We start from the raw sequence: 55618 nt of genomic DNA on the forward strand, positions 1-55618 counted from the left end.
CCGCCTCCGCGCGGGATCACGGTGAGTCCGAGCTCGAAGCACGCCTTGATGAGACCCGCGATCTCGGCTTCGCTATCCGGCGTCAGCACGACGAACGGATATTCGACGCGCCAGTCGGTCGCGTCGGTGACGTGCGAGACGCGCGACAGGCCGTCGAACTTGATGTTGTCCTTCTGCGTCTGTTTGCCGAGCACGCGCGATGCGCGGCGGCGCAAGTCGGCCATGCTGCCGAACTCGGCGGCGAAATCATCGACGGCGCGGCGCGCGGCGGTGATCAGCAGCTGCACGCGCTCGGCGCGCTCGCGGCTGCCGGCTTCGGCACTGTGCGCGGAGAGATCGGCGCTGCGGCGCTTTTCGATTTCCGTGAGACGGTGATTCAGCGCTTCCACCAGAAGCGCGCGGCGCTTCGGATTGTCGAGCAGGTCGTCCTGCAGATACGGATTGCGGCGCACGACCCAGATGTCGCCGAGCACTTCATACAGCATCCGTGCCGAGCGGCCGGTGCGGCGCTCGTTGCGCAGTTCGTCGAGCACGGCCCAGGCTTCGTCGCCCAGGAGCCGCATGACGATTTCACGATCGGAGAACGACGTGTAGTTATAGGGAATTTCGCGCAGACGGGGCTCGGTATCGAGCGCCAAGGCGGCGTGGGCGCCGTTCGGATCGAAGGCTTGAGGTGCGTTCATGTTCGACGGTTCGGTGTGCCGGCGGGTGCGCTAAGAAAGCGGAAACGCCGACGATGCGCGTGGGGGCGCAAATTTTCGAATGAGACTTATCTTGGCGAAGGCCGCCGGACCGCTCTGCGCGAAACTCTGCGAGGCGGAAATCATCACGACGCCTTCGGTGTGCCCGGGATCAACGCCACGATCGCGCGTGGCGCGCATGCTTTTCCGCCGCGGGATGCGACTCGCGGGAGACATGCGCCAGAAAATCGATCCGAAGCTGCCGGTGCATCTGCCGATCCTGATTGCTGATTCGTAAAAAGAAATTCTAACCCATCGCGGTGGCCCGCGTTCGCGGGCGCTAGCAGGCAGAAGGGGCTTTTGCGTGCATATTCGCGACACGTTTACGGCATTTTCGACGCTGTTTTGCACGACCGTCCGGCCGGTAGAAACGCATGGCGCGCCCGGATGACGCGCGGATGGCGCTATCATTGATGCTTTCGCCCTCAAAAACCGCGCGCGCCGTTGCCGCGTGACGATTCCTCGCATGACACATCCCGACTACCTGAAAAAAGTGCTGACCGCGCGTGTGTATGACGTTGCGCGCGAAAGCGAACTCGAACCCGCCCGCAACCTGTCGGCGCGCCTGCGCAACTCCGTGTTCCTCAAGCGCGAGGACAACCAGCCGGTTTTCTCGTTCAAGATTCGGGGCGCCTACAACAAGATGGCGAACCTGCCCGCCGACGTGCTCGCGCGCGGCGTGATCACGGCGTCGGCGGGCAATCACGCGCAGGGCGTGGCGCTGTCGGCGGCGCGGCTCGGCTGCCGCGCGGTCATCGCCGTGCCCACGACCACGCCGCAAGTGAAGATCGACGCAATCCGCGCGCACGGCGGCCCGACGGTCGAAGTGGTGCTCGCGGGCGAGTCGTACAGCGACGCCTACGCGCGCGCCGTGCAGCTTCAGGAAGAGCGCGGCCTGACCTTCGTCCATCCGTTCGATGACCCCGACGTGATCGCGGGCCAGGGCACCGTCGCGATGGAAATCCTGCGCCAGCATCAGGGTCCGATTCACGCGATCTTCTGCCCGATCGGCGGCGGCGGGCTCGCGGCGGGCGTCGCGGCGTACATCAAGGCGGTGCGGCCGGAGATCAAGGTGATCGGTGTGCAGACCGAGGATTCCTGCGCAATGGCGCAATCGATCAAGGCAGGCGAGCGCGTCACGTTGAGCGAAGTCGGCCTGTTCTCGGACGGCACGGCGGTGAAGCTCGTCGGCGAGGAAACGTTCCGGCTGTGCAACGAACTGCTGGATGAAGTCGTCACCGTCGATACCGACGCGCTCTGCGCCGCGATCAAGGACGTGTTTCAGGACACGCGCTCGGTGCTCGAACCCGCCGGTTCACTCGCCGTCGCGGGCGCGAAGCTGTATGCCGAGCGCGAGGGCATCGAAGGCAAGACGCTGATCGCGGTGACATCGGGCGCGAACATGAACTTCGACCGCATGCGTTTCGTCGCGGAGCGCGCGGAAGTCGGCGAGGCGCGCGAGGCCGTGTTCGCCGTGACGATCCCTGAAGAGCGCGGCAGCTTCAGGCGCTTCTGCGAGCTCGTCGGCACACGCAGCGTGACCGAGTTCAACTATCGCATCGCGGATGAAAAGGCCGCGCATATCTTCGTCGGCGTGCAGATCAAGTCGCGCAAGGAAACGGCGCAGATGATGTCGGCGTTCATCGAGCATGGTTTCGCGACCGTCGATCTCTCGCACGATGAACTCTCGAAGCAGCACATCCGCTATATGGTCGGCGGCCATTCGCCGCTCGCGCGCGACGAGCGTCTGTTGCGCTTCGAGTTCCCGGAGCGCCCGGGCGCGCTGATGAAGTTCCTCTCGTCGATGGCGCCGGACTGGAACATCAGCCTGTTCCATTATCGGAATCAGGGCGCGGATTACAGCTCGATTCTCGTCGGCATTCAGGTGCCGCAGTCGGACAACGCGGAGTTCGAGCGCTTCCTCGCGACGCTCGGCTATCCGTGGTGGGACGAAGGCGCGAATCCGGTCTACAAGCTGTTCCTCGCCTGAGTGGTCTAATGCCGAAGTTCACGCTCGAAGACAAGCTCGTCGTCGCGATTTCGTCGCGCGCGCTGTTCGACTTCGAGGAAGAGAACCGCGTCTTCGAGACCGGCGATCTCGCGCAATACGAAGCGCTGCAACGCTCGCGGCTGGAAACGCCCGCGAAACCGGGCGTGGCGTTCGGCCTGATCCGCAAGCTGCTCGCGCTCAATGCGCAGGAACAGCGCGTGGAAGTGGTGATTCTGTCGCGCAGCGATCCGATCAGCGGTTTGCGCGCGTTTCATTCGTGCCGCGAACACGGTCTTGCGATCGAGCGCGGCGTGTTCACGCGCGGGCGTTCGCCGTTTGCGTATCTGAAGCCGTTGCGCGCGTCGCTGTTTTTATCGGCGAATCCGGACGATGTCCGCGATGCCCTCGCCGCCGGTTTTCCCGCCGCGCGCGTGCTGCCCGAAACGTTGGGCGCGGCGAGCCGGTACGCGGACGAAATCCGCATCGCGTTCGACGGCGACGCCGTGCTCTTCTCCGATGAAGCCGAACGCATCTTTCAGAGCGACGGTCTGACGGCTTTCGTCGATCATGAAACCGGCAAGCGCGGCTCGCCGCTTCCGGGCGGCCCGTTGAAACCGCTGCTCGCCGCGTTGAACAAGCTGCAGCGCATCGCGGACGATCACGACGATCAACCGATGCACATCCGCACCGCGCTCGTCACCGCGCGCTCCGCTCCCGCGCACGAGCGCGCGATCCGGACGCTGATGGCGTGGGACATCGATATCGACGAAGCGATGTTTCTCGGCGGACTCGACAAGGGCGAATTCCTGCGCGAATTCGAGCCCGACTTTTTCTTCGACGATCAAATTCGCCACTGTGAATCGGCTCGCGGCATCAGTCCGGCCGGGCACGTTCTCAGCGGCATTGCGAACGCATCATGACACCCGATCAATCTCCGCTCGGCAAGCCCGTCCACTACACCGAACAGTACGATGCATCGCTGCTGTTCCCGATCGACCGCAAGCGCGCACGCGACGCGATAGCCGTGCCCGCGCGGCTGCCGTTCTTCGGCACCGATATCTGGAACGCTTACGAGCTTTCGTGGCTGAACCGGCGCGGCAAGCCGCAGATCGCGGTCGCGACGTTCTTCGTGCCGGCGGATTCGCCGAATATCGTGGAGTCGAAGTCGTTCAAGCTGTATCTCGGCTCGTTCGCGCAGACGCAGTTCGATTCGATCGACGATGTGCGCGCCGCGATCAAGCGCGATGTGTCGGCGGTGTGTGGCGCGACGGTTTCCGTTCAATTGGCCGCGCCCGCGGATTTCCAGAAGCTTCAGATGGAAGAGTTCGACGGGCTTTCTCTGGACCGCCTCGATCTCGATTGCGAAGTGTTCTCGCCCGATCCTTCGCTATTGAAGGCGACGCACGACGAAGCGCCTGTCGATGAGACGCTGTTCTCGAATCTGTTGAAATCGAATTGCCCGGTGACGGGCCAGCCGGACTGGGGCAGCGTGCAGATTCGCTATTACGGCGGACAGATCGATCACGCGGGATTGCTGCGGTATATCGTGTCGTTCCGCGAGCATACGGGCTTTCATGAGCAATGCGTCGAGCGCATTTTCATGGACATCATGCGTGAGTGCAAACCGGAGCGGCTCGCGGTGTATGCCCGCTATACGCGGCGCGGCGGGCTGGATATCAACCCGTTCAGAACGAACTTCAATTTGCCGATGCCGGATAACGCGAGGTTGGCGCGGCAGTAAATGACGATGCGGCTTCGCTTCGGGCAAGCGAAGCCGCAGGCATCATCACGCGGAAGGCTTCTTATAAGCCACGCAATCCACCTCGACCTTACAGTCGATCACCATCGACGACACCACGCACGCGCGCGCCGGCGGATTCGCGCCGAAGTACTCCTTGAACACCTTGTTGAACGATGCGAAATCGCGCGGATCATCCAGCCACACGCCGCAGCGCACGACGTGTTCCGTGCCGTAACCCGCTTCCTTCAGAATCGCGATCACGTTCTGAATCGTCTTGTGCGATTGCTCGACGATGCCGCCGTTGATCACTTCGCCGTCTTCCATCGGCGTCTGGCCGGATACGAACAGCCAGCCATCCGCCTCGACCGCGCGTGCGAACGGCATATGCGCGCCGCCTTGTCCCTTGCCACCTTCCACGCCATAACGCTTCATCTTTCCCACTCCTTTTTCAATCGCAATAAGTTTTAAAACGCGCCCTGCGCATCGAGTTTCGATGCGGACCCGCGCGCCACGAAACGTCCCGCGCGCGCGCCGGTCACGGCCTGCTCGCGATACGTCAGCACGCCATTCACCCACACCGCGTCGATGCCGTCCGCCGCCTGCTGCGGCTGCGCGAAGGTCGCGGCATCGCGGACGCGTTCGGGATCGAATACGACGAGATCCGCGTGGAAGCCCACCTTCACCTCGCCGCGCTCGCTCAGACTGAAGCGGCGCGCGGTCAGACTCGTCATCTTGCGCACGGCTTCTTCGAGCGTCAGCACGCCTTCATCGCGCGCATAGTGGCCGAGCACGCGCGGAAACGCGCCCCACAAACGCGGATGCGGCAGCGGATCGTTCGGCAAGCCATCGGAGCCGACCATCGTCGCGGGATGCGACAGGATGCGCCGCACATCGTCTTCCGACATGTTGTGATACACCGCGCCCGCCGGTTGCAAACGCTTCGCCGCTTCCTGTTGCGTCACGCTCCATTCATCGGCGACTTCGCGGATCAGCTTGCCCGCCATTTCCGGATGCGGCGTCGACCACGTAATGGTGATGTCGATATCGCCCGTCACCTGCTTCAGATCCAGCGTCGATGAACTGCGGTTGTACGGATAGCAATCGCAACCGATCGGCTGACCTTCGCGCGTGGTTTCGATCGACTTCAGCACTTCCACGCTGCGTCCCCAGTTCGACGGCCCCGCGCATTTCAGATGCGAAATCACCACCGGCACGCGCGCATGTCGCCCAACGCGGTACGCCTCTTCCATCGCGTCGAGAATGGCGTCGAACTCGGTGCGCATGTGCGTCGTGTAAAGCGCGCCGGCCTTGGCGAGCGGCTCGGCGAGCGCCTGCACTTCTTCCGGCGGCGCGTTGAACGCCGATCCATACGCCAATCCGCTCGATAAACCCAGCGCGCCGTTGTCCAGCGCCTCTTCGAGTTGCGCGCGCATGCCCGCGACTTCATCGTCCGATGCAGCGCGATCCAGCCGGTCCATATGATTGTTGCGCAGCGCCGTATGCCCGATCAGCGCGCCGACATTCACCGACGGGCGCGCGGCGTTGACGGCATCGACGTAGGCCGCGAAGGTCGGATATTTGAACGCGGCGGCGTCGCCGAGCAGGTTCATCGGGTCGGGCGGATCGCCTTTGAGCGTGACCGGCGACGCGCTGATTCCGCAATTGCCGACGATCACCGTCGTCACGCCCTGCGTGATCTTCGGCATCATCTGCGGCGAGCGGATGACGTGCGTATCGTCGTGCGTGTGGACGTCGATGAAACCGGGCGCGAGCACTTTCCCTTGCGCGTCGAACACGTTATCGGCGGTCCAGTCCGCGAGGCCGCCGGGCGCAACGATCGCTGCGATGCGACCGTCGCGCACCGCGACATCGCGCTCGGCCGCAGGCGCGCCCGTGCCATCGATCACGCGCGCGCCGATGATCAGCGTGTCGGCTTTTTCCATGTTCAGTCTCCCAGGGGTTGACGCTCGCCGCCGCCGCGATGCGAATCGAGCGCGTGCTTCATGCGGCGCAACAGTTCGCGGCTGTGATCGGCCTGCTTCACGGCCAGTTCGGTGACGAGCAAATCGAGCGCCATCATCATCGCGTAGCGCGACGACGACGGTTTGTAGATAAAGTCCGTTTCGATCGCGATGACCGGAATCAGCCAGTCCGCGAGCGCGCCGAGCGGCGACGCCGGCGCGGTCAGCGCGATGACACGCGCACCGTATTGCCTCGCGATCCGGCAGCTCTCGACGATTTCCGGCGTCTGGCCCGTCACCGACAGCGCGACGACGATCTGCTCCTTCGACAACGTCGACGCGACCATGCGCTGCAACAGCCCGTCCTGATACGACGCCACCGGCCGGCCGAGCCGCACGAGGCGAAAGCGCATTTCGTCGGCGAGCGCGGTCGAGCCGCCGCCCATGCCGAACACATAGATCATCGACGCCGCGGCGAGCGCATCGGCGGCCTCGGCGATCGGCGCGGCGGCGAGGGCGCCCTGATTCTGCGCGAGCGTCGTCTGCACTTCGTCGAAGATGCGCGCGGCAAGCGAATCGGGCACTGAATCCGGCTCGCGCTGGAGAAAACGCTGCCCGACCGCGGCCGCCTGCGCAAGCCGCAGCTTCAGTTCGCGCACGTCCTCGCAACCGACCGCTTTCGCGAAACGCGTCACGGTGGCGACGCTCACGTCGGCCTTTTCCGCCAGCGCGCCGATGCTCGCGCGTGACGCGCTCGTCAGGTCGTCGAGAATAAGCGCGGCGACTTTGCGTTCGGCGCTGCGCAATTCCGGCGCGCGCTCCGCGATGCGCGCGACGATGTCGAAGCTGAGCGAGTCGGCGTGGGCGTTCATGGTCGATGTGCGGGTTTACGAGATGCCTGTGTTACTAAATAACATTTCCATCACGGATGCTACTTTGGTTAACATAGCACCGTCAACCTTGAGGCGCATCGGATCGCGCACGAGGTTTATTTAAACGGACGATGGAGTAGCAGCACATGAAAGTTACAAACTATCAGAACGCGACGATCGACCCGTTCGGCAAGGGTCTCGGCATGGTGCCGGGCACGAGCATCCAGTTGAACGACGCGTCGCGCCTGCAATGGAATCTGCTCGAAGAGGACGTGAGCCTGCCCGCCGCCGTGCTCTATTCCGATCGCATCGAACACAATCTGAAGTGGATGCAGGCGTTCGTCGGCGAGTACGGCGTGAAGCTCGCGCCGCACGGCAAGACGACCATGGCGCCGCAACTCTTTCGCCGTCAGCTCGACACCGGCGCGTGGGGCATCACGCTCGCGACCGCGCATCAGGTGCGCGCGGCGTATCGCGGCGGCGTGCATCGCATCCTGATGGCGAATCAGCTCGTCGGCAAACGCAACATGGGCATGATCGCCGAGTTGCTCACCGATCCGAACTTCGAGTTCTTCTGTCTGGTCGATTCGGCCGATGGCGTCGATCAGCTCGGCGAATTTTTCAGCTCGGTTCGCAAGAAGCTGAACGTGCTGATCGAACTGGGCGTGCCGGGCGGACGCACCGGCGTGCGCGACGACGCGCAGCGCGACGCCGTGCTCGCCGCGATCGCCCGCTGGCAGGGCACGATCGAGCTTGCGGGCATCGAACTGTATGAAGGCGTGCTGCAGGACGAAACGAAGGTTCGCGAGTTTTTGCAGAGCGCGGTGGGTATCACGCGCAAGCTGATCGCCGAAGGCAAGATCGCGCGCAAGCCGGCGATTCTCTCCGGCGCGGGTTCGGCGTGGTATGACGTCGTCGCCGACGAATTCGCGAAGGCCAATAGCGATGCGATCGAAGTCGTGCTGCGTCCGGGCTGCTATCTGACGCATGACGTGGGCATCTACAAGAAGGCGCAGAACGAGATTTTCGCGCGCAATCCGATCGCGAAGAAGATGGGCCAGGGCCTGAAGCCGGCGCTGCAATTGTGGGCATACGTGCAGTCGATTCCGGAGCCGGACCGCGCGATCATCGGGCTCGGCAAGCGCGACTCCGCATTCGATGCGGGCATGCCGGAGCCGGCGAAGCATTATCGTCCGGGCAACGAAGCGCCGCGCGATGTGTCGCCGGACGAAGGCTGGGAAATTTTCGGCCTGATGGATCAGCACGCGTATCTGCGCATCAAGCCGGGCGACGACGTGAAGGTCGGCGACATGATCGCGTTCGACATCTCGCACCCGTGCCTCACGTTCGACAAGTGGCGTCAGATTCTCGTCGTCGATCCGAAGTATCGCGTCACCGAAGTGATCGAAACGTTCTTCTAAGCCTTTTCTTCGATGGCGGCCGCTTGTGCGGCATTGGCGGCCGCGACTTCCTGAATGCGCCCCTCGAACATGTGAAGCGCGCTCGACAAGGCCTCGATGGCCTCGTCGGGCAGCGAGGCCATCGTGTCGTGCAGGAACGCATTGCGCCGCGGCAGGCCTTCTTCGGCGATCCCGCGCCCTTGCACCGTCAATGCGACGTTCGATACGCGGTTGTCGCGCGCATCGACGCTGCGCACGATCCAGCCGAGACCTTCCAGCGTCTTCAATTGACGCGTCAGCGCGCCCGGATCGACCTTCAAACGCTCGACGAGCTTCTTCTGCGACAGCACGCCCGCGTGCTCGTGCAGCGCAAGCAGGATGCGCCAGCGTGGCATCGGCTGTCCGACGGCCGTCTCGAACGCCGACATGAACGCGCGATACGTGCGCCCGAACTGCTGCACGACGGCGATACGGTCCTGTTCATTCATGCTTTCGATTCCCGTAATCATTCGGCCATGATGACCGGCTCTTGCGGCCCTTTCAGCCGCACGGGCGGCACGCGGCGCGACTGCCACAACGACACCACCGCGACCACCGCCGCCAGCGCAAGGCCGATATGAATCGCGGCGACGAGCGCCTCGCGCGCCGCTTCGAGCAGTATCGCGCCATCATGGCCCGCGGCCGCCAGTTGCGAGAGCAGCGCCTGCTGCCCTTCACGGTTGATGAGGATTTGCGGATCGGAGAGATCGGCGGACCAATGCATCGCGTGATCCTTTTCGAGCGCGAGATTCACGCCGCTCGCGTAGAGATGGCTCACGAGCGTGCCGGTGAGCGCCGTGCCGATCATCCCGCCGATCATGCGCAGCGATTGCAGCAACGCGGTCGCGATGCCCAGATGTGCGCGCCCCGCCGTCTGCTGCGCGAACACGGTGAGGTTCGGCATGACGAAGCCGAGACCGAGTCCGCCGAGCAGCATGATCACGAGCAGCAGCGCGCGCGGCATGTTGTGCGTGGCGACGACGACGCCCAGGCACGACACCGCGAGCAGCGCGAAGCCCACATACAGCATCAGATTGGCGTTCTTCAACCGCGTCACGATGCGCCCGTTCACGATACTGCCGATCGTGATGAACACGACGAGCGGCGTGATCATCATGCCCGCGTCCTTCGGCGACATGCCGAAGCCGCCCTGGAACAGCAGCGGGGCGTAGAAAAGCAGCGAGAACATCGTGAAGCCGCCGAGAATCGCGAGCGTGAAGAGCGCGGCGAGCGCCTTGTTGCGGAACATGTCGACGGGCAGGATCGCGTAATCGCAGCGCTTTTCCCACTTCCAAAGCGCGAAGCCGGCGGCGATGCTCATCGCGAGCAGCGCGGCGTTTTCGACGCTGACGCCATGCTTCGGCAGCATTTCGACGAACAATTGCAGCGCCCCGAGCGCGACGGCGATCAGCACGGCGCCGGGCCAGTCGAGACGCATCTTGCCTTCGTGCGCGACATGGCGCAGATGCGGCAGAAAGCGCCACACGAAAAAGAGCGAGACGATGCCCACCGGCAAGTTGACGTAGAACACCGAACGCCAGCCGTAGTATTGCGTGAGAAAGCCCCCGAGCGACGGCCCCACCGCATTGGCAATGCCGAACGCTGAACTCATCAGCACTTGCCAGCGCAGGCGCACGACGTTATCCGGAAAGAGATCGGCAATGCACGCGAACGCCGTGCCGACGAGCATCCCGCCGCCGATGCCCTGCAACCCGCGCGCGAGCACGAGGAACATCATGCTGTTGGCGAGCCCGCACAGCACGGACGCGACCGTGAACACGACGATCGACGCGATCACGAACGGCTTGCGCCCGTAGTAATCGCCGAGCCGCCCGAAAATCGGCACGGTGATCACGGAAGTCAGAAGATAGGAAGTGGCGACCCAGGCGTAGAGATCGAAGCCCTTGAGTTCGGCGACGATAGTCGGCAGCGCGGTGCCGACCACGGTTTGGTCGAGCGCGACGAGCATCGTGACGAACGAGACGCCCAGCATCGCCATGAGGGATTCGCGGAACGGCAGAACCTGTCCGCTGGAATGATGCGCGGCTGTGTGAACGGCCATCTTTTGTAAGCGCAATGATTGACTAGTCAACGGAAATGGAATCATAGCACGGTCGCACACTCTAATCTGCGTGGAAACTCCCCCTTTTCCGGACCGAAAACATCGCATGGAACCGACGCCGATCATCACCTCGCCGCTCACACCCGAAGACTTCGCGGCCCTTGCCCGCGCGAAGGAAGCGCTGGAAAGCCCGTCCCTGACGATGAAGCTCGCGAGCGTCGTCGGCGCGCCCATCGAGAAGCTGATGAACCGCATGCCGGCCGCAGCTCAAGAGAAAGTCGACGAGGCGACGCAGCTCGCGCTGAAGAAATGCCTACAAGTCGCGCTGCGCACGCTCGGCAAGAGCGCGCCTTCGGATTCGCTGCTCGCGCCGCCGCCCGACAAGCCGCACAACCTGATGCACAAGCTCGCCGTCGCGACGACCGGCGCGGCGGGCGGCGCGTTCGGTCTCTTCGCGCTCCCGGTGGAATTGCCCGTCACGACGACACTGATGTTCCGCTCGATCTGCGACATCGCACGCAGCGAAGGCGAAGACGTGCATCGCGTGGAGACGCAACTGCAATGCATGATGGTGCTGGGCATGGGCGGCACCAATGCCAGCGACGACAACGCCGATCTCGGCTACTTCATCGTGCGCGGCGCGCTCGCGCAGTCGGTTTCGCGCGCAACCCACGACATCGCCGCGAAAGGACTGGGCAGCCATGGATCGGCGGCGCTGCTCAAGTTCCTGCAGACCATCGCTTCGCGGTTCTCGGTGCAGGTCAGCGAGCAAGTTGCCGCGAAGTCGATTCCCGCGATCGGCGCGGTGCTCGGCGCGATGGTCAACACGGTGTTCATCGATCACTTCCAGCAGATGGCGCACGGCCATTTCACCGTGCGCAGGCTCGAGCGGCGTTATGGCCCGTCGGCGGTCGAGCGCGCGTATCAGACGATCGAGGTGATGGGCGGAAGGTGAGTCCGCGACGCGCCTGTCGACGCCTCGATGAATGCCGCGGCGCGCGTGAGCGCCTTGCGCGCTTCGGGCATGAACGGCGCCCACACCTGGAAGATGTGCGGGACGTTGCGCCAGATATCCAGTTCCACGCGCACGCCCGCCGCGCGCGCTTTCGTCGCCACGCGAGTCGAATCGTCGAGTAGCAGTTCCGTGTCACCGACCTGAATCAGAAGCGGCGGCAAGCCTTCGAACTCGCCGAACAACGGCGACGCGTACGGACTGCGCGCATCGGCTGCGCCGAGGTACTGCGCGGCCACGAGCGGAAACACGGACGCGTGATACATCGGGTCGCGGCCGTCGTTGGTTCGCATCGAGTCGCCGCTGCAGGTGAGATCGGTCCATGGCGAGAACAGGACCGCGGCGGCGGGCAACGGATCGCCGGCGTCGCGCAACGCGAGAAGCGTCGCGAGCGCGAGCCCGCCGCCGGCCGAATCGCCCGCGATGACGATCGATCGCGCGGGAACGTCATCGCCGAGCAGGCGGCGGTATGCGGCGACGCTGTCCTCCAGCGCCGCGGGGAAACGATGTTCGGGTGCAAGGCGATAGTCGAGCGAGATAGCGCGCGCGTTCGCTCGAGTGGCCAGCCCAAACGTGATCGCCCGATGACTGCGCGGCGAGCAGAAGTAATAGCCGCCGCCGTGAAGATAGAGAATGGTCGCACGCGGCGCGGTGTCAGGAATCAGCCATTCGTCGCCGGAATCGCGGACATCGAGTCGCCAGCCCTTCGGCACCCTCGGCGACCAGATCCGGCGAGACGTATAAGCACGCGCCAACTCGACATCGAGTTCCGGCTTCGCGGAGTGCGGACGCACGCGCTTGCGCACGGACCAGCACGCCAGGGCGCTTTGCCAGCTCATCGCCGATCGGTCTCGTCGACCTGGTTCAGTTCGCGGGCATCACCTGACCGCGTATCTCGCCGGTCGGGTTCTCCTGCGTGTGGACGTTGAAATACCACTGGCCCGCCATAAGGTCGGTCACCTGTTGATCGGTAAGCGTCGCTTGTCCTTTCATCGGGCTCGCGAGCGTTTTCTTGTCGACAGGTACTTGCACCTTCGCGTTCTGGCCGACCGGCGCGGGACCGTGGAAATGAGCCATCGTTACCGGGCCGGACAACTCATCGTAGGTGGCGGTCCAACTGAAGACTTTGGTATCGGTGTCGAAGCTTGCTTCGAGTGTGCCGTGGCCCTTGCTCACGCGCGGCGGGACTTCGCTCGAAGGCTGGAGGTTCGCCTTCAGCGCGACGGTATCGGCGTGCGCGGCCCCCGATGCCAGAAGCGTGAGCGTCAGAACAGCCATCCAGCGGACATGTGGTCTGCATGTCGAGATCATCGTTGCTCTCCTGTTTGGCGGACAGATCGTCTCTCGTGGCGACGGCCGCATCGCCATGGTAGAGCATCGGAATGCGGGGTGCATTTCGCTTTGCAGAAATTGAGCGCCAATGCGAAAAGGGCGCCTTGCGGCGCCCTTTTCTAGCTAGCTACGACAGCCTGGTACTGCTCAGGCCGCTTTAGAAGCGGTGACGGATACCCGTCGACAGGAGAACCTGACGGCTGCTCGACGACACGTCGCCCGCGCCGCTGATGCCGGCGACCGGGTACTGACCTGCCGGCAGACCGCTCGCGATCTGCATCACGCCTTCAGCATAGATGTCCGTGCGCTTCGACAGAGCGTAGTCCGTCTGCAGGCCGAACTGGAGGTAGCGGACGCGGGTCGGTTCGAACGTATCGTTGAACTTGGCGTTCGTGAACGTGTAAGCGGCGCCCACCGACAGCGCCGGCGTGACCGCGTAACGGCCGTTGACTTCGTAATTGTTGACGATGTTCGAAGCGGCGTTGAACGTGTTCGAATCCTGACGGGTCTGCGTCCACAGCAGGCCGACCGTTGCCGGGCCCATCGCGTAGCTGCCGCCGGCGCCGAACGTGCGTTGACGAATGTCACCAATGCGGCTACCGATCGTCGCGTACGGATCTGCAGTGATCGCGCCGACGTTGTTGCTGCCGATGCCGTTCGCTTGCATGTAAGCTGCGCCGAACTTCAGGCCGCCGTTCGTGTAGCCCGCGCCGATGCTGTACGCGCGGTTCGCCGCGAAGCTGCCTGCCGCGTTCGAGAAGCCGTACAGGCCGCTGAACGAGAAACCAGCGTAATTGGCGCTCTGGAACTTGACCGAATTGTTTTCGCGGAAGGCATCGCCGTTCAGGTTATCCAGATTGCCCGGAAGCGCGAAGTACGTGCCACCCCAAGTGCCGGTCGCGCTCAGCGGGCCGAGGTAGTCGGTCACGGAATCAGTCTGATGACCGAGGGTCAACGTGCCGTCGTTCGTCGACAGACCAACGAAAGCCTGGCGGCCGAAGCCATTGCCGCCAACCGTCTGACCGTTCGCCAGGTTGAAGCCGTTCTCCAACGTGAAGATCGCCTTCATGCCGCCGCCGAGATCTTCAGCGCCGCGCAGGCCCCAACGGCTCATGTTGAGGTTGCCGCTCGTCACGCCCCACGAACTCGCCTTCTCGCCTTCACCGGTATGGTTCTGCACGTTGTTGACGTACGTCAGACCTGCGTCGACCAAGCCATACAGCGTGACGCTGCTCTGTGCGCTCGCAGCGGTTGCGAACGATGCGGCCAAAGCTGCGATGGCCGTTACGATCAGATTCTTTTTCATGCGTATTCCTTTTAGAGTCATCAGACTCGATGGGTTGCTTCAGGCCGAACGTCTGTCAAGCGCGGACTTGCCTCTTTGCTCGCTTGGCTCAGCACCGATAGTCGGCACGTCGAAGTTTATGGCCCGGTCTTTTTGAGAAACCGAAAAGGCAATCACAAAAACCTTTTCGAATAATTCGAAAAATGGAATTTCAATATGCGTAAACGCTTAGCCCGCTTGGACTTACAGAACACCTTGTTCGCGCTGGCCAACTGCGTCGAAACACCAGAGTTGCGCGCATGCGACAGTGGTCACGTTAAGACATCTGCCTTGGATCAGAACGCTCTTATTCCTGAGCGCCGTCTCGCGTTCTAAGATCGCGCACGCGAAACGGCGCTCCAGCCGCTCGCATCGATTCGTACACACGGAGCGTTCCACGAGCGCTTCTCACATCGCTCTATCCATGAACCAACTCCAGGCGATGCGCGTCTTTCTGAAGGTGGCGGAAACCGGGTCATTCGGCCGTGCCGCCGCCGCGCTCGATCTCTCCAACGCCGTTATCACGCGCTACGTCTCGCTGCTGGAGGCGCATCTCAACACGCGCCTATTGAACCGGACGACCCGCAGCGTCTCGCTGACCGAAGCGGGCCACGCCTATGCCGAAGGCTGCCGCGCGGTCATCGAACAGGTCGAGAGCATCGAGGCATCGGTGGCGAACAGTTCGGTGGATCCGTCGGGCACGCTGAAGCTCGTAGCATCGGCGTCGTTTTCGTTGCTCGGACTCACGCCGATGCTGTGCGCGTTTCGCGCGCGCTATCCGAACGTGAAGCTGCGCCTCACGCTGCTGCATCGTCCGGTCGATCTCGTCGCGGAAGGCTTCGACGTCGGCATCGTCGTGCCGCATCTAGTCAACAGCGGCATGCTGATCAACCGACCTCTGGTCAGGGTCGAGCCGGTGCTCGTCGCATCGCCCGCGTATGTCTCGCGGCGCGGCACGCCGGCCCGACCCGCCTCCCTGACGGTTCATGAATTTCTCGCGCCGTCCGCGGACATACACGGATCGACGTGGTCCTTCATCGGACCTTCGGGCGCGCCGGAAAGTGTGGTCCTCGATCCCGCATACAGCGTGAACAGCTCGCACATGCTGCGACAGGCGGTCCTTTCCGGAATGGGAATCGCGGTGCTGCCGCGGAACTACGTGGCGCAGGACCTCGATTCCGGATCACTCGTGCGCTTGCTGCCGGGCTTTACGCTCAAGGACGCCGACAAGGAAGTGTCGATCGTCTACCCCGGACGCCGACACGTCTCGGCCAAGACGCGCTCCTTCGTGGATTTCGCGCTGGCCTATTTCCGCGAACGCGAATTCGTCGACGCGAACCTCGCAGTATTGCCCGAATAAGCGCGGCCGCGCCGCGTTCGTCAAAGCATCGTTGCGCCTTGCGCGTCGATGCGCTCGACAAGCTGCTCGCAGCGCTCGATCAGCGCAAGCCCTTCGCGGCGACGCGCGTCCCGGGTCTTGACATGCAGGTCGCGTCGGAACTGCTCGAGCGCGGTGAGCAATGGTCGATACTGCAATACGCTCGCGGCCCCGACGACACGATGGTGCCATTCCCGCAGATCATCGACGGTGCCGCGATCGAGCAGGTGCCGAAGCGCGACGAGGTCCTCGCGGAACGACGATACGAACGCATCCAGCAAGGCCTTCACTGTCGCTTCGCTGCCCCACAGTTGCGCCATGGCGCTCAGATCGAGTTCGTCATCGTCGCGTGGCTGCGCAGCGATGACTTGCGATGCATGCGCGTCGAGATCGGGTATCGCGCTAGCGGCGGCCCACCAGCGGTTCAGATGCTCGCGCAACATGGCAAGCCGGGTGGGCTTCACGAGACAGTCGTCCATGCCCGCCTCGCGGCACCTGCGCAACTCGTCGGGGGCGGTGCTCGCCGTGATGCCGAGAATCGGCAGACGACGCGCCGTGCCGGCTTCGTCGGCTCGAATACGGCGGGCGAGCTCGTACCCGGTGACGTGCGGCATGTGACAATCGGTGATCAGGAAGCCATAGCGTGTATCCGCGAGCGCCACGAGCGCCTCGGCGCCATCGTGCACGACGTCGCACGCGAATCCGAGCAACGAAAGCTGATGACGGATCAGTTCCTGGTTGACCGGATGATCTTCCGCCACGAGCACGAGCTTGCCGCTGCGCAGGGCGTCTTCGCGGTCCGGCGCAGCCATCTTCGTCTCGTGCAGAAGCGCGGCGCCCGATGCGATCTGCGGCATGCCGGTCATTGCAGCAACGCACGCCGCCATGAGTCCGTGCCATGAGATCGGATTGACGCTCACGCGGATGTCGTTCTCCAGAATGCGGTATCCAGTCGGCTTGGGCTTCTCGGTCAGGTGGATGACGCACGACCCCGCCGACACAGCGCGCTTGTGCGCATCGCCCAGGAAAACGATGTCGATATCATCCAGCAGTTCCGGCGCCGACTGCGCAAGCTCGGCAGGTGCAAAGCGCTGTAATTCGAGACCAAGCGCATCGCCATAATGCATGAGCGCAGCCCCCACACGGTCGTCGTCGATTGCGACGATGCCTCGCTTGCCGCGCAGCCCCTCGATCTGGTAGTTGAATCTCTCGACGGGCATCGTCATACGCACAGTCATGGCCGTTCCGACGCCGATCTCGCTCCTGAGACTCATCGTGCCACCCATCAGTTCGACCAGGCGATTGCAGATCGTCAATCCGAGCCCCGTGCCGCCGAAGCGGCGCGTCGTGGACGTCTCAGCCTGCACGAACGGCTCGAACAGGCTCTGCTGGGCCTCGGGCGCGATGCCGATCCCGGTATCCTGCACGCACAGTTCGATCACCTGCACCGACTTGCGTTGCTCGACCGCGCGCACATGAAGCGCGACCTCGCCTTTAATCGTGAACTTGATCGCGTTGCTCATCAGGTTGAAGAGGATCTGCCTGAGGCGCACGCTGTCGCCCCGGACGATCGCCGCCACTTCCGGCGCCACGTCGACGCGCACGCGCAGGCCCTTTTCATGCGCGCGCCCGGCGAGCAGGCCGACGGCGTTATCCACCAGTTCGCGAAGATCGATCGATGTCTTCTCGATCGTCAGGCGGCCGGCCTCGATCTTCGAATAGTCAAGGAGATCATCGAGAATCTGCAGAAGCGCGCTCGCGGAGTCCTGGATCATGCCGAGCATCTGCGATTGATCGGGATTGAGCGGTGTATTCTCGAGCACTTCGACGAGCCCGAGGACGCCGTTCATCGGCGTGCGGATTTCGTGGCTCATCATTGCCAGGAAATTGTCTTTCGCGCGCGATGCGGCCTCGGCGGTATCGCGCGCGCGCGCAAGCTCTTCCGCGCGGGCATGCTCCACGCTGGCGTCGGCCCAGTAGCCGCTCCAGACCACGGCGCCGTCGTCGTCGCGGTGCGCGACGAGGTCCGCGCGGATCCAGCGAGTTACCCCTGCGATGGTCGAGCGGAACTCCGTATGCAACGGCTCGAGCGTGCGCGCCGACGTCTCGATCTCTACGAGCAGACGAGGGCTGTCCTCGGCGTGGACGTGCGTCAGTGCATGAATCGGATCGTCAGCCAGCGCGACCACATCCAGACCGAGCAATTGTCGAGTATCGCCGTCGATATAGGGAAGACTGTATGTGCCGTCGTTCGCGCGGCGCAGCTGGAATACGACCGCCGGCAGCGAGCGGGTGACGTCGTGAAGGCGGCGCTCGGTCTGCCGCGCGCGAGTTTCGGCATCGCGAATGTCTGTGATGTCGATCATCGTGCCGACGACGCCCGCCCGTTCGCCATTCGACGCCGTGAAGGCGCCCGTCCAGAAAAGGCCGTGGCGCGAGTGGTTCTCGTTGTCGAGGAATTCCACTTCGACCTCCTGCCGCTCGCCGGTGGCCAGGGTCACGCTCGCCAGGTCGTGCAGCACGCGGCTGTGCTCCGCGCCCCATGGCGACACTTCGAGACTCGTACGGCCAAGAATGTCGTCGCGTTGAATGCCGAGCGCGTCCTCGAACGCACGGTTCACCGCGATATAGCGGTTTTCCATGTCCTTTGCGACGAGCGGATAGGGAACCACTTCCATCATCGTCTGCTGAAAACTGAGCTGGGTGCCGAGCCGCTGCTCCGTCTCCATTCGACGGGTCATCTCCTGTTGCAGTCGGACAAGCGCACGAAGCGTCACGAACAGCACAGCGGCAAAGGCGATGAGCACCGGCAGCAGGCGCAACGCAGTAACGTTCCAGGCAGGCGTAACCGGCGATTGAGCCTCGTCCGCCTGCGCAACCGCCCGCCGGATCAGCAGATCGAGTGGCTGAAGTTCGGCGTGCATGTCGTAATTCAGCCGTCCTGGCGCGCTCGGGGCCACGATCATGTCGATCTCGCCGCGCTGAAACGCCGCGGCCGCCCTCGCCCAATCGATGAAGCGCCTCGGTTCGAACGTAACGCCGAGCGACCTTTCGATTTTCGCAAACGCCACTTCCGGCGCCTCCAAAGAGGCATCGCCGGATGCGCGAATCACGCCGACCACGATCGGCTTCAACGTGCGCAGGTAACTGCGCTCCGATTCATCGAGCTTGAATACGTCGGCTGCGTCCTTCGTATCGGTGTGGACGTCAGCGGTTGGATGCGGAACGCCGGAGTGACTGACCGGCTCGGCCGCCTGGCTGAAAGATGGCGCGGTCAGGCAGAGAAGAATCAACCAACGCGCGAACAGTGATCTCAATTCGAAGCCCTCGGATGCGGGCCGACGCCTGCAACTACAGTTGCATCGCCGGCTGAGCAAGGCCGCGAGGACGCCGACTTGCCGCTCGTGACGGCTGGACGTCCTGCGCTTCATGCTTGCCTGTAGAGCAAATGTCTCGAGTCTGATCCGCAACGCCTCGGGTTCGAATCGGAACGCTCCCAATTTCCTCTGAAATTAGGCACGGCTGACGGACCACGCTGATTCAGATCAATCCGACCTGTTGCAGATAAGCAACCAGCTCCGTTTCACTTTCGAGTCCCAGCTTGCGCATGCCGCTGCGCTTTTGCGTGGCGATCGTCTTGCGACTGCGCCCGAAGTGATCCGCAATCTCTTGAACGAGAAGACCTTTGGCATAGAGCTGGAACACTTCCCATTCGCGCGGGCTCAGCACGCCAGCGCGGGCTGGCGAGGTAGGGGGTAGATGACTGACCGCCTCCTCGACTGACGGCGAAAGAAAGCAGCCGCCCGCTTCTGCCACGAATATCGCGTCACTCAGGTGTTCGAGCCCGTCGCGCTTGTCGATCACGCCTTCCACGCCGAGCTGGACGAGACCGGCGAGCATGCGCGTCTGACAGATCATCGTGAGCACGATGACCTTCGGCCGGCTTTCTTGCCAAAACAAGCGCCTTAGAAAGGCGATCGAACTGCTCTCGCCATCGATGCCGCGCATGCCGATGTCCGAAAAGACGAAATCGCACGGCGTCGCATCGACCGCCTCGGCGAGTTCCATTGTGTCCCGCGCTGTCGCGACGACTCGCACGGACCCGTCTCGTTCCAGAAAGCTTTGCACTCCTTTGACGACGACCGGATGGTCGTCCGCGACGATCGCTCGTAACGGCGTTTTTTTTCTCATTCTTCTTATGCGTTTTGTTGAGATTGCCCTGACGCTTCAGTCGCACGTCGACTGAGCGCTGTCTCCGCGCCGGGCTTTCGATGAATTTGATTCGTGCGCTGCGGGAGCCGACTAGATCAGGCCACTATCCGCGATGAATCGGTACAAGTCGGCATCGGTCGACAGATCCAGCTTCCGCATGGCTGCGCACTTCTGCGCGCTGATTGTTTTCACGCTGCGCTGCAGCCCCTTTGCGATTTCGGTGACATTTGCGCCTCGTGCATAGCGCTCGATGACGTCGAGTTCGCGGCTCGTGAGTCTCTGGCGAATGAACCGCACGTGACTTTCCGCGTCCGCTAGTGCCAGCGTGCGCCGTATCGCAGGCCCGAGGTAGGTCTCGTTCGCCATTACCGAGACAATGGCGACGTAGATCAGATCGAGACGGTCCTCTTTGCTGAGAAACGCGTGGGCTCCCGCTTCCAACGCTTGTTTGACGATTAATGCGTCGTCACTGCGGGTAAGGACGACGATGCGAACATGCGGATAATGGGCTGCCAGATGCTGGATCAACTCGATTCCGTCGCCGTGGCGCCCGCCCGGCATGAAGAAATCGATGATCGCAACGTCGCACTCGCCCCTTGCGAGCGACTCTTCGAGTTGCGTCGAATTCGCGCTTCGACTCACCACCTCGACATTGGGAAAATTTCCCGCAAGCCTCTCAATCGCAAGAATGACGAGGGGATGATCATCCGCTATCCCCAGCCTTATGCGTTTAGCGTGCGAGAACACTTGGCTCCCATTCCCGAACTCCATCGACCCAAACCCCTTCACGTCTAGCGGACCTGAATCCGCATCCAAAAATGAATTACAAGCATCGGGCACCGAAACACCGAGATACATAAGATGCATCCGAAATGAAATAGTAATGTGGAATCAGCCCAGTCCGCGGGCGCGCACAAATGCGAACAGCCCGGGATCGTTTTTTACACCGAGCTTATTCATTGCATCGCGCTTCTGTCGGCTGATCGTGCGGACGTCGCGCTCGAGTTCCTTCGCGATCTCCGTGATCGAATGTCCCTTGGCAAACAATCGGACGACTTCGATTTCCCGCGGAGACAGCCGTGGCTCTTCCGCGGAGAAGTCCGCCTCGGCGCCTGCTTCGGCGAGCGCGGCGAGAAACGACGCACTCACAAAACGCCGGCCGACACTCGCATGCCGCACGGCGGTCCCTACAAGCTCGATAGGCTCGGCCTTGTTGACGAGGCTCATTGCGCCGGCGTTCAAAATCGAGCGCAGGATCGCGACGTTGCTCACACTGGTGAGCACGACGATGCTGATATCGGAAAATTCCTGACGCACCTTGCGGATGAGACGGAGCCCGTCATTCGCATCGATACCCGGCTCGGGCATGGCGAAGTCCGTTACGAGAATATCGCAGGGTTTGATGGCGAGCTCGGCCAACAAGGCGCTAGCGTTATTCGCTTCGCCAACGACTTCCATTCCATCGTCGGCCGCAAAGAGCGCCTTCATTCCAAGTAGAACGAAAGGATGATCGTCGGCCAGTACTATTCGAAGCTTCAAGAGGACCCCCAGTTATATTGTTTTGTCTTGATTGAATTTGTTTGAAGATCAAGGGCACTCGTCGAACTAATGCTAATCGAAGCTCGAGAGCGAGTTATTTTCCTAGGTTTTCGGGTTTTCGCTGCCTAAAATCCAGGAACCAGTTCGCCGGGGAGAATACTTACCCTTGACATCAAGCAAATGAATACTGCCTTTTATCTCTTGAATAATTATGTAGAAAGTAGAATGCTAATACTTAGTACACCATAAGAAAAATCCGATTAGCTTTCGAGTGCCTTTTGGCTCAAATCGAAGCGCCGATTCATCCCTGCGATTCCGAGAGATTAATATGGGCCGATGAAAAAAGGTGGGCGCGCGCCATAATTCAGAAAGCGCCTCGCCGGAACAAAAAAAGGGCCTCGCGCTGTCACAGCCGAGGCCCATCGTGCGATGTGCGAATTTGTCGCGTGATCGTCAGAACGGAATATCGTCGTCCATGTCGTCGAAGCCGCCGCCCGCCGGTGCGCTCGGACGGCTCGAACCGCCGCCCGCGCCGCCCGCCCCACCGCCGCCGCTCGCGCGTCCGCCCGCAGGCGCGCGTCCACCGCCGCCGGAACGTTCCATCGGAGCGCTGCGGCTGTAGCCACCGTCATCCCCACCGCCGCCCGCGCCGCCGCGGCCGCCGAGCATCTGCATCTGATCGGCGACGATTTCCGTCGAATAGCGCTCCTGGCCCGATTGGTCGGTCCACTTACGCGTGCGGATCCGCCCTTCGATATAGACCGACGAGCCCTTCTTCAGGTACTCGTTCACGATCTCCGCGAGCCGTCCGAAGAATGCCACGCGATGCCACTCCGTGAGTTCCTTGAATTCGCCCGAAGCCTTGTCCTTGTAACGGTCCGTCGTCGCGAGACGGATGTTGGCCACGGCGTCGCCGCTCGGGAGATAGCGGGTTTCCGGGTCGGCGCCCAGATTGCCCACGAGAATGACCTTGTTGACTGATGCCATGATTTCTCCGGTAGATTCCTTGCTAACTGACAGCCGCACGGTGCGATTTGGATAGTCCGGTCTTTCAGACGCGGATTGGGACGTACCGTGCCGGCTCGATTCGATGATTCAAAAAGTTTTTCAGGCCGCGTGGCCGCTTCTGCGCGGCGGCGGTTTCATTCCTGCCGCGACGACGAGCCAGGCGAGCACCAGCGCCGAACATGCGAAGAAGACCGCGCTCGGTCCGTCGAGCTTCAGCAGCCAGCCGCCGATCACCCCGCCGAGCGCAAGGCCGATCGACTGCGTCGTGTTGTACACGCCCGCCGCCGCGCCCTTTCTCGTGCCCGGCGCGAGCTTCGATACCAGGGACGGCTGCGACGCCTCCAGCACGTTGAAGCCGAGAAAGTACACGAACAGAATGGCGGCCACGGACCACAGCGTATGGGGAGCGGCGCCCAATAACAACTGGCCGATCAGGATAAGCCCGATCGCACTCAGCATGACGCTCTTCATTTTTCCACGTTTTTCGGCGGCGATGATGGCTGGAACCATCATGACGAACGCCAGCGCCATCACGGGCAGGTAAATCTTCCAGTGCGATGCGACCGGCAGCCCGCCCGCCTCCAGAATGCGCGGCACGACGAGAAACAGCGCCGTCTGCGTGGCGTGCAGCACGAGCACGCCGAAGTTCAGCCGCAGCAACTCGACGTTATGCAGCACTTCGGCGAACGGCGCCTTGACGTGGACCGGATGCGCGGGCGGATCGGGCACGATCCAGAACACGACGCCGACCGCGAGAATCGACAGCACGCCGATCACCGTGAAAAGCCCGCTCATGCCGACCCAGTGAAACACGATCGGCGCGCCGACGATCGCCACCGCGAACGACACGCCGATGCTGCCGCCGACCATCGCCATCGCCTTGGTGCGGTTTTCCTCGCGCGTCAGGTCCGCGATGAACGCGATCACCGCCGACGACACCGCGCCCATGCCCTGAATCACGCGCCCGGCGATGATCCACGCCATCGAATGCCCGACGGCCGCGACGAAGCTGCCGAGCGCGAACACGAGCAGGCCGAATGCGATGACCGGCTTGCGGCCGAACTTGTCGGAGATCCATCCGTAGAAGATATAGAGCATCGACTGCGTGACGCCGTAGGCGCCGAGCGCAATGCCGACCAGCAGAACGTTGTCGCCGCCGGGGATGGTTTTCGCGTAGACGGAAAACACCGGCATGATCATGAAGAGCCCGAGCATGCGCAGCGCGAAGATAGCGGCGAGCGACACGGTCGCGCGCAACTCCGGTGCGGAGAGACGTGTGGACGTGGCAGACGGATTGGACATCAGAAACGGGAAAAGGATGAGGGTCGCGTCCGGCCTGGCGCGCGGCGCAGCCAGGCGCGGCCGCCTTGTTCTTGCTCGAAACGGCACTATATGGAACGCACGGCGCGAACGCGCCGCTCGTCCGGCCAGCGCGCGCCCCGCCCAAGGCCAGCAAGCCCCCGCGCCGGCCGATCGACGCGCATCCGGCCCTCCGGGCCCGGGCGCTGCGCCCTTCAAAAGTCGTTATAGTAGCAGGTTTGGCCCCCTCTCTTTCCGCACGGCGCGGGCAGCATGGCCCGTCGGAGCAGATGAAAGCGCCGCTGAAAACATCCGAAAATCCCGGAACAAACTCGCCGGAACCAACTCGTGGAAGAAATTCGCATTCGTGGGGCTCGCACCCACAATCTGAAGAACGTCAATCTCGACTTGCCGCGCCACAAGCTGATCGTGATCACGGGGCTGTCCGGGTCGGGCAAGTCGTCGCTCGCATTCGACACGCTTTACGCCGAAGGTCAGCGGCGCTACGTGGAAAGCCTTTCGGCCTATGCGCGGCAATTTTTGCAGTTGATGGAAAAGCCGGACGTCGATTTGATCGAGGGTTTGTCGCCTGCCATTTCCATCGAGCAAAAGGCCACTTCGCATAATCCGCGCTCGACCGTCGGCACCGTCACGGAAATCCACGACTATTTGCGCCTTTTGTACGCGCGCGTCGGCACGCCGTATTGCCCGGATCACCTGATTCCGCTCGAGGCACAAAGCGTCTCGCAAATGGTCGACGCCGCGCTCGCGCTGCCCGAGGAAACCAAGCTGATGATCCTCGCGCCCGTCGTCGCGGACCGCAAGGGCGAGCATGTCGAATTATTCGAGGAAATGCAGGCGCAGGGTTTCATCCGCTTTCGCATCCGCTCGGGCGGCGGCACGGCGAACGAAGGCGTCGCGAAAATCTATGAAGTCGATTCTCTTCCCAAGCTGAAAAAGAACGACAAGCACACGATCGACGTCGTGATCGACCGTCTGAAAGTGCGGCCGGACGTGAAGCAGCGTCTCGCCGAATCGTTCGAAACGGCGCTGCGTCTGGCCGATGGCCGCGCGATCGCGCTCGAAATGGATACGGAGAAGGAGAAGCTCTTCAGTTCGAAGTTCGCCTGCCCGATCTGCTCGTATTCGCTGCCGGAACTGGAGCCGCGCCTCTTCTCGTTCAACAATCCGATGGGCGCGTGCCCCGAGTGCGACGGCCTCGGCCAGATCACGTTCTTCGATCCGAAGCGGGTGGTCGCGCATCCGTCGCTGTCGCTGGCGGCGGGCGCGGTGAAAGGCTGGGACCGGCGCAACCAGTTCTATTTCCAGATGCTGCAGAGTCTCGCGGCGTTCTACGAGTTCGAAATCGACGCGCCGTTCGAAGACTTGCCCGAGAAAGTGCGCAAGATCCTGCTGTACGGCTCGGGCAAGCAGGCCATTCCGTTCTCGTACATCAACGAGCGCGGGCGCGCATCGGTGCGCGAGCATGCGTTCGAAGGGATCATTCCGAATCTGGAGCGGCGTTATCGCGAGACGGATTCCGCCGCCGTGCGCGAAGAGCTCGCGAAATATCAGAACAATCAGCCGTGTCCGGCGTGCGAAGGCACACGGCTGCGGCGCGAGGCGCGCTTCGTGAAGGTCGGCGCGGAAGATCAGGCGCGCGGCATCTACGAAATCAGCGGCTGGCCGCTGCGCGACGCGCTCGGCTATTTCCAGACCCTGCGCCTCGAAGGCGCGAAAGGCGAAATCGCCGACAAGGTGATCAAGGAAATCGTCGCGCGGCTGTCGTTCCTGAATAACGTCGGGCTGGATTATCTGTCGCTGGAACGCAGCGCGGAAACGCTTTCCGGCGGCGAAGCGCAGCGCATCCGGCTCGCATCGCAGATCGGCTCGGGGCTGACCGGCGTGATGTACGTGCTCGACGAGCCGTCCATCGGACTGCATCAGCGCGACAACGACCGGCTCATCAACACGCTCAAGCATCTGCGCGATATCGGCAACTCGGTGATCGTCGTCGAGCACGACGAGGACATGATCCGAATGGCGGATTACGTCGTCGACATGGGGCCGGGCGCGGGCGAGCACGGCGGCGTGATCGTCGCGCAAGGCACGCCCGTTCAAGTGCAGAAGGACTCGAACTCGATCACCGGCCAGTATCTGTCCGGCAAGCGCACCATCAGCTATCCAGCCGAGCGCACCGTGCCGGACGAGCGCATGTTGCGCATCGTCGAGGCGCACGGCAACAATCTGAAGCGCGTGACGCTGGACCTGCCCGTCGGACTGTTGACCTGCGTGACGGGCGTCTCCGGCTCGGGCAAGTCGACGCTCATCAACGACACGCTGCAGCATGCGGTCGCGCAGCATCTGTACGGCTCGGCGACGGAGCCTGCGCCGTACGAGTCGATCGAAGGTCTGGAGCACTTCGACAAGGTCATCGCCGTCGATCAATCTCCGATCGGCCGCACGCCGCGCTCGAATCCGGCCACCTACACGGGCCTTTTCACGCCGATCCGCGAGCTTTTCGCGGGCGTGCCGGCGGCGAAGGAGCGCGGCTACGATCCCGGCCGCTTCTCGTTCAACGTGAAGGGCGGTCGCTGCGAAGCGTGCCAGGGCGATGGCGTGCTGAAGGTGGAAATGCACTTCCTGCCCGATGTCTACGTGCCCTGCGACGTGTGCCACGGCAAGCGCTACAACCGCGAAACGCTCGAAGTCCAGTACAAGGGCAAGAACATCAGCGAAGTGCTGGATCTCACGGTCGAAGCCGCGCACGAGTTCTTCAAGCCGGTGCCGGTGGTCGCGCGCAAGCTGAAAACGCTGCTCGACGTCGGTCTCGGCTATATTCGCCTCGGCCAGTCCGCGACGACGCTATCGGGCGGCGAGGCCCAGCGCGTCAAGCTTTCGCTGGAACTGAGCAAGCGCGATACCGGTCGGACGCTGTATATCCTCGACGAGCCGACGACCGGTCTGCACTTCCACGACATCGCGCTTTTGCTCGAAGTGATCCATCGATTGCGAGATCAGGGTAATACTGTCGTAATCATCGAGCATAATCTCGACGTAATCAAAACCGCTGACTGGGTCATCGACCTCGGTCCGGAAGGCGGCGCGGGCGGCGGGCAGATCATCGCCCAGGGGACGCCGGAGCAGGTTGCGAAATCGAAGGCGAGTTTTACCGGCAGATATCTGGCACCCTTGCTGCAACGGGCCAAATCGGCTGCCTGAGCCACGGCGCCGGGCGCCGCCAGCCGGGCGGCTCGAATGCGCCGCGCGCCGCGGCACGAATAATCGTCGTATGCAGTTGGGGAAAAGGAACGCAGTCATGGCGAAGCGCAACGAAGCGGCCAACGAGGAGGGGCGTGTACGGGACTTGCCCACCCGCCACGTCAGGCTGACGAGCGACATGAGCTTGCCGAAGCTGTCGGCGGTGGAAATCGGCAGCTATCTCCTCGCGTTCTTCGCGATGTGGCTGGTGCTCAATCTGAAGCTCCTCGGCGGGCTGCTCGCAGGCATGCTGGTGTTCCAGCTCGTGCATATGATTTCCCCGGCCATCGAGCGCCACGTGGTGAGCAAGGGCGCGCGGCTGATCGCGGTCGGGCTGATCTCCGCGATCATCATCGGCGGGCTGACGGGCGCGACCGTCGCCACGATCGAGCATTTCGAGCACGACGTCCCGAGCGTGCAAAAGCTGCTCGACCAGTTGATGAGCATCACGTCGAGCGCGCGGCTGCGCGTGCCGGACTGGATCGCGAACTATCTGCCGGTCGATGCCGGCCAGATGAAGGACAAAGCCACCGAGCTGATGCACAAGCACGCCGAGATGCTCCAGCAAGGCGGCAAGGAGATGGCGCGCGGCTTCGGGCATGTCGTGATCGGCATGGTCATCGGCGCGATCATCGCGGTCAGCGCGCCCAAGCAGACGCATCACCGCCTGCCGCTGTCCACGGCGCTCATCGCGCGCGTGTCGCGCTTCTCGGACGCGTTTCGCCGCATCGTGTTCGCGCAAATCAAGATATCCGCGATCAATGCAGTCTTCACGGCGCTTTATCTGCTCGTCGCGCTGCCGCTCTTCCACGAAAAGCTGCCGCTCTCGAAGACGCTCGTGCTCGTCACGTTCATCGTCGGATTAATGCCGGTGATCGGGAACCTGATCTCGAACACGATCATCGTCGGGATTTCGCTGTCGGTGTCGTTCGGCACGGCGGTCGCGTCGCTCGCGTTCCTGATCATCATCCACAAGCTCGAATACTTCCTGAACGCGCGCATCATCGGCGGGCAGATCGAGGCGCGCGCGTGGGAACTGCTTCTCGCGATGCTCGCGATGGAAGCCGCGTTCGGCATTCCGGGCGTGATCGCCGCGCCGATTTTCTATGCGTATATCAAACGCGAGCTGATTTACTTGCGGCTGGTCTGATCGGGTTCGGCCCGGCATAAACAACAACGCCCGCAAACTTCTGCGGGCGTTTTTGCGTCCGGCGAACGCTCAACGGAACACAACCGTCTTGTGCCCGTTCAGCAAAATGCGATGCTCCGCATGCCACTTCACCGCGCGCGCGAGCGTCACGCATTCGACATCGCGGCCGATCGCCGTTAGCTGATCCGGCGTCATGTTGTGATCGACGCGCTCCACTTCCTGCTCGATGATCGGGCCTTCGTCGAGATCCGACGTCACGTAGTGGGCCGTCGCGCCGATCAGCTTCACGCCACGGTCGAACGCCTGATAGTACGGCTTCGCGCCCTTGAAGCTCGGCAGGAACGAGTGATGGATGTTGATCGCGCGGCCGGAAAGCTTCGCGCACAGCTCCGGCGACAGAATCTGCATGTAGCGCGCGAGCACGACGAGATCGGTGTCGTGCTGATCGACGATTTCCATCACGCGCGCTTCCTGCGCGGCTTTCGCTTCCGGCGTGGCCTTGAGCAGCGGCAGATGATGGAACGGAATGTCGTAGCTCGCGGCGAGCTGATAGAAATCCTTGTGATTCGAGATGATCGCCGGAATCTCGATCGGCAATTGCCCGGTGCGATAGCGGAACAGCAGATCGTTCAGGCAGTGGCCGATTTTCGACACCATGATGACGACGCGCGGTTTCACCGAAGCGTCGTGCAATTCCCAGCGCATGCCGAAGTCATCGGCGAGATCGGTGAAGGATTGGCGCAATGCGTCGATGCCGGGATCGCCGCCGACTTCCTGAAAATGCACGCGCATGAAGAACTCGCCGGTGCGGCTGTCGCCGAACTGCGCGGAGTCGAGGATATTCGCGCCGAGGTTGAACAGGAAGCCCGACACGGCATGCACGATTCCCGGGCGATCCGGGCACGACAACTTCAGATAGAAACTATGTTCGGTCGACATGACCTTTCCTCGTTCGTTTGATTCTTCGAAATCTAGTTCTGCGGCGGCTCGAACAGCGCGGCGATGCCTTCGCACGCGTCCTCGTCGATCCACTGATGGCGCAGCATGCAATCGAGCGTCGCGAGACTGGCGTCGACGGTGAGCCGGCCCTCCTCGATCCAGCGCGCCACGTCTTCGATGCGCGCGAGGCGATGCTCGCCGACTTCGCCGTCCTGATTGCGCGGCGCGAAGTCGGGCGGCAGAAAGACGTCGTACACGAAGATCTGCTCGGCCTGCGTGCCTTCGGGCAAGGATTGCAGCACATGGAAGGTGCGGCCGCGCCCGGCGGTTCGCGCGAGATCCGCGCTCATGCCCGCCTCTTCCCAGCATTCCTTCACGAGCGTCGGCGTGAGTTCCAGGCCCCAGCCGATGCCGCCCGCCACGACGTTGTCGAGCATGCCGGGATCGGTCGACTTGGTGTCGCTGCGGCGCGCGATCCACAACTGCGGCGCCTTATCCCGATATTTTACGATGCCGTTTAGATGTACCGCGTAGGTCATCGTGCCGAAGAAGCGCGACGCCGCGCGCTCGATGAACGCGAGCGGCGCGGCGTCGAAGTCGTTGCGGATCGCGTAGGTTTCGTCGCGCCAGCCGGGGATTTTGCCTTCGGCGTACAGCGCGCCGATGACCGCGCCGAGCGCAGCGCTGCGCGCGTTCACATCGGCGAGCGCGGCGTTCAGGCGCACCGATGTCGTGTCGATGTCGAATACGTCTGGCCAGCGGCGCAGCGCGTCGACATCGGAACGGCGAATCCAGCCGACGCGTTCATCGTTGATGAAAAACGGCGCGTGCGCGGCGGCGTCGAAGCGGCGCGCGGAAATGATGGCGGGCAGAGTCATGCGCAAAACCTCAGTCGCGCAGCGCGACGCGAATGCCCAGCGCGATGAACGTCGCGCCCGCGAGCCTGTCCAGCCACACGCCGACACGCGGACGGCGCTTCAGCCATACGCCGATCATCCCCGCGCCGATGCCGAACAGCGAAAACACGACGACCGTCTGCAGCATGAACAGGCCGCCGAGTTCGAACATCTGCAGCATCACGCTTTGCGCGCCGTGCGGATCGACGAACTGCGGCAGGAACACGATAAAGAACAGCGTGACTTTCGGATTCAGCATGTTGCCGATGACGCTCTGGCGGAACACGGTCGAAAGCGGCTGGCTCGGACGCGCGTGCGCGGTGGCGAGACCGTGGCTGCGCAAGGCCTTGATGCCGATCCACACGAGATACGCGGCGCCCGCGAGCTTCACCGCCTGAAACGCCATCGGCGACGAGCGCAGCAGCGCCGCGACGCCGAGCGCCGCGAGTGTCGTATGAAAGATCACGCCGAACGCGAAGCCGAGCGCCGCGACGACGCCCGCGAGCCGCCCTTGCGAGATGCCGCGCGCGAGCACCTGAAGGTTGTCCGGACCGGGCGCGACGGTGATCGCGACGGACGCAGCGAGAAAGAGCAGGAAATTGGGCATGTCAATGTCCGGAGAATTCGCACACGGTATAGAGCGGCACGCCGTTTTCGCGCAGCAGCTTCGAGCCGCCGAGATCCGGCAGATCGATGATCGCCGCTGCCTCGACCACTTCCGCGCCGAGCCGCTCGAGCAGGATCTTGCCGGCCATCATCGTGCCGCCGGTCGCGACCAGATCGTCGACGATCACCACGCGGTCGCCCGGCTTGCACGCATCCTCGTGGATCTCGACCGTCGCGCTGCCGTATTCCAGTTCGTACGACTGCTCGAGCGTCTTGTACGGCAGCTTGCCCTTCTTGCGGATCGGCACGAAGCCGAGGCTCAGCTCGTAAGCCAGAATCGGTCCGATGATGAAGCCGCGCGCATCCATCCCGGCGATCACGTTGACGTTCTCGTCGATATAACGCTGCACGAACAGGTCGATCAGCATGCGCAGCGCCTTTCGGTCTTGCAGGATGGTCGTGATATCGCGGAACTGCACGCCGGCTTGCGGCCAGTTTTCGACGGTGCGCACGCGCTCCTTGATGAAACGCGCGGCGTCGAGCTGGGCGTTCGAAGGGGTAATGGACATGACTTCTCCGGAGTCCGCGCCGTGAGGCCGCGCGTTCGCCTTGGTGACAAATGAGGTAGGTTACGCCGCCCGGCGATTGCGCGAGAGCCGTTCCTCGGCTTGCGCCAGCACTTCGGGCAGGCCGCGCAGCACGACGATGTCGTTCGCGCGCAGCTTGGTGTCGGGGTCGGGTGCGACGCCGCGGATGCCGTGGCGGCGGATCGCGGTCACCTCGACACCATTGCCGACGAGCCCGAGATCGTCGAGCGAATGCCCGACCGCCTCGGAATTCGCGTCGATCGGTACGGATTGTAGCCGCACCTGCTCGTGGCCATCGTCGTCGTCGACGTCGTCGGCGCCGTGGAAGTAGCCGCGCAGCAGGCTGTAGCGCGCATCGCGCATCTCCTCGACGCGCCGCACGACGCGCCGCATCGGCACGCCCATCAGCACGAGCGTGTGCGACGCGAGCATCAGGCTGCCCTCGACGATCTCGGGAATCACTTCCGTCGCGCCCGCGGCGGTAAGCTTTTCGAGATCGGCGTCGTCGACGGTGCGCACGATCACCGGCAGCGTGGGCGCGAGCTCGTGGATGTTGTGCAGCACGCGCATCGCGGAAGGCGTGTTCGCGTAGGTGATCGCGATCGTCGCCGCGCGATGCAGGCCCGCCGCGAGCAGCGACTCGCGCCGCCCGGCATCGCCGAACACGACCGATTCGCCCGCCGCCGCCGCTGCCGCGACGCGGTCCGGGTCCAGATCGAGCGCGACGTAGGAAATGCCTTCCTGCTCCAGCATGCGCGCGAGGTTCTGCCCGGCGCGGCCGTAGCCGCAGATGATCACGTGGCCGCTCTGCTTCAGGCTCTGCGTCGCGATCTTCGTCATCTGCAGCGATTGCAGCATCCATTCCGTCGACGACAGCCGCAGCACGATCCGGTCCGCGTTCTGGATGATGAACGGCGCGGCGAGCATCGAAAGCAGCATCGCGGCGAGCAGCGCCTGCAGGACGATCGGATCGACCAGATGGGAATCCAGAATCAGGTTCAGCAGCACGAAGCCGAATTCGCCCGCCTGCGCGAGCCCGAGGCCCGTGCGCATCGCGACGCCCGGCGTCGCGCCGAAGAGCCGCGAGAGACCGGTGATCATCACGGCCTTGAGCAGGATCGGCACGACGAAGAAGCCGAGCACCAGAAACGGATGCTCCCAGATCACGCGCGGATTCAGCAGCATGCCGGTGGTCACGAAGAAGAGACCGAGCAGCACGTCGCGAAACGGCTTGATGTCCTCTTCCACCTGATGCCGGTAAGGCGTCTCGGCGATCAACATGCCCGCGATGAACGCGCCGAGCGCGAGCGACAGCCCGAATTTATCGGTGATGAACGCGGCGCCCAGCGTCACGAGCAGCAGGTTCAGCATGAACAGTTCTTGCGAGCGGCGCCGCGCGACGAGATCGAACCAGCGCGTCATGAACTTCTGGCCGATGAACAGCAGCACCGTCAACGCGACGACGATCTTCACCGCCGCGATGCCGAGCCACATCGCGAGCTGCGACGACTGGCCGTTGCCGAACGCCGCGATGATGATGAGCAGCGGCACGACGGCCAGATCCTGGAACAGCAGCACGCCGAAGATGTTGCGGCCGTGCTCCGATTCGAGTTCGAGACGCTCGGCCAGCAGCTTGCTCACGATGGCGGTGGAGGACATCGACATCGCGCCGCCGAGCGCGAAGCTCGCCTGCCACGACATGTGCATCCAGAAACTGGCGATCCAGCCGAAGAGCAGCGCGAGCGCGATGGTCGCGCCGACCTGGCTCGCGCCGAGACCGAACACGATGCGCCGCATCGAGCGCAGTTTCGACAGCGAGAACTCGAGCCCGATGGAAAACATCAGGAATACGACGCCGAATTCGGCGAGATGCTGCGCGCGGTCCGCATCCGGCGCGATCCCCGCTGCGTGCGGCCCCACGATAATGCCGACCGTCAGATAGCCGAGCATCGGCGGCAGATTGAAATAGCGAAATACGACGACGCCTGCCACGGAGCAGAGCAGCAGCAACAGCGTCATTTCGAGCGGAGAGGTCATCCGTCTAGCGTCCTCGTTCGTCAGCGTTCCGAGGCGCGTGCTTCATGGCGCTCCGGCATCTCAATAAGCCCCTGACGACAGGGCCTGCGGGGGCGGATAGGCGGCGGCGCGCCAAGCCCCGGCGGGGCGGCTCGGAATCGCCTTTGCTATACTCCGCGAATGATAGCGAAAATCAATGGCGACCGGGCGCTGGCGCTGGCTCGCAACGTAATTGAGATCGAAGCCGACGCCGTTCGCGGGCTTTCCGAACTCCTCGACGAAAACTTCACCAACGCGGTCGAAACGCTGCTCGGCTGCCGCGGCCGCGTGGTCGTGTCCGGCATCGGCAAATCGGGCCATGTCGCGCGCAAATTCGCCGCGACGCTCGCGAGCACGGGCACGCCCGCGTTCTTCGTGCATCCGGCCGAAGCGAGCCATGGCGACCTCGGCATGGTCACCGCCGACGACATTTTCATCGCGCTGTCCAACTCGGGCGAAACCGAGGAGCTCGTTGCCATTTTGCCGCTCATCAAGCGGCTCGGGGCGAAGCTGATCGCGATCACCGGCCGTCCCGAATCCAGTCTTGCGCAACTGGCGGACATGCACCTGAACGCGCGCGTCGAAAAGGAAGCGTGCCCGCTGAATCTCGCGCCTACGGCCAGCACGACCGCCGCGATGGCGCTCGGCGATGCGCTCGCCGTCGCCGTGCTCGATGCGCGCGGCTTCGGCCCCGACGACTTCGCGCGCTCGCATCCGGGCGGCGCGCTCGGCCGGCGCCTGCTCACCTACGTGCGCGACGTGATGCGCGTGGGCGACGAAGTGCCGGTCGTGTCGCTCGATGCAACCGTTTCGGACGCCCTCTTCCAGATCACCGACAAACGCATGGGCATGACGGCCGTCATCGACGAGAACCGTCACGTTCACGGCATCTTCACCGACGGCGACCTGCGCCGTATCCTGCAGCGCGACGGCGATTTCCGCGCGCTCAGAATCGCCGATGTCATGACGCGTAATCCGCGCACGATCGCGCCGGACCATCTCGCGGTGGAAGCAGTGGAACTGATGGAGCGCCATCGCATCAATCAGATGCTGGTCGTGGACGCCGATGCGACGCTGATCGGCGCACTGAATATGCACGACCTGTTCTCCAAGAAGGTGATCTGATGGCGCAGAAGCCCCCCACCGCCGCCGAGCGCGCGAGCCGCATCAAGCTGATGGTGTTCGACGTCGACGGTGTGTTCACCGACGGCAGCCTCTACTTCACCGCCGACGGCGACACGATGAAGTCGTTCAACTCGCTCGACGGCCACGGCGTGAAGATGCTGCAGTCCGTCGGCGTGCAGACGGCGATCATCACGGGGCGGCAATCCGGTATCGTCGCGGCGCGAGCGCGCGAACTGGGCATCACCCATTTGTATCAGGGCGTCGCCGATAAAACCGTCGCACTCGCGGAGCTGCTCGAAGCGACCGGCATCGCCGCCGACGAATGCGGCTACATGGGCGACGACTGGCCCGACCTCGCGGTCATGCGCCGCTGCGGCTTCGCGGCAGCGCCGGCGAACGCGCATCCCGAAGTGATCCAGCGCGTGCATTGGGTCGCGGAAGCGCGCGGCGGTCACGGCGCGGTGCGCGAAGTCTGCGACGCGGTCCTGCGCGCGCAGCATCGCTACGACGAACTGCTCGCGGCGGCGCTCGGAGGCTGAACCCATGCAGCGCCCCGGAAAGCTCGCCTCGCTATTGCCGCTCGTCGCCGTGGCGGCACTCGCCGGCGGTACCTACTGGCTGTTGCAGGCCACGCTGCCTCCGGCCCAGCAGGCGCCGAAGCAGGAAAAGCGCCATACGCCAGATTACTTCGCGAACGACTTTTCCGTTTCCGAGCTCGACGCCACCGGCTCGACGCAATATCGTCTGACGGCCAAGTCGATGGTGCATTACGAAGACGACGAAATCAGCGATCTGACGCTGCCCGCGATGCGCATGTTCCAGCCGCAGAAGCCGACCGTCACGGCCACCGCCCAGCGCGGCACGGTCAACGGCGACGTCTCGGTCGTCGATCTCTACGACGACGCGCGCATCCTGCGTGCGGCCGGCTACGGAGATCCGCAGATGCAGGCTGATTCGCAGCATTTTCGCGTGCTGGTGAACGACGATGTCATCGAAACGGAAAAACCGGTTAGACTTCAGCGCGGCCCGTCCGTGATGACGGCCGATGGCATGAACTACAACAACGTGACCCGGGTAATGAAGCTCTTCGGTAACGTGCGCGGTGCGATCGCCGCCACGGATATCAACGGCGGCTCGTCCAAGTAATCCCGGCACTCCCATCCGAATTGTGACTGCATGAACGAAAGGTTCCCTCGTCCCGATGGCGACCATGCGCGCGCAACGCCCGCGCGCAGCACCACGCACGCCGCGCGGGCCGGGCTCGCTGCCGCCCTGACCATCGCCGTGGCGCTGGTTGCGTCGCCCGCGCACGCCGAGAAGGCCGACCGCGACAAGCCGCTCAACATCGAAGCGGACAACATGTCTTACGACGATCTCAACCAGAAGAACATCTTCACCGGTCATGTGGTCGCGACCAAAGGCACGATCGTCATCAAGGCCGACCGCGTGGAAGTCACGCAGGACCCGCAGGGTTATCAATACGCGACGGGCACGTCGAGCGGCAACAATCTCTCGTACTTCCGTCAAAAGCGTGATGGCGTGGACGAATACATCGACGGCAATGCCGTGCGCATCGACTACGACGGCAAGAACGACTTCACCAAGCTCACGACGCGCGCCGTCGTGCGCCGCCTGCAAGGACTCACGAAAGTGCAGGACGAAGTGCACGGCAGCGTGATCACCTACGACGGCCAGAAAGACTTCTACACGGCGAGCGCCGGCAAGGACCAGGCCGGTCCGGGGAATCCGAGCGGCCGGGTGCGCGCGATGCTCGCGCCGCGATCGGGCGGCGCCGCGCCGCTGAACGGGTCTCCCGCCACGCTTTCTCCGTCGAACACCATTCAAGGAACGCCGCCGCAGTGAATTCGCCCGCCATGCCCCACCGTAAGCCGGAAGGCCAGTCGAGTTCGCTCGTCGTCCGCAATCTGAAGAAGCGTTACGGGTCGCGCACCGTGGTGAAGGACGTGTCGCTCGACGTGAAGAGCGGCGAGGTGGTCGGCCTGCTCGGCCCGAACGGCGCGGGCAAGACCACGTCGTTCTATATGATCGTCGGCCTCGTGCCGCTCGATGCCGGCGAGATCGATCTCGACGGCAACTCGATCAGCCTTCTGCCGATCCACCAGCGCGCGCACCTCGGCTTGTCGTATCTGCCGCAGGAAGCATCGGTGTTCCGCAAGCTCACGGTCGAACAGAACATCCGCGCCGTCCTGGAGTTGCAGACGGACGCATCGGGAAAGCGCCTGTCCAAAGACGCCATAACGCAGCGTGCGGAAGCCTTGCTCGACGAATTGCAGATCGCGCATCTGCGCGAGAATCCGGCGCTGTCGCTTTCGGGCGGCGAGCGCCGTCGCGTCGAGATCGCGCGCGCGCTCGCGACCAATCCGAGCTTCATTCTGCTCGACGAACCGTTCGCGGGCGTCGACCCGATCGCCGTGCTGGAAATTCAGAAGATCGTGAAGTTTTTGAAGCAGCGCAACATCGGCGTCTTGATCACCGACCACAACGTGCGCGAGACGCTCGGCATTTGCGACCACGCGTACATCATCAGCGACGGCTCCGTGCTCGCGGCGGGCGCGCCGAGCGAAATCATCGAGAACGAAAGCGTGCGGCGCGTCTATCTTGGCGAGCATTTCCGCATGTGAGCGCGCATATGTATGGCCGGCGCAAATAGTGCGCCGCATCAAGCCACATCCGCAAAAATTACGTGCCGCCCTCTCGGGCGGCACGCGCTTTTTTGGAGTCGCCGCAAGGTTTCGCGCGCGTGGCAAACTCTCTACAATGATTAAAACTTTGCCATGAAAGCCAGCCTCCAACTCCGCCTCTCGCAGCATCTTGCGCTGACCCCGCAACTTCAGCAGTCGATCCGGCTGCTGCAGTTGTCGACGCTCGAACTGCAGCAGGAAGTCGCGATGGCCATCGCCCAGAATCCGCTGCTCGAGAACGAGGACGACTGGATCGCGAGCCCGCTGCGCGTCGCCGCGGACGGCTCGCTGATCGCATCGCCGGCAGCGCCGAGCGCCCCGTCCGAGCCGATGATGAGCAACGGCTCGACATCGGGCACCTCCAGTTCCGAACGTTCGGAAAGCAGCGAACCGCAGGGCGTCGACGAATACAACGGCCTGGGCTCCGACAGCAGCACGGATTCCAGTTCGTGGAATCTGGAAGACTACGGCCGCTCGAACAACGCGTCCGACGACGACGATCTCCCGCCGCTGCAAATCCACGAATCGACCACGACGCTGCGCGACCATCTGACCGCGCAGTTGCGCATGACCGCGGCGAATCAGCGCGATCGGGCGCTCGTCACGTTTCTGATCGAATCGCTGGATGAGGATGGCTATCTGACCTCATCGCTCGATGAAGTCCAGGCCGATCTACCCGAAGAGCTCGAAGTCGAGATCGATGAACTGAGCGCGGCACTCGCCTTGCTGCAGAGTTTCGATCCGCCGGGTGTGGGCGGGCGCTCGGCGTCGGAATGTCTGAAGCTGCAACTGCTTCGGCTCGATGGCTCGGCCACGCGCACGCTCGCGCTCGAAATCGTCACGAACCATCTGGAGCTACTTGCGGCGCGCGACTTCACGCGTCTGCGCAAGCAACTCAAGGCAAACGACGACGCGCTCAGGGACGCGCATGTGCTGATCAAGTCGCTGGAGCCTTTCCCGGGCGCGGCGTACGGCAAGAGCGAAGCGGACTATGTGGTACCGGACATTCTCGTCAGGAAAACCGCGAGCGGATGGACGGCGGAGCTGAATCCGGAGATCGTGCCGCGGCTGCGCATCAACCATTTGTACGCGAACATCCTGCGCAACAATCGCGGCGATCCGGGCAGCGGCTCACTGCGTCAGCAGCTTCAGGAAGCGCGCTGGCTCATCAAGAATATTCAGCAGAGGTTTGAGACGATTCTGCGTGTCGCGCAGGCGATCGTCGAGCGTCAGAAGAACTTTTTTGCACATGGCGAAATCGCCATGCGGCCCTTGGTTTTGCGGGAGATTGCTGATACGCTGGGGCTACACGAATCGACGGTATCTCGTGTGACCACAGGCAAGTACATGCTCACCCCATTCGGGACGCTTGAATTTAAGTACTTCTTTGGATCGCACGTGTCGACCGACACAGGAGGCGCGGCATCGTCAACGGCGATCCGGGCCCTCATCAAGCAACTGATAGGAGCGGAAGACCCCAAAACTCCTCTTTCAGACAGCCGCATCGCCGAACTGCTGGCGGAACAAGGATTCGTGGTCGCGCGGCGCACGGTAGCCAAATACCGCGAAGCCCTCAAGATCCCCGCAGTGAATCTGCGCAAGTCTCTATGACCCGTCTCTGTAGTCCATCGCGTGTTGCGATGGGCGTTTACCGGCCGCATCGCGAAAGCGCGGACGAGCCGGCCGATGCGACCCATCTTTCAGGCGCGCCAGGATGACGCGCTGACGGGACGCACAGCCGACCGGTATCGGACGAGCCGACGTGATCTCACGGCCATTAGCTTGGAGAGCAACTATGAATCTGAAGATCAGTGGACACCACCTCGAATTGACGCCTGCGTTGCGCGAGTACGTGATCACGAAGCTGGACAGGGTGCTCCGTCATTTCGATCAAGTGATTGACGGCAACGTTGTCCTCTCGGTCGACAATCATAGGGAAAAGGAAAAGCGGCAGAAGGCAGAAATCAACCTGCATCTCAAGGGCAAGGACATTTTTATCGAGAGTTGTGACGCTGATATGTACGCGGCCATCGACCTGATGGTCGACAAGCTGGACCGTCAAGTCATCAAGCACAAGGACAAGATTCAGGGCCATGCCCACGAGTCCGTGAAGTATCGCGGTGAGCCGCACGAAGTGGAAGCGCCGTCGCCCTGAAGCCGACCGCGCGCGTGCCCGCCACCGATCACGGATGACAGCGAATCCCGCCGCCACGGGACGGCGGGCATATTCGAGGAAGTCCTCGAATATCCGGAACGGATCGATCCGGGCATGCACAGAAGCGAAGCCGCCCCGACTGGCGGCTTTTTTGTTGGATTTTGGCCGTCGCGAGGCACAAGCCATTGATTTTCATGGCTTTGTCCTGCACATTTGGGTCGAAAGCAGTGCCATGGCGCGGCGCACCATCGGACAGTGGCCTGTTCTATAATGGTCCGGTTAATTTCGGGTAACACGTCAAGGATCGCTGTTGGGAACGCCGCCAGCGCACTTTCGTTTCATCATCGCCGTGAGCGCTTTCAGACAGCGGCCACGATGAGGAGCTATCAGGCCACGCATCAGCCTGCCAACATGAATCGTTTAGCCAAATTTCTTCCCATCGAGAACGTGGTTCTCGGACTGTCCGTTACCAGCAAGAAACGTGTATTCGAGCAAGCGGGCCTGATCTTCGAGAACCAGAACGGCGTCGCCCGCAGCACCGTCACCGACAATCTCTTCGCTCGTGAGCGCCTCGGCTCGACCGGGCTCGGCGAAGGCGTCGCCATTCCGCACGGCCGCATCAAGGGGCTGAAGCAACCGCTCGCCGCTTTCGTGCGTCTCGCCGAACCCGTCGCGTTCGAATCGCCCGACGGCCAGCCGGTCTCGCTGCTGATCTTCCTGCTCGTGCCCGAGCAGGCAACACAACAGCATCTGGAAATTCTCTCGGAGATCGCGCAACTGCTCTCCGACAGCGAGGCGCGCGAGCGTCTGCACAAGGAAGAAGATCGTGACGCGCTTTATCAAGTGCTCACGCAATGGCAGCCGTAATCGCCGCGCAAACATAGCAAATCGCGTCTGTAGCCCGCCCCGCGCCGCTCGCGCGCCCAGGGGCGCCTCGCTTACGCGAAGCTTCTAGGGCACAATCGGTCAAACGCAGCGCCATGCGGCGTATCGAAGCGATCCGTTTCGACGTTCCGCGAAGGCTGCTCCCGGCTTCCAACGGAGTTCCGGCCTCATGGATACGTCCAGCATCAACGCCCAAAGCATTTTCGACGACAACGCCGCCACTCTGAAGCTCAGCTGGCTCACGGGGCACGAGGGCTGGGAGCGTGGTTTCTCGAGCGAGACGGTCGCGAATGCGACATCGAGCGCCGACCTCGTCGGCCACCTGAACCTGATTCACCCGAACCGTATCCAGGTGCTCGGCGACGCCGAGATCAACTACTACCAGCGCCAGTCCGACGAAGACCGCTCGCGCCACATGGCGGAACTGATCGCGCTCGAGCCGCCGTTTCTGGTCGTCGCGGGCGAAGTCGGCGCGCCGCCGGAACTGGTCCTGCGCTGCACGCGCTCATCGACGCCGCTCTTTACCACGCGCATGTCGGCGGCCGCGGTGATCGACAGCCTGCGCGCGTACATGTCGCGCATCCTCGCGCCGCGCGCGACGCTGCACGGCGTGTTCATCGATATTCTCGGAATGGGCGTGCTGCTCACCGGCGACTCCGGTCTCGGCAAGAGCGAGCTCGGACTGGAGCTCATCAGCCGCGGCCATGGTCTGGTAGCGGATGACGCCGTCGATTTCGTGCGCCTCGGTCCAGATTTTGTCGAAGGCCGCTGTCCGCCGCTCCTGCAGAACCTGCTCGAAGTGCGCGGCCTGGGCCTGCTCGACATCAAGACGATCTTCGGCGAAACCGCCGTGCGCCGGAAGATGAAGCTCAAGCTGATCGTGCAGCTCGTGCGTCGGCCGGACGGCGAATTCCAGCGTCTGCCGCTCGAAAGCCAGACCGTCGATGTCCTCGGCCTGCCAATCAGCAAAGTGACGATTCAGGTGGCAGCCGGCCGCAACCTCGCCGTGCTGGTCGAGGCCGCCGTGCGCAACACGATCCTGCAGCTGCGCGGCATCGATACCTTGCGCGACTTCATGGATCGTCAGCGGCTCGCCATGCAGGATCCAGACAGCCAATTTCCCGGCAAGCTGATCTGAACACACGTTTTTGAACGTCGCGCATGCCGAAACGAATCGGGCGCAGGTGCTAAGCTTAGGGAAAGCCAGCCCCTCGAGACCCATGCGTATCATCCTGATCACCGGTATCTCCGGTTCCGGCAAGTCTGTCGCGCTGAACGCCCTGGAAGACGTGGGCTACTATTGCGTCGACAATCTGCCGCCGCGTTTTCTCCCCGACCTCGCCGCCTATCTCGCGAAAGAAGGCCAGGCACGCCTCGCCGTCGCGATCGACGCGCGCTCGAGCCACTCGCTCGATGAGGTGCCAAGCATCATCAACAAGCTCTCGAGCGATTACGACCTGCGCGTGCTGTTCCTCAACGCGAGCACGCAGTCGCTCATCCAGCGCTTTTCCGAGACGCGCCGGCGTCATCCGCTCTCCGGCCCGCCGATGCGCGAAGCCGATGTCGGCGTGCTGAACTCGCTCGCCGAAGCGATCGAGCGTGAACGCGAGCTCGTCGCCGGGCTCGCCGAGTACGGTCATCAGATCGACACGAGCAACCTTCGCGCGAACGTGTTGCGCGCCTGGGTCAAGCGCTTCGTCGAGACGGACGCCGCCGACCTCACGTTGATGTTCGAATCGTTCGGATTCAAGCGCGGGGTGCCGCTCGACGCCGATCTCATGTTCGACGTGCGCACGTTGCCGAATCCCTATTACGACCGCGAGCTTCGTCCTTTCACGGGTCTCGATCAGCCGGTCATCGACTTTCTCTCGGCGCAGCCGCTGGTCGGCGAGATGATCGACGACATCGGCGCGTTCGTCGGCAAGTGGCTGCCGCGTTTTCGCGACGACAACCGCAGCTATCTCACCGTCGCGATCGGCTGCACGGGCGGCCAGCATCGCTCGGTGTTCATCGCGGAGGCGCTCGCCGCGCGCTTTTGCGAGAAGGCAAATGTGATCGTGCGGCATCGTGACGCGCCCATCCCCGCCGGGTGAGAGCGCGATCCACACGCGAACCCGATCGCCGCGCCGGCGGTCCACTCTGGAGGAGCGCGATGTCCGCGAATCCTGTTTTGGCCGACTTGCCGCTGTTCCCGCTTCATACCGTGCTGTTTCCGGGCGGCCTGCTGCCGCTCAAGATTTTCGAGGCGCGCTATCTCGACATGGCACGCGAATGCCTGCGCGAGCAGACGCCGTTCGGCGTGTGCCTGCTGAAGAGCGGACACGAAGTGGCGTCACCGGGCGATCCGTCTGTGCCGGAGAACATCGGCTGTCTGGCCGAGATCTCGGAATGCGATGTCGATACCTTCGGGCTTCTGCTCGTTCAGGCGCGCGGCACCGAGCGCTTCCGGCTGACGGATCATCGCGTGGAGCCGAGCAACCTGCTCGTCGGCACGGCGGAATTGCTGGGCGAGGACCGGCCGCTGCAGGGCACCGAAGCGCTCGCGAAATTCGGCGCGTGCGCGGAAGTGCTGGAGCGCATCATCGATACGATCAAGGAGCGCGAGCCGCAGAACCTTCCGTTCGTTGAGCCGTTCCTGTACGACGATCCCACCTGGGTATCCAACCGCCTCGCCGAAATCCTGCCGATCCCGATGCGCGCCCGCCAGAAGCTCATGGAGCTGATGGACGCCGGCGCGCGCATCGACGTGGTGCATCACTACATGCAGCACCATCAGTTGCTTTAGATGAGCGAGCCGGTCAGCGCGTCGATCAGCTTGCGCACGGGCGCGGGCACGCCGTAGGCGTCGATGCGCGCGAGCGGCGCCCAGACGGTTTCGCAGTTCATCAGCTCACGCGGCGCATTGCGCGCTTCGCCGAGACGCGGCTCGATATCCAGCTTGAAGTGCGTGAACGCATGCGATAGCGGGGCGAGACGCTGAAGCTGCGCGTCGGCGCCGAGGCTTTGCGCGACTTCCGCCAACGCGGCTTCGTCCGCCGCTTCGGGAAGACTCCACAGGCCGCCCCATATGCCGGTCGACGGACGTTTCTGCAGCAGGATCGAATCGCCGTCCTTCAGCACCAGCATCCACGTCTTTCGCGTCGGCACGGCTTTCTTCGGGCGCGCCGCCGGCAGCTCGCGCTGGCGTCCCTCGACCTTCGCCACGCAATCCGACGCGAACGGACAGCGCGCGCAGTCCGGCTTGCCGCGCACGCAGAGCGTCGCGCCGAGGTCCATCAGACCTTGCGTGTACGCGGTCACTTCGTCCTTGTTCGCGGCATCGGGCAACAGCGATTCCGCGAGCGACCACATCGCATTCTCGACGCGCTTCTCGCCCGGGAATCCGTCGATGCCGAACACGCGCGCGAGCACGCGCTTCACATTGCCGTCGAGAATCGTCGCGCGCGCGCCGAACGCGAACGACGCGATCGCCGCCGCCGTCGAGCGCCCGATGCCCGGCAGCTCGGCGAGTTCATCGACCGTCCGTGGAAACGCGCCGCCGCGCTCGTGCGCGACGACCTGCGCGCAGCGATGCAGATTGCGCGCGCGCGAGTAGTAGCCGAGGCCGGCCCACAGCGCCATGACGTCGTCGATGGGCGCATCGGCGAGTGCCGTCACCGTCGGAAAGCGTTCGAGAAAGCGTGCGTAGTACGGAATGACGGTCGAGACCTGCGTCTGCTGCAGCATGATCTCCGACAGCCAGATGCGATACGCATCGCGCGTGTTCTGCCACGGCAGATCGTGGCGGCCGTGGATGCGTTGCCACGCGATGAGGCGTGACGAAAATTCGGTGAGAGCGAGCATCGGAACTTAGCGTTGGCAGCGCGGACAAAAGTACGTCGAGCGCTGTCCTTGGACGATTTGCCTGATCGCCGTCCCGCAGACGTGGCACGGCAGGCCCGCGCGATCATAGACGAAATAGTCGAGCTGGAAGTAGCCCGACTCACCGTTGCTGCCGACGAAATCGCGCAGCGTGCTGCCGCCCTTGTCGATAGCGGCGGCGAGCGTCACGCGCACCGCGTCCGCGAGCAGGTCGTAGCGAACGAGGGAGATGCGCCCGGCCGCGGTGGTCGGCCGGATGCCCGCGCGAAACAGGCTCTCCGACGCATAGATATTCCCCACGCCCACGACGATTCCGCCCGCGAGCAGCGCCTGCTTCACCGACACTTTGCGCCCGCGCGTCTCGCGAAACAGCAGCGTGCCGGAAAACTCCGGCGAAAACGGCTCGACGCCGAGACTCGCGAGCAACGGATGATCGAGCACGTCGCCGTCGGCGCGCGGATGCCAGAGGATCGCGCCGAAGCGGCGCGGATCGCGAAAGCGCAGGATGAAATCGTCGAACACGATATCGACGTGATCGTGCTTCGCCGCTTCGGGCGGTCTCGGCACATGGCGCAACACGCGCAGCGTGCCCGTCATGCCGAGATGAACGATCAGCCAGCCTTCGGCGGTTTCGAACAGCAGATACTTGCCGCGCCGCTCGACTTTCTCGATCTTCAGATGTCCGAGCGTCTTCGGAAGATGGTGCGGGATGGGCCAGCGCAACGCGGGCGTGCGCACATCGACGTGCTCGATGCGGCGTCCGGCGACGTAGGGTTCGATTCCCCGGCGGGTGACTTCGACTTCCGGCAGTTCGGGCATTTTTCTGGAAAGAGACTTGCTGGGGCGAGTGTGCCGGTATTTTAGCGACCGCGTTACAATCGACTGAAACATCGTCTGGATTTCCATGAACTCGTTCGTCATGAAGCTGTTTGCGAAGCGTCAGACCCGCTCGGCGCATTCGTTCGCCATGCCAATGTCGCGAATCGCCGGCGCCGTCGCGCTCGCGATGGCCGCGCTCACGTTCGCTCCCGCGTATGCTCAGCAGCCCAACGCGACGCCCGTTCCGAGCGCCGACGATCAATCGGACGCGCAAAGCGCGGCGGACTTGTTGACCGCACCTGTGAGCGGCGCGGAATCGCAGGATTTGCCGAACGTGGCGATGTCCAGCCAGATCGTGTTCCAGGTTCTTGCGGCCGAAGTCGCATTGCAGCGCGGCCAGCCGGCGCCTGCCTATCAGACGTACCTGGCCCTCGCCCGCGACACACACGACCCGCGCTTCGCGCAGCGGGCCACCGAAATCGCGATCGCGGCGCAAAGCCCGAACGATGCGCTCACCTCGGCGCAACTCTGGCAGCAGTTCGCACCGCATTCGGATCGCGCGGCACAATTGAGCGCATCGCTTCTGATCGTCGCCGGCAAGCCGGAAGACGCGAAGCCCACGCTCGAGCGCGAGCTTGCGAAGGTAGCGCCGGAGCAGCGCGGCGAGGCCCTCCTTTCCTTGCAGACCTTGCTCGCGCGCGGGCCGAACCGCACCGGCGGTCTCAACGTGCTCAAAGACCTGACGAAAAACGATCAGGACCGGCCCGAGGCGCACCTCGCGCTCGCACGCCAGCAATTGGTCGCCGACGATCAGCCGGGCGCGAAGGCCTCGCTCGAAAAAGCGCTGCAACTCAAACCGGACTATCTGCCGGCCGCGCTGACGCTCGCGCGCATGGGCCCTGAAGAGCGCAAGGAAGGCATCGCTTCGTTCGAGAGATACGTCGACAAGAATCCGAAATCGCATGATGCACGGCTCGCGCTCGCGCAGCTTTATTTGTCGGCGGACAGGCTCGACGACGCGCAGAAGCAGTTCGAGATCATGCGCAAGAACGATCCGAAAGACCTGACGCCGTTGATGGCGCTCGCGCTCATCAACATCCAGAAGAAGCAGTTCGACAAGGCACAGGAATTTCTGAACCTCTACGCGAAGACCGCGGAGAGCACGCCTGGCGCGGATCCGGGCCAGGCGTATATCTATCTCGCGCAACTGGCGCTGGAACAGAAGAACGATGCCGTCGCGAGCCAGTGGCTCGACAAGATTCCGCGCACCAGCCAGCAATATCTGCCCGCGCAGATCACGCGCGCGCAACTGCTCGCGAAGCAAGGCAAGGTCGACGACGCACGGGCGCTCATCGGCAACCTGCAAAGCTCCGATCCTCGCGATCTCGCGCTGCTCGCGCGCACGGACTCGGCCATTCTCTTCGAGGCGCATCGCTACAAGGAAGCCGAAGCGAATCTCGCGAAAGCGGTGGCGGCGTTCCCCGACGATCCCGATCTCGTCTACGACTACGCGATGGCCGCCGAAAAGAACGGTCATTACGACGTCATGGAGACGCAACTCCGCACGCTGATGCGCACGCAGCCCAACAATCCGCAGGCGTACAACGCACTCGGCTATTCGCTCGTCGATCGCAATCAGCGGCTCGACGAAGCGGTGAAGCTGATCGAAAAGGCGGTCACGCTCGCGCCGAATGATGCGTTCATCATGGACAGTCTCGGCTGGGCGCGCTTCCGCCAGGGCAATTCGGCCGAGGCGGAGAAGATTCTCAAGAACGCTTACAACCTTCAGCCGAATGCCGAAATCGGCGCGCATCTTGGCGAGGTCCAGTGGAAATCGGGACAGCAGGATCAGGCGCGCGCGACGTGGCGTCAGGCGCAAAAGCTCGAACCCGATAACGACACGCTCGTCAAAACGCTAAAACGACTCCAGGTGAACGATCTCTGATGGCATTCGATTTCATCGCCGGCGCGCACCGCATGCATCTGCGACGCGGCGCGCTCGGGCTTGCGGCAACCGCCGCGCTGGTGCTGTCGGGGTGCGCGGTCCAGCCGCGCGTACCGACGACGACGAACGCAACCACATCGCTCGCTACACAGACGAGCCGTGCGTATCACGGACGATTCGCCGTGCAGTACAACGACCAGAACGGCGTGCAACGCAACGCGTACGGCAACTTCGACTGGCAGGAAACGGGCGACACGGTCACGCTGCAGTTGCGCAATCCGCTCGGCCAGACAATGGCCATCGTGACTTCATCGCCGTCGCTCGCCACGCTCGAGTTGCCGAATCGTCAGCCGGTGAGCGCCGACAACGTGTCCCAACTGATGCAGAACACGCTCGGCTTCGCGCTGCCGGTCGAAGGGCTGCGTTATTGGCTGCAGCCGTCGGCCGCGCCGACGTCGCGCGCGCAGACGACGCTCGATCCCGAAGCGAACAATGGCCGTCCGAAGGAAATCAAGCAGGATGGATGGACCATCGACTATCTGGCCTATGCCGACGCGCCCGCAGCCGGCGTGAAGCGCGTGAATCTCGTGCGCAACGAACCGCCGCTCGACATCAAGCTCGTGCTCGATCAATAACTTCGCAGCTGCATTACGCATGTCCGCATCCAACGATTCGCTCCGTGACTGCCTCGCACCCGCGAAGCTGAACCTTTTCCTGCACATCACGGGCCGCCGCCCGGATGGCTATCACTCGCTGCAGACCGTCTTCCAGTTGCTCGACTGGGGTGATCGGCTGCACTTCACCCGTCGCGACGACGGCATCGTCACGCGCAAGACGGACGTGCCGGGCGTGCCCGAAGCCGATGATCTCATCGTGCGGGCCGCTCGATTGCTTCAGCAGCACACGGGCACGAAGTTCGGCGTGGAGATCGAGATCGACAAGCGTCTGCCCATGGGCGCGGGCCTCGGCGGAGGCAGTTCCGACGCTGCGACTACTCTTTTTGCGTTAAATCGTCTCTGGGGTGTTGATCTTTCGCGTGAGATTCTGCAGAATCTCGGCCTGCAACTCGGCGCGGACGTGCCGTTTTTTGTCTTCGGGCAAAATGCATTCGCAGAAGGTGTGGGTGAAGCGCTCCAGGCAGTCAAACTGCCAAAACGCTTCTTCCTGGTAGTCACGCCCGATGTTCACGTCCCGACCGCGGCGATTTTCTCCGAAAAAAGCTTGACACGGGATACGAAAGTCGTCACAATGATGGACTTTCTTGCACAGCAAAGGTCAGACACAAACTGGCCAGACAGCTTCGGTCGAAACGACATGCAAGCTGTGGTTGCAGGAAAGTACGCGGAAGTTGCAAAGGTGCTCGAGTGGTTTTCCAATCTCGCACCGGCGCGAATGACCGGATCTGGAGCAAGCGTGTTTGCTGCTTTCACCAGCCGAGCCGAAGCGGAAATGGCGCAAGCCAAGCTGCCGGCAAGCTGGAAGAGCGTGGTAACGGCAAGCCTGGATTCGCATCCTCTCTTTGCTTTCGCGTCATAAAGTTTTGTTTTGTCGGTATGTCCTCACTTCCGGCAAGACTCAGAGTTAGTGTAGGGGAGTCGCCAAGTTGGTCAAGGCACCGGATTTTGATTCCGGCATGCGAGGGTTCGAGTCCTTCCTCCCCTGCCATTCTTTCTAGCAGTTATCTACTCGCCCCCAGCCGCAGACAGGTGCACGATGAGCAGTGACGGCCTGATGGTTTTTACTGGCAACGCAAATCCCGCGCTAGCCCAGGAAGTCGTCAAAATCCTTGGAATCCCTCTCGGCAAAGCAATGGTCAGCCGCTTCTCAGACGGCGAGATCATGGTCGAGATTCAGGAAAACGTTCGAGGCAAAGACGTATTCGTTCTGCAGTCCACCTGCGCCCCCACGAACGACAACCTGATGGAACTGATGATCATGGTCGATGCGCTCAAGCGCGCATCCGCAGGCCGGATCACCGCAGCCATCCCCTACTTCGGCTATGCGCGTCAGGACCGCCGTCCGCGTTCCGCGCGAGTGGCCATCTCGGCGAAGGTCGTCGCGAACATGCTGGAAATTGCCGGCGTCGATCGCGTGATCACCATGGACCTTCACGCCGACCAGATTCAAGGCTTCTTCGACATCCCCGTCGACAACATCTACGCTACCCCCGTTCTTCTCGGCGATCTGCGCAAGCAGAACCATGATCATCTGCTGGTCGTGTCGCCGGACGTCGGCGGCGTGGTGCGCGCGCGTGCGCTCGCCAAGCAGTTGAACACGGATCTCGCGATCATCGACAAGCGCCGTCCGAAGGCGAATGTCGCCGAGGTGATGAATATCATCGGTGAAGTGGAAGGCCGCACCTGCGTGATCATGGACGACATGGTCGATACCGCCGGCACGCTGTGCAAGGCCGCACAAGTGCTGAAGGCGCGCGGCGCGAAGCAGGTCTTCGCCTACGCCACGCACCCGGTGCTTTCGGGTGGCGCGGCTGAGCGCATCACGGCGTCGGAGCTGGATGAGCTCGTCGTCACGGATACCATCCCGCTGTCCGCCGAATCGCTGGCGTGCCCGAAGATCCGTCCGCTGTCGAGTGCGGGCCTGCTCGCGGAGACGTTCTCCCGAATCCGGCGCGGCGACTCGGTGATGTCGCTCTTCGCCGAGGGCTAAACAGAATTGAGCAAGGAACGCGAAGCACACGCTTCGCGTTTTTGCATGATCGGCGCGAACGGACGAAGGTTCGCGTCGCTTGTTGTGGGATCACATATTTTCGATGATCCCGGTTTCCCTGCCTGGTCGCGGGCAGATATAGGAGTCAAACATGAAAGTCGTCGCTTTTGAGCGTAGCAAGCAAGGTACGGGTGCGAGCCGCCGCCTGCGCAACTCGGGCAAGACCCCGGGTATCGTGTACGGTGGTGAGAAGGACGTCGAACTGGTCGAACTCGATCACAACGCCCTGTGGCACGCCCTGAAGAAAGAAGTTTTCCACTCGTCGATTCTCGATCTGGAACTGGCCGGCAAGTCGCAACAGGTTCTGCTGCGCGACGTGCAATACCACCCGTTCAAGCAGCTCGTGCTGCATGTGGACTTCCAGCGCGTCGACGCGAAGAAGAAGCTGCACACCAAGGTGCCGCTGCACTTCATGAACCAGGAAACCAACCCGGCCGTGAAGCTGTCGGGCGCGGTGATCTCGCACGTCGTGACGGAACTGGAAGTGGAATGCCTGCCGGCAGACCTGCCTGAGTTCCTCGAAATCGATCTGGCGAAGATCGAAGCCGGCCAGACGATGCACGCAAAGGACATCCCGCTGCCGAAGGGCGTGAGCCTGACGGTTGCCGTCGCGGCGGAAAACCCGGTGGTCGCATCGGCGACGGTTCCGGCTGCAGTCGTGTCGGATACGGCTGGCGAAGCTGAAGGCGAAAAGCCGGCGGCCGAGTAAGCAAGCGGAACACCGCTATCCTCTCGATCCGTTCGCAAGAACGGTCGACGTGACCCGCCGGCGCGCAAGCCCCGGCGGGTTTTTTTTCGTTCTACATGATTCGACATGATCAAGCTGATCGTCGGCCTGGGCAATCCGGGCGCCGAATACACTGCGACCCGGCATAACGCGGGATTCTGGTTCGCCGACCAGTTCGCACGCGATGCCGGCGCGACGCTGCGCGACGAACGCCGTTTCCACGGCTTCTATGGCAAGGGACGCCTGCATGGCCACGAAGTGCATCTGCTCGAGCCGCAGACGTTCATGAACCGTTCGGGACAATCGGTGGTCGCGCTCGCGCAGTTCTTCAAGATTCTGCCGGACGAGATTCTTGTCGCGCACGACGAACTCGATCTGCCGCCCGGCACCGTCAAAATGAAACTCGGCGGCGGCAGCGGCGGACACAACGGCCTGAAAGACATATCCGCGCATCTGTCGTCGCAGCAATACTGGCGGCTGCGCATCGGCATCGGGCATCCGCGCGATCTGATTTCCGAAGGCGCGCGCGCGGGCGCGAAGCCCGATGTCGCGAATTTCGTGCTCAAGCCGCCGCGCCGCGAGGAACAGGATGTGATCGATCAGTCGATCGAGCGCGCGCTCGCCGTGATGCCCTTCGTCGTCGCGGGCGAAACCGAGCGCGCAATGATGAACCTGCACCGCAATTCCTGATTTGGAGCCGACCGTGAGCCGTTTCTGGAGCGATATCGTCCATCGTCTGACGCCCTATGTGCCGGGCGAGCAACCCGCGCTGACGCATCCCGTCAAGCTCAACACCAACGAGAATCCTTATCCGCCGTCACCGCGCGTCGTCGATGCGATTCGGCGCGAACTCGGCGAGGACGGCGCGTCGCTGCGCAAGTATCCCGACCCGACCGCGCGCGCGCTTCGTGAGGCGGTGGCGAAGCATCACGGTCTGCGCATCGAGCAGGTGTTCGCGGGCAACGGCTCCGATGAAGTGCTCGCGCACGCATTCCAGGCGCTGCTCAAGCACGACAAGCCGATCCGCTTTCCTGACATCACGTACAGCTTCTATCCGGTCTATGCGCAGTTGTACGGCGTCGAGTACGAGACGATCCCGCTGAACGCGGATTTCGCGATCGATGTCGATGATTACCGCGCGCCGAACGGCGGCGTGCTGCTGCCGAATCCGAACGCGCCGACGGGCCGCGCCCTGCCGCTGTCGGAAATCGAAGTGCTGCTGAACGCGAATCCCGATGTGCCGGTCATAATCGATGAAGCGTATGTCGATTTCGGCGCGGAATCGGCTGTGAATTTGATCGATGCGTATCCGAACCTGCTCGTCGTGCAGACGACATCAAAAGCGCGTTCGCTGGCGGGCATGCGCGTGGGCTTTGCGTTCGGCGATCCGGCATTGATCGACGCGCTCACGCGCGTGAAGGACAGCTTCAACTCGTATCCGCTCGATCGCCTCGCGCAAGCGGCCGCGCTCGCGTCGTACGAAGATCAGGCGTGGTTCGAGGAAAGCTGCGCGAAGGTCATCGCGAGCCGGGAGAAATTAACCGAGCAACTAAAGACGCTCGGTTTCGATGTCGTGCCGTCCGCGGCGAACTTCGTGTTCGCGAAGCATCCCGCGCACGACGCCGCGACGCTCGCTGCCGCGCTCAAGACGAAAGAGATTTTCGTGCGCCACTTCAAGTTGCCGCGCATCGATCAGCATCTGCGCATTTCGATCGGCACGCCCGTCGAATGCGATGCGCTCGTCGCGGCTTTGACCGAACTGATCGGCTAAAGAAGCGCAGAACGCGAAGGGCTCACGGGCCCTTCGCCGCCATCAGCGCGTGATATTTGGCCATCAACTGGTCAGGCGTTTCGACGTGCGCCGGATCGCGCGGAATGCATTCCACAGGACACACTTGCTGGCATTGCGGCTCGTCGAAATGGCCGACGCACTCCGTGCATTTGTTCGGGTCGATCACGTAGATATCCGGACCCATCGAAATGGCGTCGTTCGGGCACTCGGGCTCGCAAACGTCGCAGTTGATGCACTCGTCGGTAATGATCAAAGACATGCTTCACTCTCTTGCGCCGGCTTCGAAGCCGGCATGACGCCCGCGCGCAATATCCGATGACGCTCCGGCGCGCGGGCCCGGCGCTCAGGGCGCCGCGGGATCCTTATGCGACAGAATACTCACTTTGTCGATCAGCCGCTTTTCCACCGACGGGAACACGAACTTGCTGACGTCGCCGCCGAGCTGCGCGATCTCGCGCACGATGGTGCCGGAAATGAACTGGTACTGATCGGACGGCGTCATGAACATCGTCTCGACATCGGGCAGCAGATAGCGGTTCATGCCGGCCATCTGGAACTCATACTCGAAATCGGAGACGGCGCGCAGCCCGCGCACGATCACGCGCGCATTGTTCGTGCGCACGAAATCCTTCAATAGCCCGGTGAAACTGCTCACGTGCACGTTGGGATAATGCCCGAGCACATCGTGCGCGATATCGAGCCGCTCCTGCAGCGAGAAAAACGGCTTCTTCGCGCGGCTGTCCGCGACGCCGACGACGAGCTGATCGAAAATGCTCGATGCGCGCCGGACGATGTCTTCATGCCCGCGGGTGAGCGGGTCGAACGTACCCGGATACACGGCGACAACCATGAGCTTTCTCCTCTTCTATTTACATTGAGCCGCGTGGCTGCGACGACCCGTTCGCCTCGGTTTCTCGTAATGCGCCCGAAGTGCGTGCAGGGTCGACGCGTCGCGCGCACCGAAATCGGGAACGCGCATTATTCCTCATTTTCGCGGCGCAGCAAATGATAGCGGACCGCGCCCGCCTTGCCCTCGCGCACGACCGTCCAGCCGGCGAGCACATCGATGCTCGCGGTGTCGAGCGCATCGCCGCATTCGACGTAGATCGCGCCATCGGGCGTGGCGAGCGGCGCCGTCAGTTCCAGCGCGCGCGTGAGCAGCGCCTGATCGCCGAACGGCGGATCGAGAAAGATCACGTCGAACGAACCGGGCGTGAGGCCAGCGGCGAGGCGCAGGGCATCGGCTTCGGCGATTTCGATATTGCGCGCGCCGAGTTTCGCCTGATTCGCCCGGATCTGCGCTGCGGCCTTCGAACTTCTCTCGACCATCAGCACGCGCGCAGCGCCGCGCGACGCCGCCTCGAAGCCGAGCGCGCCGCTGCCGGCGAACAGATCGAGACAATTCTGCCCGGTCAGATCCTGGCCGAGCCAGTTGAAGAGCGTCTCGCGCACGCGATCCGGCGTGGGCCTGAGCCCGTCGAGATCGAGCACGGGCAGCGGCGTGCGCTTCCAGTCTCCGCCGATGATGCGGATGGTGTGCGGTTTGCCTCCGCGCGAAGGCGTGTGGCTGGGCAAGGCGGAACGTGTGGCGGACGAGCGAGACATAAACGGATTGTCGGAGTCGGGCGCGCCGGAGGCATTTTTGCTTGAAGATCGGCCGGCGCGGGCAATGAAAGTCAACGTTACCACACGCGCGCGTCGTGCCGGCGTCCGCACGGGCGCAGAGAGCCGCGCCTGATAAAATACGCGGCTTCTATCTCATTTTGCGCGGGCCTCGCGCGAAGCGACTCGAAATCGCGCACGAGGCCGTCGAAGCATGCGCGCATCTTCGTCACACATCCATGTTCAGCTTCTTCAAGAAATTCAAAAAGCCGGCAGACGCGCCGCTCGACGCGCCTCAGGAAGAATCCGTCGAGGCGGCGGAGGACGAGGAAATCTCCGACGCCGAGCTGGAACGGCAGGCGCTTGCGGCAGAAGCACAGCCAGAAGAAGCGCAGCCGGCGGTGCGCGAGGAGCCGGCGCCGGCTGAGCCGGTCGCGCCCGCACCGGTCGCTCCGGCCGCAGTCGCGGCCCCTGCCGCGCCGCACGCCGGGGCATCGAAGGAATATTGGCAAGGCGGCACTCAGTCGCGATGGTCGCGCGGTCCGGAAACGGATCAGGCGAGCGAAGAGGTCGTGCCACCGCCGGAACCCGATCCCGTCGCGAAAAGATCCTGGATGACGCGCCTGCGTCACGGGCTTTCGAAGACCAGTTCCAACCTGACCGGCATTTTCGTCAGCGCGAAGATCGACGAAGACCTGTATGAGGAGCTCGAAACCGCGCTCCTGATGTCCGACGCCGGCGTCGACGCAACCGAGTTCCTGCTCGAATCGCTGCGCGAGAAAGTGCGCGCCGAGCGTCTGACCGAGGCGTCGCAAGTGAAGGCCGCGCTGCGCGAATTGCTCGTCGATCTGCTGCGCCCGCTCGAAAAATCGATGATGCTCGGGCGCGCGCAACCGCTCGTGATCATGATCGCGGGCGTGAACGGCGTCGGCAAGACGACGAGCATCGGCAAGCTGGCGAAGCATTTGCAGCACTTCAACCAGTCGGTGCTGCTCGCCGCGGGCGACACCTTCCGCGCCGCCGCGCGCGAGCAACTGACCGTCTGGGGCGAGCGCAACAATGTGACGGTGATCGCGCAGGAAAGCGGCGACGCCGCCGCCGTGATCTACGATGCAGTCGGTGCGGCGCGCGCGCGCAAGATCGACGTGATGATGGCCGACACCGCCGGCCGCCTGCCGACGCAACTGCATCTGATGGACGAGTTGCGCAAGGTGCGCCGCGTGATTGCGAAGGCGATGCCCGACGCGCCGCACGAAGTGCTGCTCGTGATCGACGCGAACACGGGTCAGAACGCGCTCGCGCAGGTGAAGGCGTTCGACGATGCGCTGGGCCTGACCGGTCTCGTCGTCACGAAGCTCGACGGCACCGCGAAGGGCGGCATTCTCGCCGCGATCGCGCGTCAGCGGCCCGTTCCGGTGTATTTCATCGGCGTGGGCGAGAAGGTCGAGGATTTGCAGCCGTTCAGTGCCGAAGAATTCGCCGACGCGCTGCTGGGCTGAATATGAAAAGGGCGTCCGAATGGGCGCCCTTTTTTTCATCGTGCGATCAGCAGAGAAGCCGCGATCCACCACATCACGCAGCCGACGATCACGTCGAGCACGCGCCACGACATGTCTTTCTCGAACCACGGCTCCAGCAGACGCGCGCCATAACCGAGCACGGCAAACCAGATGATCGACGCGCACATCGCGCCCGCCGCGAACCACGCGCTGCCCGGCCACCCGCGCCGCGCGCCGATGCCGCCCAGCAACACCACGGTATCGAGATAGACGTGCGGATTGAGCAGCGACAGCGCGAGCACGGTGGACGCCGCGCCGACCGCCGTCTGCGATTCGCCGTCCGACGCGTTCAGATGCCCCGGCCCGCGCCATGCCG

Annotated in this window: 54 protein-coding genes and 1 tRNA gene (2 of these 55 only partly in view); 29 read left to right on the forward strand and 26 right to left on the reverse strand. The window is 63.2% G+C overall.

Annotated features, from left to right (window positions below):
• Positions 1 to 683: the start of a DUF3683 domain-containing protein gene (locus AWB78_RS17375; RefSeq protein WP_062606363.1), read on the reverse strand. Its footprint begins 3412 nt before the window's first position; 683 of the gene's 4095 nt are visible here — the first part of the coding sequence; it begins with the start codon at positions 681 to 683; the stop codon falls past the left edge of the window.
• Between the two features lie 79 nt (positions 684 to 762).
• Between AWB78_RS17375 and AWB78_RS17380 the strand changes: the two genes are divergently transcribed.
• The 4 genes from AWB78_RS17380 (at position 763) to queF (ending at position 4471) form a co-directional block, all read left to right on the forward strand.
• Positions 763 to 978 (forward strand): hypothetical protein, encoded by a 216-nt coding sequence (locus tag AWB78_RS17380; RefSeq protein WP_198399291.1) that lies wholly within the window; start codon positions 763 to 765, stop codon positions 976 to 978.
• Between the two features lie 228 nt (positions 979 to 1206).
• Entirely contained in the window at positions 1207 to 2730 is a 1524-nt protein-coding gene (gene ilvA, locus AWB78_RS17385; protein WP_062606368.1) for a threonine ammonia-lyase, biosynthetic, read from the forward strand.
• An 8-nt stretch (positions 2731 to 2738) separates the two neighbouring features.
• Positions 2739 to 3650, forward strand: a complete 912-nt coding sequence (locus tag AWB78_RS17390; protein ID WP_062606370.1) for a 5'-nucleotidase — start codon at positions 2739 to 2741, stop codon at positions 3648 to 3650.
• Positions 3647 to 4471: an NADPH-dependent 7-cyano-7-deazaguanine reductase QueF gene (gene queF / locus AWB78_RS17395; RefSeq protein ID WP_062606372.1), complete on the forward strand. Its 825-nt coding sequence runs from the start codon at positions 3647 to 3649 to the stop codon at positions 4469 to 4471. Before AWB78_RS17390 ends, queF begins: the two co-directional genes overlap by 4 nt.
• A 45-nt stretch (positions 4472 to 4516) precedes the next feature.
• Here the strand turns inward: queF and AWB78_RS17400 are convergent, their stop codons facing one another.
• Genes AWB78_RS17400 through AWB78_RS17410 form a run of 3 tightly spaced genes read right to left on the reverse strand, consistent with a single transcriptional unit; the run spans position 4517 to position 7304 of the window.
• Positions 4517 to 4903, reverse strand: a complete 387-nt coding sequence (locus tag AWB78_RS17400; protein ID WP_062606374.1) for a RidA family protein — start codon at positions 4901 to 4903, stop codon at positions 4517 to 4519.
• Between the two features lie 32 nt (positions 4904 to 4935).
• Positions 4936 to 6414, reverse strand: a complete 1479-nt coding sequence (locus AWB78_RS17405; protein ID WP_062606376.1) for an N-acyl-D-amino-acid deacylase family protein — start codon at positions 6412 to 6414, stop codon at positions 4936 to 4938.
• Positions 6415 to 6416: 2 nt separating this feature from the next.
• Complete coding sequence (locus AWB78_RS17410) at positions 6417 to 7304, reverse strand: MurR/RpiR family transcriptional regulator (protein WP_062606377.1); 888 nt, start codon at positions 7302 to 7304, stop codon at positions 6417 to 6419.
• A 146-nt stretch (positions 7305 to 7450) separates the two neighbouring features.
• Between AWB78_RS17410 and AWB78_RS17415 the strand changes: the two genes are divergently transcribed.
• Positions 7451 to 8725, forward strand: coding sequence for an amino acid deaminase (locus AWB78_RS17415; protein ID WP_062606379.1), 1275 nt, complete (start codon positions 7451 to 7453; stop codon positions 8723 to 8725).
• Here AWB78_RS17415 and AWB78_RS17420 read toward each other — a convergent pair.
• The gene (locus AWB78_RS17420) at positions 8722 to 9192 is read right to left on the reverse strand and encodes a MarR family winged helix-turn-helix transcriptional regulator (protein WP_062606567.1); all 471 of its coding nucleotides are present in this window, start codon (positions 9190 to 9192) and stop codon (positions 8722 to 8724) included. The two genes, AWB78_RS17415 and AWB78_RS17420, sit on opposite strands and share 4 nt — an antisense overlap.
• Positions 9193 to 9209: 17 nt before the next feature.
• Complete coding sequence (locus tag AWB78_RS17425; RefSeq protein WP_062606381.1) at positions 9210 to 10805, reverse strand: MFS transporter; 1596 nt, start codon at positions 10803 to 10805, stop codon at positions 9210 to 9212.
• A 106-nt stretch (positions 10806 to 10911) separates the two neighbouring features.
• Here AWB78_RS17425 and AWB78_RS17430 point away from each other — a divergent pair, with 106 nt between their 5' ends.
• The gene (locus AWB78_RS17430; RefSeq protein ID WP_062606382.1) at positions 10912 to 11760 is read left to right on the forward strand and encodes an EcsC family protein; all 849 of its coding nucleotides are present in this window, start codon (positions 10912 to 10914) and stop codon (positions 11758 to 11760) included.
• Here AWB78_RS17430 and AWB78_RS17435 read toward each other — a convergent pair.
• From AWB78_RS17435 to AWB78_RS17445, 3 genes are all read right to left on the reverse strand, one after another.
• Positions 11730 to 12656 (reverse strand): alpha/beta hydrolase, encoded by a 927-nt coding sequence (locus tag AWB78_RS17435; protein WP_062606384.1) that lies wholly within the window; start codon positions 12654 to 12656, stop codon positions 11730 to 11732. The two genes, AWB78_RS17430 and AWB78_RS17435, sit on opposite strands and share 31 nt — an antisense overlap.
• A 25-nt stretch (positions 12657 to 12681) precedes the next feature.
• The gene (locus AWB78_RS17440; RefSeq protein WP_374729476.1) at positions 12682 to 13095 is read right to left on the reverse strand and encodes a CHRD domain-containing protein; all 414 of its coding nucleotides are present in this window, start codon (positions 13093 to 13095) and stop codon (positions 12682 to 12684) included.
• A gap of 211 nt (positions 13096 to 13306) precedes the next feature.
• On the reverse strand, positions 13307 to 14455 hold the full coding sequence (locus AWB78_RS17445; protein WP_062606387.1) for a porin: 1149 nt from the start codon (positions 14453 to 14455) through the stop codon (positions 13307 to 13309).
• Positions 14456 to 14897: 442 nt separating this feature from the next.
• On the opposite strand from AWB78_RS17445, the gene AWB78_RS17450 reads away from it, so the two are divergent.
• Entirely contained in the window at positions 14898 to 15833 is a 936-nt protein-coding gene (locus tag AWB78_RS17450) for a LysR family transcriptional regulator (RefSeq protein ID WP_062606389.1), read from the forward strand.
• A gap of 20 nt (positions 15834 to 15853) precedes the next feature.
• Here AWB78_RS17450 and AWB78_RS17455 read toward each other — a convergent pair whose 3' ends face one another.
• The 6 genes from AWB78_RS17455 to AWB78_RS17480 all read right to left on the reverse strand — a co-directional run bounded on the left by AWB78_RS17455 (position 15854) and on the right by AWB78_RS17480 (position 23912).
• Complete coding sequence (locus AWB78_RS17455; RefSeq protein ID WP_232477735.1) at positions 15854 to 19144, reverse strand: PAS domain-containing hybrid sensor histidine kinase/response regulator; 3291 nt, start codon at positions 19142 to 19144, stop codon at positions 15854 to 15856.
• Positions 19145 to 19391: 247 nt separating this feature from the next.
• The gene (locus AWB78_RS17460; protein WP_062606391.1) at positions 19392 to 20042 is read right to left on the reverse strand and encodes a response regulator; all 651 of its coding nucleotides are present in this window, start codon (positions 20040 to 20042) and stop codon (positions 19392 to 19394) included.
• A gap of 111 nt (positions 20043 to 20153) precedes the next feature.
• Complete coding sequence (locus AWB78_RS17465; RefSeq protein WP_232477736.1) at positions 20154 to 20921, reverse strand: response regulator; 768 nt, start codon at positions 20919 to 20921, stop codon at positions 20154 to 20156.
• Between the two features lie 33 nt (positions 20922 to 20954).
• A complete protein-coding gene (locus AWB78_RS17470; protein WP_074173469.1) occupies positions 20955 to 21602 on the reverse strand; it encodes a response regulator in 648 nt (215 codons plus the stop codon).
• A gap of 453 nt (positions 21603 to 22055) precedes the next feature.
• Entirely contained in the window at positions 22056 to 22589 is a 534-nt protein-coding gene (locus AWB78_RS17475) for a single-stranded DNA-binding protein (protein ID WP_062606394.1), read from the reverse strand.
• Between the two features lie 120 nt (positions 22590 to 22709).
• Entirely contained in the window at positions 22710 to 23912 is a 1203-nt protein-coding gene (locus tag AWB78_RS17480) for an MFS transporter (RefSeq protein ID WP_062606396.1), read from the reverse strand.
• 345 nt (positions 23913 to 24257) lie between these two features.
• Between AWB78_RS17480 and uvrA the strand changes: the two genes are divergently transcribed.
• Both uvrA and AWB78_RS17490 read left to right on the forward strand, forming a co-directional pair.
• Complete coding sequence (gene uvrA / locus AWB78_RS17485) at positions 24258 to 27131, forward strand: excinuclease ABC subunit UvrA (protein WP_062606398.1); 2874 nt, start codon at positions 24258 to 24260, stop codon at positions 27129 to 27131.
• A 97-nt stretch (positions 27132 to 27228) separates the two neighbouring features.
• Positions 27229 to 28320: an AI-2E family transporter gene (locus AWB78_RS17490; RefSeq protein ID WP_062606400.1), complete on the forward strand. Its 1092-nt coding sequence runs from the start codon at positions 27229 to 27231 to the stop codon at positions 28318 to 28320.
• Positions 28321 to 28389: 69 nt separating this feature from the next.
• On the opposite strand, the gene purU is transcribed toward AWB78_RS17490, so the two are convergent.
• From purU to AWB78_RS17515, 5 genes are read right to left on the reverse strand one after another with little or no spacing between them, the layout of a single operon-like run.
• Entirely contained in the window at positions 28390 to 29259 is an 870-nt protein-coding gene (purU, locus tag AWB78_RS17495; RefSeq protein ID WP_062606403.1) for a formyltetrahydrofolate deformylase, read from the reverse strand.
• A 32-nt stretch (positions 29260 to 29291) separates the two neighbouring features.
• Positions 29292 to 30137 (reverse strand): NUDIX hydrolase, encoded by an 846-nt coding sequence (locus tag AWB78_RS17500; RefSeq protein WP_062606405.1) that lies wholly within the window; start codon positions 30135 to 30137, stop codon positions 29292 to 29294.
• Between the two features lie 10 nt (positions 30138 to 30147).
• Positions 30148 to 30762 carry a LysE family translocator gene (locus AWB78_RS17505; RefSeq protein ID WP_062606408.1) on the reverse strand — a complete coding sequence of 205 codons (615 nt, stop codon included), beginning with the start codon at positions 30760 to 30762 and terminating at the stop codon, positions 30148 to 30150.
• 1 nt (position 30763) lies between these two features.
• Complete coding sequence (locus AWB78_RS17510; protein ID WP_062606409.1) at positions 30764 to 31330, reverse strand: adenine phosphoribosyltransferase; 567 nt, start codon at positions 31328 to 31330, stop codon at positions 30764 to 30766.
• A 60-nt stretch (positions 31331 to 31390) separates the two neighbouring features.
• Complete coding sequence (locus AWB78_RS17515; RefSeq protein ID WP_062606411.1) at positions 31391 to 33385, reverse strand: monovalent cation:proton antiporter family protein; 1995 nt, start codon at positions 33383 to 33385, stop codon at positions 31391 to 31393.
• A gap of 159 nt (positions 33386 to 33544) precedes the next feature.
• Between AWB78_RS17515 and kdsD the strand changes: the two genes are divergently transcribed.
• From kdsD to AWB78_RS17570, 11 genes are all read left to right on the forward strand, one after another.
• On the forward strand, positions 33545 to 34528 hold the full coding sequence (gene kdsD, locus AWB78_RS17520) for an arabinose 5-phosphate isomerase KdsD (protein WP_062606413.1): 984 nt from the start codon (positions 33545 to 33547) through the stop codon (positions 34526 to 34528).
• The gene (locus AWB78_RS17525; RefSeq protein WP_062606415.1) at positions 34528 to 35067 is read left to right on the forward strand and encodes a KdsC family phosphatase; all 540 of its coding nucleotides are present in this window, start codon (positions 34528 to 34530) and stop codon (positions 35065 to 35067) included. Before kdsD ends, AWB78_RS17525 begins: the two co-directional genes overlap by 1 nt.
• 4 nt (positions 35068 to 35071) lie before the next feature.
• Complete coding sequence (gene lptC, locus AWB78_RS17530; protein WP_062606417.1) at positions 35072 to 35674, forward strand: LPS export ABC transporter periplasmic protein LptC; 603 nt, start codon at positions 35072 to 35074, stop codon at positions 35672 to 35674.
• A gap of 30 nt (positions 35675 to 35704) precedes the next feature.
• Positions 35705 to 36391 carry a lipopolysaccharide transport periplasmic protein LptA gene (gene lptA, locus AWB78_RS17535; RefSeq protein ID WP_062606419.1) on the forward strand — a complete coding sequence of 229 codons (687 nt, stop codon included), beginning with the start codon at positions 35705 to 35707 and terminating at the stop codon, positions 36389 to 36391.
• 11 nt (positions 36392 to 36402) lie between these two features.
• A complete protein-coding gene (gene lptB / locus AWB78_RS17540; protein ID WP_096031804.1) occupies positions 36403 to 37170 on the forward strand; it encodes an LPS export ABC transporter ATP-binding protein in 768 nt (255 codons plus the stop codon).
• 153 nt (positions 37171 to 37323) lie between these two features.
• A complete protein-coding gene (locus AWB78_RS17545) occupies positions 37324 to 38841 on the forward strand; it encodes an RNA polymerase factor sigma-54 (RefSeq protein ID WP_062606423.1) in 1518 nt (505 codons plus the stop codon).
• 184 nt (positions 38842 to 39025) lie between these two features.
• A complete protein-coding gene (gene hpf / locus AWB78_RS17550; protein ID WP_061147280.1) occupies positions 39026 to 39385 on the forward strand; it encodes a ribosome hibernation-promoting factor, HPF/YfiA family in 360 nt (119 codons plus the stop codon).
• 375 nt (positions 39386 to 39760) lie between these two features.
• Positions 39761 to 40252, forward strand: coding sequence for a PTS IIA-like nitrogen regulatory protein PtsN (gene ptsN / locus AWB78_RS17555; protein ID WP_332460105.1), 492 nt, complete (start codon positions 39761 to 39763; stop codon positions 40250 to 40252).
• Positions 40253 to 40439: 187 nt separating this feature from the next.
• Positions 40440 to 41408, forward strand: coding sequence for an HPr(Ser) kinase/phosphatase (gene hprK / locus AWB78_RS17560; protein WP_061172712.1), 969 nt, complete (start codon positions 40440 to 40442; stop codon positions 41406 to 41408).
• Positions 41409 to 41490: 82 nt separating this feature from the next.
• Positions 41491 to 42363 (forward strand): RNase adapter RapZ, encoded by an 873-nt coding sequence (gene rapZ / locus AWB78_RS17565; RefSeq protein ID WP_062606427.1) that lies wholly within the window; start codon positions 41491 to 41493, stop codon positions 42361 to 42363.
• Positions 42364 to 42422: 59 nt separating this feature from the next.
• Entirely contained in the window at positions 42423 to 43055 is a 633-nt protein-coding gene (locus AWB78_RS17570; protein WP_062606429.1) for an LON peptidase substrate-binding domain-containing protein, read from the forward strand.
• Here AWB78_RS17570 and mutY read toward each other — a convergent pair.
• Both mutY and mutM read right to left on the reverse strand, forming a co-directional pair.
• Positions 43052 to 44113: an A/G-specific adenine glycosylase gene (gene mutY, locus AWB78_RS17575; protein ID WP_062606431.1), complete on the reverse strand. Its 1062-nt coding sequence runs from the start codon at positions 44111 to 44113 to the stop codon at positions 43052 to 43054. The genes AWB78_RS17570 and mutY overlap by 4 nt on opposite strands.
• A gap of 6 nt (positions 44114 to 44119) precedes the next feature.
• Positions 44120 to 44950, reverse strand: a complete 831-nt coding sequence (mutM, locus tag AWB78_RS17580; protein ID WP_062606433.1) for a bifunctional DNA-formamidopyrimidine glycosylase/DNA-(apurinic or apyrimidinic site) lyase — start codon at positions 44948 to 44950, stop codon at positions 44120 to 44122.
• Between the two features lie 85 nt (positions 44951 to 45035).
• Between mutM and AWB78_RS17585 the strand changes: the two genes are divergently transcribed.
• The 8 genes from AWB78_RS17585 to hisC all read left to right on the forward strand — a co-directional run bounded on the left by AWB78_RS17585 (position 45036) and on the right by hisC (position 52120).
• Positions 45036 to 46895: a tetratricopeptide repeat protein gene (locus AWB78_RS17585; RefSeq protein WP_062606435.1), complete on the forward strand. Its 1860-nt coding sequence runs from the start codon at positions 45036 to 45038 to the stop codon at positions 46893 to 46895.
• Positions 46895 to 47530: a lipoprotein insertase outer membrane protein LolB gene (gene lolB, locus AWB78_RS17590; protein WP_198399292.1), complete on the forward strand. Its 636-nt coding sequence runs from the start codon at positions 46895 to 46897 to the stop codon at positions 47528 to 47530. Before AWB78_RS17585 ends, lolB begins: the two co-directional genes overlap by 1 nt.
• 19 nt (positions 47531 to 47549) lie before the next feature.
• A complete protein-coding gene (ispE, locus tag AWB78_RS17595; protein ID WP_062606437.1) occupies positions 47550 to 48431 on the forward strand; it encodes a 4-(cytidine 5'-diphospho)-2-C-methyl-D-erythritol kinase in 882 nt (293 codons plus the stop codon).
• Between the two features lie 52 nt (positions 48432 to 48483).
• A tRNA-Gln gene (locus AWB78_RS17600) sits at positions 48484 to 48560 on the forward strand.
• 48 nt (positions 48561 to 48608) lie between these two features.
• Complete coding sequence (locus AWB78_RS17605; protein ID WP_062606439.1) at positions 48609 to 49562, forward strand: ribose-phosphate pyrophosphokinase; 954 nt, start codon at positions 48609 to 48611, stop codon at positions 49560 to 49562.
• Between the two features lie 151 nt (positions 49563 to 49713).
• Entirely contained in the window at positions 49714 to 50331 is a 618-nt protein-coding gene (locus AWB78_RS17610; protein ID WP_062606441.1) for a 50S ribosomal protein L25/general stress protein Ctc, read from the forward strand.
• A 105-nt stretch (positions 50332 to 50436) separates the two neighbouring features.
• Positions 50437 to 51039, forward strand: a complete 603-nt coding sequence (pth, locus tag AWB78_RS17615) for an aminoacyl-tRNA hydrolase (protein WP_062606443.1) — start codon at positions 50437 to 50439, stop codon at positions 51037 to 51039.
• A gap of 13 nt (positions 51040 to 51052) precedes the next feature.
• Positions 51053 to 52120, forward strand: coding sequence for a histidinol-phosphate transaminase (hisC, locus tag AWB78_RS17620; protein ID WP_062606576.1), 1068 nt, complete (start codon positions 51053 to 51055; stop codon positions 52118 to 52120).
• Between the two features lie 22 nt (positions 52121 to 52142).
• Here hisC and AWB78_RS17625 read toward each other — a convergent pair whose 3' ends face one another.
• The 3 genes from AWB78_RS17625 to rsmD all read right to left on the reverse strand — a co-directional run bounded on the left by AWB78_RS17625 (position 52143) and on the right by rsmD (position 53746).
• The gene (locus AWB78_RS17625) at positions 52143 to 52400 is read right to left on the reverse strand and encodes a YfhL family 4Fe-4S dicluster ferredoxin (protein ID WP_062606446.1); all 258 of its coding nucleotides are present in this window, start codon (positions 52398 to 52400) and stop codon (positions 52143 to 52145) included.
• A gap of 84 nt (positions 52401 to 52484) precedes the next feature.
• Positions 52485 to 52991 carry a pantetheine-phosphate adenylyltransferase gene (gene coaD, locus AWB78_RS17630; RefSeq protein ID WP_062606448.1) on the reverse strand — a complete coding sequence of 169 codons (507 nt, stop codon included), beginning with the start codon at positions 52989 to 52991 and terminating at the stop codon, positions 52485 to 52487.
• 128 nt (positions 52992 to 53119) lie between these two features.
• The gene (gene rsmD, locus AWB78_RS17635; protein WP_062606452.1) at positions 53120 to 53746 is read right to left on the reverse strand and encodes a 16S rRNA (guanine(966)-N(2))-methyltransferase RsmD; all 627 of its coding nucleotides are present in this window, start codon (positions 53744 to 53746) and stop codon (positions 53120 to 53122) included.
• A gap of 236 nt (positions 53747 to 53982) precedes the next feature.
• On the opposite strand from rsmD, the gene ftsY reads away from it, so the two are divergent.
• A complete protein-coding gene (gene ftsY, locus AWB78_RS17640; RefSeq protein WP_062606455.1) occupies positions 53983 to 55242 on the forward strand; it encodes a signal recognition particle-docking protein FtsY in 1260 nt (419 codons plus the stop codon).
• A 35-nt stretch (positions 55243 to 55277) separates the two neighbouring features.
• Here the strand turns inward: ftsY and AWB78_RS17645 are convergent, their stop codons facing one another.
• A protein-coding gene (locus tag AWB78_RS17645; RefSeq protein ID WP_062606459.1) for a LysE/ArgO family amino acid transporter crosses the window boundary here: on the reverse strand, positions 55278 to 55618 show its 3' portion. Its footprint extends 292 nt past the window's final position; only the last 341 of its 633 coding nucleotides appear in the window; its start codon lies beyond the right edge, outside the window; it ends in the stop codon at positions 55278 to 55280.

Origin of the sequence: Caballeronia calidae (genome assembly GCF_900044055.2) — a bacterium.
GTDB classification, from domain to species: domain Bacteria; phylum Pseudomonadota; class Gammaproteobacteria; order Burkholderiales; family Burkholderiaceae; genus Caballeronia; species Caballeronia calidae.

What these genes read in the sequence shown, in the direction of transcription:
- AWB78_RS17380 (WP_198399291.1), top strand. Translation starts at nt 763, where the DNA reads ATGAGACTTATCTTGGCGAAGGCCGCCGGACCGCTCTGCGCGAAACTC.
- ilvA (WP_062606368.1), top strand. Translation starts at nt 1,207, where the DNA reads ATGACACATCCCGACTACCTGAAAAAAGTGCTGACCGCGCGTGTGTAT.
- AWB78_RS17390 (WP_062606370.1), top strand. Translation starts at nt 2,739, where the DNA reads ATGCCGAAGTTCACGCTCGAAGACAAGCTCGTCGTCGCGATTTCGTCG.
- queF (WP_062606372.1), top strand. Translation starts at nt 3,647, where the DNA reads ATGACACCCGATCAATCTCCGCTCGGCAAGCCCGTCCACTACACCGAA.
- AWB78_RS17400 (WP_062606374.1), bottom strand. Translation starts at nt 4,903, where the DNA reads ATGAAGCGTTATGGCGTGGAAGGTGGCAAGGGACAAGGCGGCGCGCAT.
- AWB78_RS17405 (WP_062606376.1), bottom strand. Translation starts at nt 6,414, where the DNA reads ATGGAAAAAGCCGACACGCTGATCATCGGCGCGCGCGTGATCGATGGC.
- AWB78_RS17410 (WP_062606377.1), bottom strand. Translation starts at nt 7,304, where the DNA reads ATGAACGCCCACGCCGACTCGCTCAGCTTCGACATCGTCGCGCGCATC.
- AWB78_RS17415 (WP_062606379.1), top strand. Translation starts at nt 7,451, where the DNA reads ATGAAAGTTACAAACTATCAGAACGCGACGATCGACCCGTTCGGCAAG.
- AWB78_RS17420 (WP_062606567.1), bottom strand. Translation starts at nt 9,192, where the DNA reads ATGAATGAACAGGACCGTATCGCCGTCGTGCAGCAGTTCGGGCGCACG.
- AWB78_RS17425 (WP_062606381.1), bottom strand. Translation starts at nt 10,805, where the DNA reads ATGGCCGTTCACACAGCCGCGCATCATTCCAGCGGACAGGTTCTGCCG.
- AWB78_RS17430 (WP_062606382.1), top strand. Translation starts at nt 10,912, where the DNA reads ATGGAACCGACGCCGATCATCACCTCGCCGCTCACACCCGAAGACTTC.
- AWB78_RS17435 (WP_062606384.1), bottom strand. Translation starts at nt 12,656, where the DNA reads ATGAGCTGGCAAAGCGCCCTGGCGTGCTGGTCCGTGCGCAAGCGCGTG.
- AWB78_RS17440 (WP_374729476.1), bottom strand. Translation starts at nt 13,095, where the DNA reads ATGGCTGTTCTGACGCTCACGCTTCTGGCATCGGGGGCCGCGCACGCC.
- AWB78_RS17445 (WP_062606387.1), bottom strand. Translation starts at nt 14,455, where the DNA reads ATGAAAAAGAATCTGATCGTAACGGCCATCGCAGCTTTGGCCGCATCG.
- AWB78_RS17450 (WP_062606389.1), top strand. Translation starts at nt 14,898, where the DNA reads ATGAACCAACTCCAGGCGATGCGCGTCTTTCTGAAGGTGGCGGAAACC.
- AWB78_RS17460 (WP_062606391.1), bottom strand. Translation starts at nt 20,042, where the DNA reads ATGAGAAAAAAAACGCCGTTACGAGCGATCGTCGCGGACGACCATCCG.
- AWB78_RS17465 (WP_232477736.1), bottom strand. Translation starts at nt 20,921, where the DNA reads ATGTATCTCGGTGTTTCGGTGCCCGATGCTTGTAATTCATTTTTGGAT.
- AWB78_RS17475 (WP_062606394.1), bottom strand. Translation starts at nt 22,589, where the DNA reads ATGGCATCAGTCAACAAGGTCATTCTCGTGGGCAATCTGGGCGCCGAC.
- AWB78_RS17480 (WP_062606396.1), bottom strand. Translation starts at nt 23,912, where the DNA reads ATGTCCAATCCGTCTGCCACGTCCACACGTCTCTCCGCACCGGAGTTG.
- AWB78_RS17490 (WP_062606400.1), top strand. Translation starts at nt 27,229, where the DNA reads ATGGCGAAGCGCAACGAAGCGGCCAACGAGGAGGGGCGTGTACGGGAC.
- purU (WP_062606403.1), bottom strand. Translation starts at nt 29,259, where the DNA reads ATGTCGACCGAACATAGTTTCTATCTGAAGTTGTCGTGCCCGGATCGC.
- AWB78_RS17500 (WP_062606405.1), bottom strand. Translation starts at nt 30,137, where the DNA reads ATGACTCTGCCCGCCATCATTTCCGCGCGCCGCTTCGACGCCGCCGCG.
- AWB78_RS17505 (WP_062606408.1), bottom strand. Translation starts at nt 30,762, where the DNA reads ATGCCCAATTTCCTGCTCTTTCTCGCTGCGTCCGTCGCGATCACCGTC.
- AWB78_RS17510 (WP_062606409.1), bottom strand. Translation starts at nt 31,330, where the DNA reads ATGTCCATTACCCCTTCGAACGCCCAGCTCGACGCCGCGCGTTTCATC.
- AWB78_RS17515 (WP_062606411.1), bottom strand. Translation starts at nt 33,385, where the DNA reads ATGACCTCTCCGCTCGAAATGACGCTGTTGCTGCTGCTCTGCTCCGTG.
- kdsD (WP_062606413.1), top strand. Translation starts at nt 33,545, where the DNA reads ATGATAGCGAAAATCAATGGCGACCGGGCGCTGGCGCTGGCTCGCAAC.
- AWB78_RS17525 (WP_062606415.1), top strand. Translation starts at nt 34,528, where the DNA reads ATGGCGCAGAAGCCCCCCACCGCCGCCGAGCGCGCGAGCCGCATCAAG.
- lptC (WP_062606417.1), top strand. Translation starts at nt 35,072, where the DNA reads ATGCAGCGCCCCGGAAAGCTCGCCTCGCTATTGCCGCTCGTCGCCGTG.
- lptA (WP_062606419.1), top strand. Translation starts at nt 35,705, where the DNA reads ATGAACGAAAGGTTCCCTCGTCCCGATGGCGACCATGCGCGCGCAACG.
- lptB (WP_096031804.1), top strand. Translation starts at nt 36,403, where the DNA reads ATGCCCCACCGTAAGCCGGAAGGCCAGTCGAGTTCGCTCGTCGTCCGC.
- AWB78_RS17545 (WP_062606423.1), top strand. Translation starts at nt 37,324, where the DNA reads ATGAAAGCCAGCCTCCAACTCCGCCTCTCGCAGCATCTTGCGCTGACC.
- hpf (WP_061147280.1), top strand. Translation starts at nt 39,026, where the DNA reads ATGAATCTGAAGATCAGTGGACACCACCTCGAATTGACGCCTGCGTTG.
- ptsN (WP_332460105.1), top strand. Translation starts at nt 39,761, where the DNA reads ATGAGGAGCTATCAGGCCACGCATCAGCCTGCCAACATGAATCGTTTA.
- hprK (WP_061172712.1), top strand. Translation starts at nt 40,440, where the DNA reads ATGGATACGTCCAGCATCAACGCCCAAAGCATTTTCGACGACAACGCC.
- rapZ (WP_062606427.1), top strand. Translation starts at nt 41,491, where the DNA reads ATGCGTATCATCCTGATCACCGGTATCTCCGGTTCCGGCAAGTCTGTC.
- AWB78_RS17570 (WP_062606429.1), top strand. Translation starts at nt 42,423, where the DNA reads ATGTCCGCGAATCCTGTTTTGGCCGACTTGCCGCTGTTCCCGCTTCAT.
- mutY (WP_062606431.1), bottom strand. Translation starts at nt 44,113, where the DNA reads ATGCTCGCTCTCACCGAATTTTCGTCACGCCTCATCGCGTGGCAACGC.
- mutM (WP_062606433.1), bottom strand. Translation starts at nt 44,950, where the DNA reads ATGCCCGAACTGCCGGAAGTCGAAGTCACCCGCCGGGGAATCGAACCC.
- AWB78_RS17585 (WP_062606435.1), top strand. Translation starts at nt 45,036, where the DNA reads ATGAACTCGTTCGTCATGAAGCTGTTTGCGAAGCGTCAGACCCGCTCG.
- lolB (WP_198399292.1), top strand. Translation starts at nt 46,895, where the DNA reads ATGGCATTCGATTTCATCGCCGGCGCGCACCGCATGCATCTGCGACGC.
- ispE (WP_062606437.1), top strand. Translation starts at nt 47,550, where the DNA reads ATGTCCGCATCCAACGATTCGCTCCGTGACTGCCTCGCACCCGCGAAG.
- AWB78_RS17605 (WP_062606439.1), top strand. Translation starts at nt 48,609, where the DNA reads ATGAGCAGTGACGGCCTGATGGTTTTTACTGGCAACGCAAATCCCGCG.
- AWB78_RS17610 (WP_062606441.1), top strand. Translation starts at nt 49,714, where the DNA reads ATGAAAGTCGTCGCTTTTGAGCGTAGCAAGCAAGGTACGGGTGCGAGC.
- pth (WP_062606443.1), top strand. Translation starts at nt 50,437, where the DNA reads ATGATCAAGCTGATCGTCGGCCTGGGCAATCCGGGCGCCGAATACACT.
- AWB78_RS17625 (WP_062606446.1), bottom strand. Translation starts at nt 52,400, where the DNA reads ATGTCTTTGATCATTACCGACGAGTGCATCAACTGCGACGTTTGCGAG.
- coaD (WP_062606448.1), bottom strand. Translation starts at nt 52,991, where the DNA reads ATGGTTGTCGCCGTGTATCCGGGTACGTTCGACCCGCTCACCCGCGGG.
- rsmD (WP_062606452.1), bottom strand. Translation starts at nt 53,746, where the DNA reads ATGTCTCGCTCGTCCGCCACACGTTCCGCCTTGCCCAGCCACACGCCT.
- ftsY (WP_062606455.1), top strand. Translation starts at nt 53,983, where the DNA reads ATGTTCAGCTTCTTCAAGAAATTCAAAAAGCCGGCAGACGCGCCGCTC.